The 56,076-nt window shown below is 71.4% G+C and carries 56 protein-coding genes and 2 tRNA genes (1 of these 58 only partly in view); 13 read left to right on the top strand and 45 right to left on the bottom strand.

Features of this window, described 5'->3' with window-relative positions:
• The 7 genes from mmsA to AB0J76_RS42830 form a co-directional block, all read right to left on the bottom strand.
• A protein-coding gene (gene mmsA / locus AB0J76_RS42860; protein ID WP_352326443.1) for a multiple monosaccharide ABC transporter ATP-binding protein crosses the window boundary here: on the bottom strand, positions 1 to 441 show its beginning. The gene continues 1,089 nt to the left of window position 1, outside the view; 441 of the gene's 1,530 nt are visible here — the first part of the coding sequence; its start codon is at positions 439 to 441; the stop codon falls past the left edge of the window.
• A gap of 61 nt (positions 442 to 502) precedes the next feature.
• Positions 503 to 1,621, bottom strand: coding sequence for a multiple monosaccharide ABC transporter substrate-binding protein (chvE, locus tag AB0J76_RS42855; protein WP_352326442.1), 1,119 nt, complete (start codon positions 1,619 to 1,621; stop codon positions 503 to 505).
• A 209-nt stretch (positions 1,622 to 1,830) separates the two neighbouring features.
• Positions 1,831 to 2,805 carry a galactofuranose ABC transporter, permease protein YjfF gene (yjfF, locus tag AB0J76_RS42850; protein WP_352326447.1) on the bottom strand — a complete coding sequence of 325 codons (975 nt, stop codon included), beginning with the start codon at positions 2,803 to 2,805 and terminating at the stop codon, positions 1,831 to 1,833.
• A gap of 5 nt (positions 2,806 to 2,810) precedes the next feature.
• Complete coding sequence (locus AB0J76_RS42845) at positions 2,811 to 3,824, bottom strand: ABC transporter permease (protein ID WP_352326440.1); 1,014 nt, start codon at positions 3,822 to 3,824, stop codon at positions 2,811 to 2,813.
• Positions 3,824 to 5,332 carry a sugar ABC transporter ATP-binding protein gene (locus AB0J76_RS42840; RefSeq protein ID WP_352326438.1) on the bottom strand — a complete coding sequence of 503 codons (1,509 nt, stop codon included), beginning with the start codon at positions 5,330 to 5,332 and terminating at the stop codon, positions 3,824 to 3,826. Before AB0J76_RS42840 ends, AB0J76_RS42845 begins: the two co-directional genes overlap by 1 nt.
• A 52-nt stretch (positions 5,333 to 5,384) precedes the next feature.
• On the bottom strand, positions 5,385 to 6,359 hold the full coding sequence (locus tag AB0J76_RS42835) for an ABC transporter substrate-binding protein (RefSeq protein WP_352326437.1): 975 nt from the start codon (positions 6,357 to 6,359) through the stop codon (positions 5,385 to 5,387).
• 453 nt (positions 6,360 to 6,812) lie between these two features.
• Positions 6,813 to 7,562: a metallophosphoesterase gene (locus tag AB0J76_RS42830; RefSeq protein ID WP_352326436.1), complete on the bottom strand. Its 750-nt coding sequence runs from the start codon at positions 7,560 to 7,562 to the stop codon at positions 6,813 to 6,815.
• 71 nt (positions 7,563 to 7,633) lie between these two features.
• On the opposite strand from AB0J76_RS42830, the gene AB0J76_RS42825 reads away from it, so the two are divergent.
• The 3 genes from AB0J76_RS42825 to AB0J76_RS42815 all read left to right on the top strand — a co-directional run bounded on the left by AB0J76_RS42825 (position 7,634) and on the right by AB0J76_RS42815 (position 10,885).
• Positions 7,634 to 9,079, top strand: a complete 1,446-nt coding sequence (locus tag AB0J76_RS42825) for a PLP-dependent aminotransferase family protein (RefSeq protein ID WP_364393184.1) — start codon at positions 7,634 to 7,636, stop codon at positions 9,077 to 9,079.
• A 36-nt stretch (positions 9,080 to 9,115) separates the two neighbouring features.
• Entirely contained in the window at positions 9,116 to 9,301 is a 186-nt protein-coding gene (locus tag AB0J76_RS42820) for a DUF4236 domain-containing protein (protein WP_352326433.1), read from the top strand.
• Between the two features lie 87 nt (positions 9,302 to 9,388).
• On the top strand, positions 9,389 to 10,885 hold the full coding sequence (locus AB0J76_RS42815) for a pyridoxal-dependent decarboxylase (RefSeq protein WP_352326431.1): 1,497 nt from the start codon (positions 9,389 to 9,391) through the stop codon (positions 10,883 to 10,885).
• Here the strand turns inward: AB0J76_RS42815 and AB0J76_RS42810 are convergent.
• The 11 genes from AB0J76_RS42810 to AB0J76_RS42760 all read right to left on the bottom strand — a co-directional run bounded on the left by AB0J76_RS42810 (position 10,882) and on the right by AB0J76_RS42760 (position 18,061).
• The gene (locus tag AB0J76_RS42810) at positions 10,882 to 11,328 is read right to left on the bottom strand and encodes a MarR family transcriptional regulator (protein WP_352326430.1); all 447 of its coding nucleotides are present in this window, start codon (positions 11,326 to 11,328) and stop codon (positions 10,882 to 10,884) included. The genes AB0J76_RS42815 and AB0J76_RS42810 overlap by 4 nt on opposite strands.
• A gap of 79 nt (positions 11,329 to 11,407) precedes the next feature.
• Complete coding sequence (locus tag AB0J76_RS42805) at positions 11,408 to 12,049, bottom strand: response regulator transcription factor (protein WP_352326429.1); 642 nt, start codon at positions 12,047 to 12,049, stop codon at positions 11,408 to 11,410.
• A complete protein-coding gene (locus tag AB0J76_RS42800; RefSeq protein ID WP_364393179.1) occupies positions 12,046 to 13,164 on the bottom strand; it encodes a histidine kinase in 1,119 nt (372 codons plus the stop codon). Before AB0J76_RS42800 ends, AB0J76_RS42805 begins: the two co-directional genes overlap by 4 nt.
• A complete protein-coding gene (locus AB0J76_RS42795) occupies positions 13,161 to 13,958 on the bottom strand; it encodes a hypothetical protein (protein WP_352328551.1) in 798 nt (265 codons plus the stop codon). Before AB0J76_RS42795 ends, AB0J76_RS42800 begins: the two co-directional genes overlap by 4 nt.
• 138 nt (positions 13,959 to 14,096) lie before the next feature.
• Positions 14,097 to 14,169: transfer RNA gene (locus AB0J76_RS42790), tRNA-Ala, on the bottom strand.
• Positions 14,170 to 14,274: 105 nt separating this feature from the next.
• Positions 14,275 to 14,457, bottom strand: coding sequence for a Clp protease N-terminal domain-containing protein (locus AB0J76_RS42785; RefSeq protein WP_352328549.1), 183 nt, complete (start codon positions 14,455 to 14,457; stop codon positions 14,275 to 14,277).
• Positions 14,458 to 14,495: 38 nt separating this feature from the next.
• Positions 14,496 to 15,317: a metal-dependent hydrolase gene (locus AB0J76_RS42780; RefSeq protein ID WP_352328547.1), complete on the bottom strand. Its 822-nt coding sequence runs from the start codon at positions 15,315 to 15,317 to the stop codon at positions 14,496 to 14,498.
• Positions 15,314 to 16,495, bottom strand: a complete 1,182-nt coding sequence (locus AB0J76_RS42775; protein ID WP_352328545.1) for an MFS transporter — start codon at positions 16,493 to 16,495, stop codon at positions 15,314 to 15,316. Before AB0J76_RS42775 ends, AB0J76_RS42780 begins: the two co-directional genes overlap by 4 nt.
• A gap of 180 nt (positions 16,496 to 16,675) precedes the next feature.
• On the bottom strand, positions 16,676 to 17,293 hold the full coding sequence (locus tag AB0J76_RS42770; protein WP_352328543.1) for an SRPBCC family protein: 618 nt from the start codon (positions 17,291 to 17,293) through the stop codon (positions 16,676 to 16,678).
• A 31-nt stretch (positions 17,294 to 17,324) separates the two neighbouring features.
• Entirely contained in the window at positions 17,325 to 17,702 is a 378-nt protein-coding gene (locus AB0J76_RS42765; protein ID WP_352328541.1) for a hypothetical protein, read from the bottom strand.
• Entirely contained in the window at positions 17,699 to 18,061 is a 363-nt protein-coding gene (locus tag AB0J76_RS42760; RefSeq protein WP_352328539.1) for a hypothetical protein, read from the bottom strand. Before AB0J76_RS42760 ends, AB0J76_RS42765 begins: the two co-directional genes overlap by 4 nt.
• 79 nt (positions 18,062 to 18,140) lie before the next feature.
• Here AB0J76_RS42760 and AB0J76_RS42755 point away from each other — a divergent pair, with 79 nt between their 5' ends.
• Positions 18,141 to 18,635 carry a DUF523 domain-containing protein gene (locus tag AB0J76_RS42755; protein ID WP_352328537.1) on the top strand — a complete coding sequence of 165 codons (495 nt, stop codon included), beginning with the start codon at positions 18,141 to 18,143 and terminating at the stop codon, positions 18,633 to 18,635.
• On the opposite strand, the gene AB0J76_RS42750 is transcribed toward AB0J76_RS42755, so the two are convergent.
• Both AB0J76_RS42750 and AB0J76_RS42745 read right to left on the bottom strand, forming a co-directional pair.
• On the bottom strand, positions 18,611 to 18,991 hold the full coding sequence (locus tag AB0J76_RS42750; protein ID WP_352328535.1) for a hypothetical protein: 381 nt from the start codon (positions 18,989 to 18,991) through the stop codon (positions 18,611 to 18,613). The two genes, AB0J76_RS42755 and AB0J76_RS42750, sit on opposite strands and share 25 nt — an antisense overlap.
• A gap of 41 nt (positions 18,992 to 19,032) precedes the next feature.
• Positions 19,033 to 19,632, bottom strand: a complete 600-nt coding sequence (locus tag AB0J76_RS42745; RefSeq protein WP_352328533.1) for a TetR/AcrR family transcriptional regulator — start codon at positions 19,630 to 19,632, stop codon at positions 19,033 to 19,035.
• A 139-nt stretch (positions 19,633 to 19,771) separates the two neighbouring features.
• On the opposite strand from AB0J76_RS42745, the gene AB0J76_RS42740 reads away from it, so the two are divergent.
• From AB0J76_RS42740 to AB0J76_RS42725, 4 genes are all read left to right on the top strand, one after another.
• Positions 19,772 to 21,142: a Dyp-type peroxidase gene (locus AB0J76_RS42740; protein WP_352328531.1), complete on the top strand. Its 1,371-nt coding sequence runs from the start codon at positions 19,772 to 19,774 to the stop codon at positions 21,140 to 21,142.
• A gap of 88 nt (positions 21,143 to 21,230) precedes the next feature.
• Complete coding sequence (nhaA, locus tag AB0J76_RS42735) at positions 21,231 to 23,027, top strand: Na+/H+ antiporter NhaA (RefSeq protein ID WP_352325630.1); 1,797 nt, start codon at positions 21,231 to 21,233, stop codon at positions 23,025 to 23,027.
• 38 nt (positions 23,028 to 23,065) lie between these two features.
• Positions 23,066 to 23,554, top strand: a complete 489-nt coding sequence (locus AB0J76_RS42730; protein WP_352325631.1) for a hypothetical protein — start codon at positions 23,066 to 23,068, stop codon at positions 23,552 to 23,554.
• Positions 23,555 to 23,764: 210 nt separating this feature from the next.
• Positions 23,765 to 23,908: a hypothetical protein gene (locus AB0J76_RS42725; RefSeq protein ID WP_352325632.1), complete on the top strand. Its 144-nt coding sequence runs from the start codon at positions 23,765 to 23,767 to the stop codon at positions 23,906 to 23,908.
• Positions 23,909 to 23,922: 14 nt separating this feature from the next.
• On the opposite strand, the gene AB0J76_RS42720 is transcribed toward AB0J76_RS42725, so the two are convergent.
• The gene (locus AB0J76_RS42720; RefSeq protein WP_352325633.1) at positions 23,923 to 24,378 is read right to left on the bottom strand and encodes a hypothetical protein; all 456 of its coding nucleotides are present in this window, start codon (positions 24,376 to 24,378) and stop codon (positions 23,923 to 23,925) included.
• A gap of 45 nt (positions 24,379 to 24,423) precedes the next feature.
• Here AB0J76_RS42720 and AB0J76_RS42715 point away from each other — a divergent pair, with 45 nt between their 5' ends.
• Positions 24,424 to 25,395, top strand: coding sequence for a YafY family protein (locus AB0J76_RS42715; RefSeq protein ID WP_352325634.1), 972 nt, complete (start codon positions 24,424 to 24,426; stop codon positions 25,393 to 25,395).
• A gap of 179 nt (positions 25,396 to 25,574) precedes the next feature.
• A complete protein-coding gene (locus tag AB0J76_RS42710; RefSeq protein WP_352325636.1) occupies positions 25,575 to 26,057 on the top strand; it encodes a hemerythrin domain-containing protein in 483 nt (160 codons plus the stop codon).
• A 43-nt stretch (positions 26,058 to 26,100) separates the two neighbouring features.
• Here AB0J76_RS42710 and AB0J76_RS42705 read toward each other — a convergent pair.
• Positions 26,101 to 26,173: transfer RNA gene (locus AB0J76_RS42705), tRNA-Ala, on the bottom strand.
• A gap of 66 nt (positions 26,174 to 26,239) precedes the next feature.
• Positions 26,240 to 27,151, bottom strand: coding sequence for a TetR/AcrR family transcriptional regulator C-terminal domain-containing protein (locus AB0J76_RS42700; RefSeq protein ID WP_352325638.1), 912 nt, complete (start codon positions 27,149 to 27,151; stop codon positions 26,240 to 26,242).
• Positions 27,152 to 27,306: 155 nt separating this feature from the next.
• On the opposite strand from AB0J76_RS42700, the gene AB0J76_RS42695 reads away from it, so the two are divergent.
• Positions 27,307 to 28,494, top strand: coding sequence for an FAD-dependent monooxygenase (locus AB0J76_RS42695; protein WP_352325639.1), 1,188 nt, complete (start codon positions 27,307 to 27,309; stop codon positions 28,492 to 28,494).
• Positions 28,495 to 28,517: 23 nt separating this feature from the next.
• Here AB0J76_RS42695 and AB0J76_RS42690 read toward each other — a convergent pair whose 3' ends face one another.
• From AB0J76_RS42690 to nadD, 3 genes are all read right to left on the bottom strand, one after another.
• Positions 28,518 to 29,147, bottom strand: coding sequence for a histidine phosphatase family protein (locus AB0J76_RS42690; RefSeq protein ID WP_352325640.1), 630 nt, complete (start codon positions 29,145 to 29,147; stop codon positions 28,518 to 28,520).
• Positions 29,144 to 29,539, bottom strand: a complete 396-nt coding sequence (gene rsfS / locus AB0J76_RS42685; protein ID WP_125639389.1) for a ribosome silencing factor — start codon at positions 29,537 to 29,539, stop codon at positions 29,144 to 29,146. The genes AB0J76_RS42690 and rsfS overlap by 4 nt, the downstream gene beginning before the upstream one ends.
• Positions 29,540 to 29,630: 91 nt before the next feature.
• Complete coding sequence (gene nadD, locus AB0J76_RS42680; RefSeq protein ID WP_352325641.1) at positions 29,631 to 30,248, bottom strand: nicotinate-nucleotide adenylyltransferase; 618 nt, start codon at positions 30,246 to 30,248, stop codon at positions 29,631 to 29,633.
• A gap of 87 nt (positions 30,249 to 30,335) precedes the next feature.
• On the opposite strand from nadD, the gene AB0J76_RS42675 reads away from it, so the two are divergent.
• Complete coding sequence (locus AB0J76_RS42675; protein WP_352325643.1) at positions 30,336 to 31,367, top strand: M48 family metallopeptidase; 1,032 nt, start codon at positions 30,336 to 30,338, stop codon at positions 31,365 to 31,367.
• Between the two features lie 21 nt (positions 31,368 to 31,388).
• Here the strand turns inward: AB0J76_RS42675 and AB0J76_RS42670 are convergent, their stop codons facing one another.
• The 19 genes from AB0J76_RS42670 to AB0J76_RS42580 all read right to left on the bottom strand — a co-directional run bounded on the left by AB0J76_RS42670 (position 31,389) and on the right by AB0J76_RS42580 (position 54,893).
• A complete protein-coding gene (locus AB0J76_RS42670) occupies positions 31,389 to 33,404 on the bottom strand; it encodes a protein kinase (RefSeq protein ID WP_352325644.1) in 2,016 nt (671 codons plus the stop codon).
• A gap of 91 nt (positions 33,405 to 33,495) precedes the next feature.
• On the bottom strand, positions 33,496 to 33,672 hold the full coding sequence (locus tag AB0J76_RS42665; protein WP_352325645.1) for a hypothetical protein: 177 nt from the start codon (positions 33,670 to 33,672) through the stop codon (positions 33,496 to 33,498).
• 50 nt (positions 33,673 to 33,722) lie between these two features.
• Positions 33,723 to 35,006 carry a glutamate-5-semialdehyde dehydrogenase gene (locus tag AB0J76_RS42660; RefSeq protein WP_352325646.1) on the bottom strand — a complete coding sequence of 428 codons (1,284 nt, stop codon included), beginning with the start codon at positions 35,004 to 35,006 and terminating at the stop codon, positions 33,723 to 33,725.
• Between the two features lie 10 nt (positions 35,007 to 35,016).
• Complete coding sequence (proB, locus tag AB0J76_RS42655; protein WP_352325650.1) at positions 35,017 to 36,147, bottom strand: glutamate 5-kinase; 1,131 nt, start codon at positions 36,145 to 36,147, stop codon at positions 35,017 to 35,019.
• A 517-nt stretch (positions 36,148 to 36,664) separates the two neighbouring features.
• Positions 36,665 to 38,017 carry a GTPase ObgE gene (obgE, locus tag AB0J76_RS42650; RefSeq protein ID WP_352325647.1) on the bottom strand — a complete coding sequence of 451 codons (1,353 nt, stop codon included), beginning with the start codon at positions 38,015 to 38,017 and terminating at the stop codon, positions 36,665 to 36,667.
• A gap of 137 nt (positions 38,018 to 38,154) precedes the next feature.
• The gene (gene rpmA, locus AB0J76_RS42645; RefSeq protein WP_012893687.1) at positions 38,155 to 38,412 is read right to left on the bottom strand and encodes a 50S ribosomal protein L27; all 258 of its coding nucleotides are present in this window, start codon (positions 38,410 to 38,412) and stop codon (positions 38,155 to 38,157) included.
• A 15-nt stretch (positions 38,413 to 38,427) separates the two neighbouring features.
• Positions 38,428 to 38,730, bottom strand: coding sequence for a 50S ribosomal protein L21 (gene rplU, locus AB0J76_RS42640; protein WP_055506260.1), 303 nt, complete (start codon positions 38,728 to 38,730; stop codon positions 38,428 to 38,430).
• Between the two features lie 208 nt (positions 38,731 to 38,938).
• Positions 38,939 to 42,094 (bottom strand): Rne/Rng family ribonuclease, encoded by a 3,156-nt coding sequence (locus AB0J76_RS42635; RefSeq protein WP_364393159.1) that lies wholly within the window; start codon positions 42,092 to 42,094, stop codon positions 38,939 to 38,941.
• 144 nt (positions 42,095 to 42,238) lie between these two features.
• Positions 42,239 to 42,991 (bottom strand): TIGR03936 family radical SAM-associated protein, encoded by a 753-nt coding sequence (locus AB0J76_RS42630; protein ID WP_352329263.1) that lies wholly within the window; start codon positions 42,989 to 42,991, stop codon positions 42,239 to 42,241.
• Positions 42,992 to 43,143: 152 nt separating this feature from the next.
• Positions 43,144 to 45,054 (bottom strand): TIGR03960 family B12-binding radical SAM protein, encoded by a 1,911-nt coding sequence (locus AB0J76_RS42625; RefSeq protein ID WP_352329261.1) that lies wholly within the window; start codon positions 45,052 to 45,054, stop codon positions 43,144 to 43,146.
• A 69-nt stretch (positions 45,055 to 45,123) separates the two neighbouring features.
• Positions 45,124 to 46,287 (bottom strand): rod shape-determining protein RodA, encoded by a 1,164-nt coding sequence (gene rodA / locus AB0J76_RS42620; RefSeq protein WP_352329260.1) that lies wholly within the window; start codon positions 46,285 to 46,287, stop codon positions 45,124 to 45,126.
• Positions 46,284 to 48,332 carry a penicillin-binding protein 2 gene (mrdA, locus tag AB0J76_RS42615; RefSeq protein ID WP_364393154.1) on the bottom strand — a complete coding sequence of 683 codons (2,049 nt, stop codon included), beginning with the start codon at positions 48,330 to 48,332 and terminating at the stop codon, positions 46,284 to 46,286. Before mrdA ends, rodA begins: the two co-directional genes overlap by 4 nt.
• A complete protein-coding gene (gene mreD / locus AB0J76_RS42610) occupies positions 48,329 to 48,793 on the bottom strand; it encodes a rod shape-determining protein MreD (RefSeq protein WP_352328456.1) in 465 nt (154 codons plus the stop codon). The genes mrdA and mreD overlap by 4 nt, the downstream gene beginning before the upstream one ends.
• A 90-nt stretch (positions 48,794 to 48,883) precedes the next feature.
• Positions 48,884 to 49,762, bottom strand: coding sequence for a rod shape-determining protein MreC (gene mreC / locus AB0J76_RS42605; RefSeq protein WP_352328455.1), 879 nt, complete (start codon positions 49,760 to 49,762; stop codon positions 48,884 to 48,886).
• Complete coding sequence (locus tag AB0J76_RS42600) at positions 49,762 to 50,793, bottom strand: rod shape-determining protein (protein WP_352328454.1); 1,032 nt, start codon at positions 50,791 to 50,793, stop codon at positions 49,762 to 49,764. The genes mreC and AB0J76_RS42600 overlap by 1 nt, the downstream gene beginning before the upstream one ends.
• Positions 50,794 to 51,066: 273 nt before the next feature.
• Positions 51,067 to 51,477, bottom strand: coding sequence for a nucleoside-diphosphate kinase (ndk, locus tag AB0J76_RS42595; protein ID WP_352328453.1), 411 nt, complete (start codon positions 51,475 to 51,477; stop codon positions 51,067 to 51,069).
• A gap of 166 nt (positions 51,478 to 51,643) precedes the next feature.
• Positions 51,644 to 53,218 carry a hypothetical protein gene (locus AB0J76_RS42590; protein ID WP_364393150.1) on the bottom strand — a complete coding sequence of 525 codons (1,575 nt, stop codon included), beginning with the start codon at positions 53,216 to 53,218 and terminating at the stop codon, positions 51,644 to 51,646.
• A gap of 11 nt (positions 53,219 to 53,229) precedes the next feature.
• Complete coding sequence (locus AB0J76_RS42585) at positions 53,230 to 53,571, bottom strand: DUF4233 domain-containing protein (RefSeq protein WP_352328451.1); 342 nt, start codon at positions 53,569 to 53,571, stop codon at positions 53,230 to 53,232.
• Positions 53,568 to 54,893, bottom strand: a complete 1,326-nt coding sequence (locus AB0J76_RS42580) for a folylpolyglutamate synthase/dihydrofolate synthase family protein (RefSeq protein WP_352328450.1) — start codon at positions 54,891 to 54,893, stop codon at positions 53,568 to 53,570. The genes AB0J76_RS42585 and AB0J76_RS42580 overlap by 4 nt, the downstream gene beginning before the upstream one ends.
• A 104-nt stretch (positions 54,894 to 54,997) precedes the next feature.
• On the opposite strand from AB0J76_RS42580, the gene AB0J76_RS42575 reads away from it, so the two are divergent.
• Positions 54,998 to 55,882 carry a carbohydrate-binding protein gene (locus AB0J76_RS42575; RefSeq protein ID WP_364393145.1) on the top strand — a complete coding sequence of 295 codons (885 nt, stop codon included), beginning with the start codon at positions 54,998 to 55,000 and terminating at the stop codon, positions 55,880 to 55,882.
• Positions 55,883 to 56,076 lie beyond the last annotated feature (194 nt).

The following is a 56,076-nucleotide window of genomic DNA, read 5'->3' as shown; positions in this document are numbered from 1 at the left end:
GCCGACGCCGAGGTCGGAGACCGTGGTGGTGGGGTTCTCCTGGAGGCCGACGCGGCGCATCAGCTCGGCGGCCTCGTAGTTGGTGCGGTTCCAGTCGATGAAGCCGCGCCTGGCGCGCTCGTTGCCGAGGAAGATGTTCTCCGCGATCGACAGTTGCGGGCTGAGCGCCAGCTCCTGGTGGATGATGACGATCCCGGCGTGCTCGCTGTCGCGGATGCCGGCGAACTCGCAGCGCGCGCCCTCGAAGGTGATCTCGCCCTCGTAGTCGCCGTGCGGGTAGACCCCGGACAGCACCTTCATCAGCGTCGACTTGCCGGCGCCGTTCTCGCCGCAGATGGCGTGGATCTCGCCGCGCCGGACGGCCAGGTTGACGTCCTGCAGCGCCTTGACACCGGGGAACGTCTTGGTGATCCCGCTCATCCGCAAGATGTGCTCGGTCATATGCCCCTCGCTCAGGTGTGGGAAGTGCCCCCGGGGGACCGCGGTCCCCCGGGGCGGGCCCTTACTTGAGCTGGTCCTCGGTGTAGTAGTTGCCGCCGACGATGATCTCCTTGTAGTTGCTCTTGTCCACGATCACCGGGTCGAGCAGGTAGGAGGGGACGACCTTGTTGCCGTTGTCGTAGTCCTTGGTGTTGTTCACCTCGGGCTTGCCGCCCTTGAGGACCGCGTCGGCCATCTTCACCGTCTGCTCGGCGAGCTTGCGGGTGTCCTTGAAGATGGTGGAGTACTGCTCGCCGGCGATGATCGACTTGACCGAGGCGAGCTCGGCGTCCTGACCGGTCACGACGGGGTAGGGCTGGCCGCTGGTGCCGTAGCCGGAGCTCTTGAGCGCCGACAGGATGCCGATGGACAGGCCGTCGTAGGGGGACAGCACGCCGTCCACCTTGGTGCCGCCGGTGTAGGTCTTGGTGAGGATGTCCTCCATGCGCTTCTGGGCCGTGGCCGGGTCCCAGCGCAGGATGGCGGCGGTCTTGAAGTCCTTCTGGCCGCTCTTGACCAGCAGGGTGCCATCGTCGATCTTCGGCTGGAGCACCGACATGGCGCCGTTCCAGAAGAACGTGGCGTTGTTGTCGTCGGGCGAGCCGCCGAACAGCTCGACGTTGAACGGGCCCTTCTTGCCGTCGTCCACGCCGAGGCCCTTGAGCAGCGAGGTGGCCTGCTGCACGCCGACCTTGAAGTTGTCGAAGGTGGCGTAGTAGTCGACGTTGGGGCTGTTGCGGATCAGGCGGTCGTAGGAGATGACCGGGATCTTGGCGTCGGCGGCCTGCTGGAGCTGCGAGGTGATCGCGGTGCCGTCGATCGAGGCGATGATCAGGAGCTTGGCGCCCTTGGTGATCTGGTTCTCGATCTGGTTGGCCTGCGTCGGGATGTCGTTCTCCGCGTACTGCAGGTCGACCTTGTAGCCCAGCTGTTCGAGCTGCTGCTTGACGTTGTCGCCGTCGTGGATCCACCGCTCGGACGACTTGGTGGGCATCGTGACGCCGATCAGGGCGCCCGCGCCGCCGGCGGCGGCCGACGTGGAGGCGTCGGCGTCGACCGTCTTCTGGCTGGAGCCGCAGGCCGTCATGGTCGCGGCGAGCGCGATGGCGGACACCACGCCCCCGATACGTCCCAACCTCATGTGGCACTCCTTGCAATGGGGGTTGCGGCAGCGGGAATGTGAGCGTTAACTGCCGATCTTGCAGAGGACTCAGTCACAGAACGTGCCGAATCAGAACAAAGTTCTCGCTTCGTTCCCGCCGATTGTTATCGCTAACAAAGACGATGTCAACGGTTGAGGATAACCTGACGGAAACCTTTAGGTAACTTTCGCGGCAGACTCCTCGCAGGTCAGCGCCTTGGACGCGCGCTGAAGACCCGTTGCAGCACGATGAAGACGAAGAGCAGCAGGCCGATGAAGATCTTGGTCCACCAGGAGCTGAGCGTGCCCTCGAAGCTGATGATCGTCTGGATCAGGCCGAGCACCAGCACGCCGAGCACCGTGCCGAGCAGGAAGCCGCTGCCGCCGGTGAGCAGCGTGCCGCCGATCACCACGGCGGCGATGGCGTCCAGCTCCATGCCGACGGCGTGCAGGCCGTAGCCCGAGAGCATGTAGAACGACAGCAGCACGCCGCCGAGCGCCGAGCAGAAGCCGCTCACCGTGTAGACCGTGATCTTCGTCCGGCCCACCGGCAGGCCCATGAGCAGCGCCGACTGCTCGCTGCCGCCCGTCGCGTACACCGCCCGCCCGAGCCGGGTGTAGTGCAGCACGTACGCCGCCACCAGCACGACCCCCACCGCGATGAGCACGCTCGGCGAGATCCACAGATCGGCGAACAGGTCGATCCTGGTCTGCGCGAACGCCGTGAACGTCGGGTCCTCGATCGGGATCGAGTCCGTGCCGATCGTGTAGCACAGCCCCCGGGCCAGGAACATCCCGGCCAGCGTCACGATGAACGGCTGGATGTCGAAGGCGTGCACGATGTACCCCATCACCAGCCCGAGCCCGGACCCGACGGCCAGCACCAGCGGCACCACCACGTACGGCGGCCACCCCGGCCCCGACATCAGCGACGCCGAGATCATCGTGGACAGCGCCACCACCGACCCCACCGACAGGTCGATGCCCCCGGCCAGGATCACGAACGTCATCCCCACCGCCACCACCAGCAGGAACGCGTTGTCGATGAAGACGTTGAGCACCACCTGCCCGCTGGCGAACCCCTCGTACCGGAGGCCGCCCACGACGAACATCGCCACGAACAGGCACGCCGTCACCAGCACGGGCAGGTGGCGGGCCGGCAACGCGACCCGGCCCACGGTCATGGTCGTCACAGGGTCACCCGCACTTTCTCCTCGGGGGCCGGGCTGGGCGGCGCGCTGCCGCCGCGCCGGCGCAGCGCCTTCGCGCGGAACGACGGCGACTGCACGAGACAGACCGCCGTCACGACCAGCGCCTTGAACAGCAGGGTCGTCTCGGGCGGCACGCCGATGGAGTAGATCGTCGTGGTGAGCGTCTGGATGACGAGCGCGCCGGCCACGGTCCCGCCCAGCGAGAACCGGCCGCCCGACAACGAGGTGCCGCCGATCACCACGGCCAGGATCGCGTCCAGCTCGATCCACAGGCCGGCGTTGTTGCCGTCGGCGCTGGAGACGTTCGAGCTGATCAGGATCCCGGCGATGCCCGCGCACAGGGCGGCGAAGGCGTAGACCATGATGACGATCCCGCGCGACCTGATGCCCGCGAGCCTGCTGGCCTCGGCGTTCCCGCCGACCGACTCGATCAGCAGGCCCAGCGCCAGCCGCCGGGTCAGGAACGCGGTGACCGCCAGCACGACCGGCACCAGCAGCACCCCGAACGGCACCGCCAGCAGATACCCGCCGCCGATCAGCTTGTACGACGGGCTGTTGACCGTGATGATCTGCCCGTCGGTGATGAGCTGGGCCAGGCCGCGCCCGGCCACCATGAGGATCAGCGTGGCGATGATCGGCTGGATGCCCGCCTGCGCGACCAGGAACCCGTTCCAGGCGCCGAGCAGCAGGCACAGTCCGAGCGCGAGCGCCACGGCGGCCAGCACGCCGGCGTCCTCGCTGATCCGCAGGCAGGCCAGCGCGCCCGAGATCGCCACCACCGAGCCCACCGACAGGTCGATGCCGCCGGTCGCGATGACCAGCGTCATGCCCAGCGAGACCAGGATCAGCGGCGCGCCGAAGCGCAGGATGTCGATCAGGCTCCCGTACAGGTGGCCGTCCCTGACCTGGACGGACAGGAAGCTGGGGGTGAAGAACACGTTCAGGGCCAGCAGCAGCGCGAGCACCGCCACGGGCCACAACAGCCGCCGCATCAGGGCCGCCCTCCGCTCGCGATCGTCTCCATGAGCACGTCCATGGTGAGCGCTTCGTCGTTGGGCAGCTCGGCCACCAGCCGCCGGTCGCGCAGCACCTCGACCTTGTGGCTGAGCCGCAGCACCTCCTCCAGCTCGGCGGAGATGAACAACACCGCCATGCCGCCGTCGGACAGCTCGGCGACCAGGCGCTGGATCTCGGTCTTGGCGCCGACGTCGATGCCGCGGGTCGGCTCGTCGAGGATGAGCAGCCGGGGCTCCAGGATGAGCCAGCGCGCCAGCAGCACCTTCTGCTGGTTGCCGCCGCTCAGGTTCCGCACCAGGTGCTCGGGGTTGGGCGGGCTGATCCGCAGGGCCTTGACGTACCGGGTGACCAGCTCGTCCTGCTGCTCGCGCGGCACCGGCCTGGTCCAGCCCCGGGTGGCCTGGAGCGCCAGGATGATGTTCTCGCGCACGGTGAGGTCGGGGATCAGGCCGTCCTCCTTGCGGTTCTCCGAGCAGAAGGCGATCTTGTGGTTCATCGCCGCGCGCGGGGTGCGCAGCGCGGCGGGCGCGCCGCCGACGGACAGCTCGCCGCCGCTCGCGTGGTCGGCGCCGAACAGCAGCCGCGCGACCTCGGTACGCCCCGACCCCAGCAGCCCGGCCAGCCCCACGACCTCGCCCTCGTGGATGGTGAGCGAGAACGGCTCGACGGCCCCGGCCCGGCCCAGCCCGCGCGCCTCGACCAGCGGGCGGTCGAAGCCCCTGGCCTCGCCGTGCAGGCGGTCGAGCGCGGCCAGCTCCTGGCCGATCATCTTGGCGACCAGGTCGAGCTGGGGCAGCTCGCGGGTCAGGTACTCGCCGACGAGCCGTCCGTTGCGGAGGATCGTCATACGGTCCGAAATTTCGTAGATCTGGTCGAGAAAGTGGGAGACGAAGAGGATGGCGATGCCCTCCTCCTTGAGCCGCCGCATCACCCGGAAGAGCTGCCGCACCTCGTCGGCGTCCAGGCTGGAGGTGGGCTCGTCCAGGATCAGCACCCGGGCCTCGATGTCGACCGCCCGCGCGATGGCCACCATCTGCTGCACCGCCGGCGAGTACGCCGACAGCGGCGCCGAGACGTCGATGCTCAGGTCCAGCCCGCTCAGCAGCTCGCCGGCCCTGGCCCGCACGCGTTTCCAGTCGATGCGCCCGAACCTGCGCGGCTCGCGGCCGATGAAGATGTTCTCGGCCACCGACAGGTTCGCGCAGAGGTTGACCTCCTGGTAGACGGTGCTGATGCCGCCCCGCTGCGCCTCGGCCGGGCCGGCGAAGGCGACGGGCCGCCCGCCCAGCTCGATCGTGCCCGTGTCGGCGGCATGCACGCCGGTGAGCACCTTGATCAGGGTGGACTTGCCGGCGCCGTTCTCGCCCATGAGCGCGTGCACCTCGCCGGGCAGCAGCCGCAGGTCCACGCCGTCCAGGGCCTTGACCCCGGGAAACTGTTTGCCGATCCCGTTCATCGTCAGGACCGGCACGGGTGCGGCCATGCGCCTCCCCTTCCGCCTGAAGGGGCCGGGCCACCGGGCCCGGCCCGCGCGATCAGTACTGACGGCTGGACAGGACCTGCTTGGCCTGCTCCTGCGTGAACGTGGTCTCCTCGGTCACCACGCGGGCCGGCACCTGCTCGCCCTTGACGACCTTCTTGGCCAGGTCCATGAGCTGCGGGCCGAGCAGCGGCGAGCACTCGACGATGTAGTTGATCTTTCCGTCGGCCAGGGCCTGCATGCCGTCCTTGACGGCGTCGACCGTGATGATCTTGATGTCCTTGCCGGGCACCTTGCCCGCGCCCTCGATGGCCTCGATCGCGCCCAGGCCCATGTCGTCGTTGTGGGCGTACAGCACGTCGATGTCCGGGTTGGACTTCAGGAAGGCCTCCATGACCTCCTTGCCCTTGGCCCTGGTGAAGTCGCCGGTCTGCGAGGCGATCACCCTGAACTTCGGGTCGGCGCCGATGACCTGGGCGAACCCGGCCTTGCGGTCGTTGGCGGGGGCCGAGCCGGTGGTGCCCTGGAGCTCGACGATGTTCACCGGGTCCTTGGCGTCCTTGTACTCCTGCACCAGCCACTGGCCGGCCTTCTTGCCCTCCTCGACGAAATCGGAGCCGAGGAAGGTCTTGTACAGGGAGGTGTCCTTGGAGTCGACGGCGCGGTCGGTCAGGATGACCGGGATCTTCGCGTCCTTGGCCTCCTTGAGCACCGTGTCCCAGCCGGACTCCACCACCGGCGAGAAGGCGATGACGTCCACCTTCTGCTGGATGTAGGAGCGGATGGCCTTGATCTGGTTCTCCTGCTTCTGCTGGGCGTCGGAGAACTTGAGCGTCACGCCCGCGTTCTTGGCCGAGTCCTGCACGGACTTGGTGTTCGCGGTGCGCCAGCCGCTCTCCGCGCCGACCTGGGCGAAGCCCATGGTGATCGAGCCGCCGCTGCCGCCGCTGCCGCCACTGCCTCCGCCGCAGCTCGCCACCGACATCGCGGTGAGCCCGGCGAGCACCAACGCCGAGATCCTTCTGAACACGTGGGGGGTTCCCTTCTCATGTGAGCGCTAACAACCGAAACCGGCTGCCGGCGCCTTCCTGCCTCGGGGGCCTGCGCGGTCCCGTCGGGCCGTGCCCGTCTCGCGTACCGGCGACCGCGGGGTGCCAGGAGACGGGCCGCCACCTCGCCTCCTCGGCCGCGACCGAGGGGAGACGACCCCGGACCGATCCCGCGACCGCTCCTTTCCTGGCTTGGCCACGACTGTGAACGTTAACAAGCACATCCGTCAAGAGCCCGCCACATCACGGTCACGTCACGCCGGACACCCCTTGACTCCAGGGGTGTTCCCTCCCTAACGTGACGCCGATCACCTTTGTTAGCGGCCACTTCGACTGGTAGCGCTAACAGTCCCCTCGTCCGAGGAGCACCCCCGTGAAGCGAACCGTCCCCGCGCCGGGAGGCCCGCGGCCTCCCGGCCCGCCGCCGTCCGCCCTCAGACCGGTACGACGCGGTGGTGGGTGGTGATCCGGCCGTCGTCGTCCAGCACGTGGAAGACGAGCCCCGGCGGGAGCTCGTAGTCGGCGCAGCCGGCCAGCGTGGTCGCGCCCTCCCAGGGCAGCCGCAGCGTGGACACCACGCCGGGCGCGGCGAGCAGCGGGCGGCCGGCGAAGGTGGTGGCCGCCGCGGTGTGCGCGTGGCCGACCAGCACGGCCGTCACGTGCGGATGCCCGGCCAGCAGGGCGGCGAGGCGTTCCGGGGCCTGGAGCATGATCGTGTCGACCGGCGAGTGCAGCGTCGCGGGCGGGTGGTGGAAGGCCACGAACAGCGGCAGGCCGCGTTCCGCGCCGAGCACGCCGTCGAGCCAGGACAGCGTCTCGCCGTCCAGGTGACCGTCGGCCCGGCCCGGGACGGAGGAGTCGCACAACACGTAGACCGCTCCGCCGGTGCGGTGGACCCGGTTGACCGGCCCGGACGCGGCCGGCTCGCCGAGCAGCACCCGCCGGAACCCCTCCCGGACGTCGTGGTTGCCGGGGCACACGAGGACCGGGTGGCGCGAGGTCAGCAGCTTGCGCGCCTGCTCGTACTCCTCGGGCAGACCGTGGTCGGCGATGTCGCCGGTGACGAGCACCGCGTCGAGGTCGTACGGGAGGGCGTCCAGATAGCGCATGACGGCGTCGGCGCGCTCGACGGACCGGTCCGAGCCGCCGAGGTGGATGTCGCTGAGATGGGCGATCACGAGCATGGGCAGGACTTCCTTTCGAGGTACGCCCTCGACGGTAACCGCCCACCGGACCATCCGTAAGATCCGGTTTCGTGGTGAAAAATTGGACCAGTTCCGGAGTGGACCTGCATCTGGAGCTCGATCCCGCACTCGGGCGGCGGCGGGCCGTCGAGGACGCGCTGCGCGCCGCCGTACGCGACGGGCGGTTGCCGCCCGGCACCCGCCTGCCCTCGACCAGGGCGCTCGCGGCCGGGCTGGGCCTGGCCCGCGGCACGGTGGGCGCCGCCTACGACCAGCTCGCCGAGGAGGGCTACCTCACCACCCGCCCGGGTTCGGGCACCGAGGTCGCCGACGCCCTCCCACCCGCCCCCGCGCCGATCGGCTCCCCTTCCGCCGCCCGGCCGTCGCAGCCGGTGCACGACCTTCGTCCCGGGCAGCCGGACGTGTCGGCCTACCCCGCGCGCGCCTGGCTGCGGGCCACCCGCCACGTGCTCGCCGCGGCCCCCGCCGACGTCTTCGGCCCCTGCGACCCCCGCGGCCGGATCGAGCTGCGCACCGCGCTGGCCGGCTACCTCGGCAGGACCCGCGGCGTGCGCACCGCCCCCGACCGGATCGTCGTCACCACGGGCTTCGTCCAGTCGCTCAACCTGCTGGCGCAGGTGCTCGGCGCGGGCCCGATCGCCATGGAGGACCCGGGCCACGACTTCTACCGCGAGGTCCTGCGGCGCGCCGGCCGCACGATCGTCCCCCTCGCGGTGGACGGGCAGGGCGCCCGTACCGGCGACCTCACGTCCGGGGTGGCCGCCGCCGTGCTGACCCCGGCGCACCAGTACCCGACCGGCGTCCCCCTGGCCCCGGCGCGCCGCCGCCTGCTGCGCGAGTGGGGCGGCCCGGTCATCGAGGACGACTACGACGGCGAGTTCCGCTACGACCGCCGTCCCGTGGGCGCCCTCCAGGGCATGGCCCCCGACCAGGTCGTCTACTGCGGCACCACCTCCGAGTCGCTCTCCCCGGCGCTGCGCCTGGGCTGGATGGCGCTTCCGCCCGCCCTGGTGGGCCCGGTCGCCGAGGCCAAGCTGCACGCCGACGCCCACACCGGGGTGCTGGGCCAGCTCGTCCTGGCCCGGCTGATCGACGACCACGACTACGACCGGCACGTGCGCGCCGCGCGGCTACGCTACCGCCGCCGCCGCGAGCTGCTGCTGTCGCGGCTCGGCCCGGGACCGGCCGCCCCGCTGCCCGGCGCGCGCCTGCCCGGCGTGGCCGCCGGCCTGCGCGCGCTGCTGCTGCTCCCGCCGTCCGGGCCGGCCGAGTCCGTCGTGCTCGCGGCCTGCGAGCGGCGCGGCATCGCCCTGCGCGGCCTGAGCCCGCTGCGCCAGACGCCCGGCCCCGGCGGCCTGCTGATCGGGTACGCCGCCCCCTCCGAACGCGCCTTCCCCGCCGCCCTGGACGCCCTCGCCGACGCCCTGACCTGGGCATCCGCCGCAGGAAGCGCCGCCGGCAGCGAAAACCCCGATATTTCCGGCCTTCTCGGGTAGTTGATCGGCTCTCACCGACCTCGACGGAGGAGTCCGATGAGCTGGAGCTACCGCAAGACGATCAAGCTCGGCCCGGTCCGGCTGAACCTGTCCCGCGGCGGCGTTGGACACAGCTGGGGCAACCGGCTGTTCAGGGTGACGCGTACCGCCGACGGCCGCCGTACGCTGTCGGTCAATCTGCCCGGCGGCTTCCACTGGCGCAAGACACTCAGCGGGCGCTGACCCCCGCCGGAACGACGGGCCGGAGGCGCGCGGCCTCCGGCCCGTTCCCGTCTTCCCGGGACGCCGCCCAAATGATGATCTGTAAGCATGAACGCCCATATGAGCCCGGAGGAGTTCCGCCGCCACGGCCGGCAGGTCGTCGACTGGATCGCGGACTACATGGCCGGCATCGAGTCCCGTCCGGTGATGTCACGGGCCGAGCCCGGGGACGTCCGCCGCGCGTTGCCCGCCGAGCCGCCCGAGCACGGCGAGCCGTTCGAGGCCGTCCTGGACGACCTGAACACCATCCTGCTGCCCGGCATCACCCACTGGCAGCACCCCGCCTTCTTCGCCTACTACCCCTCCAACGCCAGCGGCCCCGCCATCCTCGGCGACCTGCTCTCCAGCGGCCTCGGCGTGCAGGGCATGTTGTGGGTCACCAGCCCCGCCTGCACCGAGCTGGAGACCGTGGTGGTGGACTGGCTGGCGAGCCTGCTCGGCCTGCCCGCGCACTTCAGGACCGACGCGCGCGGCGGCGGCGTGATCCAGGACTCGGCGTCCAGCGCCTGCCTGGTCGCGCTGCTCGCCGCCCTGCACCGGGCGAGCGACGGCCGGGTCACGCGTACGGGCGTCGCCGAGCGGTACACGATCTACGTCTCCTCGCAGACGCACTCCTCGCTGGAGAAGGCCGCCCGCGTCGCCGGCCTCGGCTCCGACGGCGTACGGGTGGTGGACGTGCACCCCCGTACGCTGGCCATGGACCCGGGACGGCTGCGCGAGCTGATCGCGGCCGACAAGGCCGCCGGCGCGGTCCCCGCGATGGTCTGCGCCACCGTCGGCACCACCTCGTCGGCCGCCGTCGACCCGGTGCCGGAGATCGGCGAGGTGTGCCGCGAGCACGACGTGTGGCTGCACGTGGACGCCGCCTACGCCGGGGTCGCCGCCGTCTGCCCCGAGTTCCGCGGGCTCAACGACGGCGTGGCGGAGTACGCCGACACCTACTCCACCAACCCGCACAAATGGCTGCTGACCAACTTCGACTGCACCGTCCTGTGGACGGCCGACCGCGCCCCCTTGCTCGGCGCGTTGTCGATCCTGCCGGAGTACCTGCGCAACGCGGCGACGACGGCCGGCTCGGTGGTCGACTACCGCGACTGGCAGATCCCGCTGGGCCGCCGGTTCAGGGCGCTGAAACTGTGGTCGGTGATCCGCTGGTACGGCGCCGAGGGTCTGCGCGCCCACATCCGTAAGGGCGTCTCCCTGGCCCAGCACCTGGCCGCCCTGATCGCCGCCGACCCGGCCTTCGAGCTGCACGAGCCGCACCCGCTCGGCCTGGTCTGCTTCCGTCCCCGCTGGCCCGGCCTGCCGCCCGCCGACGCCGACGCCGCCACGCTGCGCCTGATGGAGACCCTGAACGCCGGTGGCTCCCTCTACCTGACCCACACCGCGATAGGCGGCCGGATCGTGCTCCGCATGGCCGTCGGCGGCCCCGCCACCGAACTCCGCCACGTGGACCGGGCCTGGGCCGACATCCGCCAGGGACACGCCGCCCTGGCTCAGCAGACAGCCCGGGAGACCGCCCGGGAGACCGCTCGCGACGACTAGACCGGCAGCCCCGCCTGGGCGGCCAGCGTGCCGAGGACCCTGGCGAGCACGGCCCGGTCCCGCGGGCCGAGCCCGCCGGTCAGCTCGGCGTCGAGCTCCAGCGTCACCTCCAGGCACCGGCCCAGCAGCGCGCGCCCCTCGCCGGTGAGGTCGAGCAGCTGACGCCGCCGGTCGCCGGGGTCGCGCACCCGGGAGATCGCGCCGAGCCGTTCGAGGTGGTCGGCCAGCGTCACCACCAGGCTCGGCGCGACGCCCATGGCCTTGGCGACGTCGAGCTGCGAGGCCGCGCCGCGCGCCTCCAGCAGGGTCATCAGCCCGACGTGCTTGGGCTTGAGGTCGAGCGGGACGAGCGCGGCCGTGAACCGCTCGGTCAGGATCGCCCCGAGCGTCCCGATCCTGAAGGCCATCGTCCCCGCCACCGACACCGGCTTGACTTCGTCCACCCGCACAATGGTAGTGCCGATACATCATTCAGAGCATGAACGATTCAAGCCTGTCGCGCCGGGGACGGCGCGCGCCCGCTCAGGGGCGGCGGTTCAGGCCGTGCTCGTAGGCCCAGATGACCGCCTGGACCCGGTCGCGCAGCCCCAGCTTGGCCAGGACGCGGCCGACGTGGGTCTTGACGGTGCCCTCGGACAGGAACAGCGCGCCTGCGATCTCGGCGTTCGTCTCGCCCCAGGCGATGTGCCGCAACACCTCCCGCTCCCGTTCGGTCAGCGGGTCGGGCCCGGCGTCCGGCAGGTGCGGCGCGACGTGGTCGAGCAGGCGGCGGGTGGTCGAGGGGGCGATCACCGCGTCCCCCCGGTGGACGGTCCGCACCGCGGCCAGCAACTCCTCGGCGGGGGCGTCCTTGAGCAGGAAGCCCGACGCGCCGGCCCGCAGCGCGGCGAAGGCGTACTCGTCCAGGTCGAAGGTGGTCAGGACGATCACCTTGGGTGCGCCGGGGGTCGCCAGCAGGCGCCGGGTCGCCTCGACGCCGTCCATGCGCGGCATGCGGACGTCCATGAGCACCACGTCCGCCGTCACCGCGCGCAGCCCGGCCAGCGCCTCCACCCCGTCGCCGGCCTCCCCCACCACGCGCATGTCGTCCTGGGCGTCGATCACCATCACCGTGCCGGTACGCACCAGCCGCTGGTCGTCCACGACGTACACGCCGATGGTCATGCCGGGTACGGAAGGCGGGCCTCGACGACGAACCCGCCTTCCTCCTCCGTCCGGACGTCCAGGGTCCCGCCCAGCGCGGTCACCCGCTCGCGCATGCCCGCCAGCCCGTTCCCCGGCCCGTCACCGCACGTCGCGGCGGAGGCGGTGCCGCCCGCGTCGCCGGCGGTGATGCGCAGGGCGTCGTCCGTCCAGTCCAGCCGGAGGGTGCTGCGCGCGCCCGCGCCCGCGTGCTTGAGCGTGTTCGTCAGCGCCTCCTGCACCACGCGGTAGGCGACGAGATCGGCCCCCGGCCCGAGGGGACGCGGCGTGCCGCGCACGATCTCCTCGACGGGCAGCCCGGCGTCCCGGGTCCGCGCCACCAGGTCCGGCAGGCCGGTCAGTCCGGGCGGCGGCCCGTCACCGGGCGTGGCGCGCAGCACGCCGACGGCGGCCCGCATGTCGGTGAGGGCCGCGCGTCCCGTCTCCTCGATGGCGGCCAGGATCTCGGCCGCCCGCGCGGGCGCGAACCGGCCGCCCCTGGCCTGGGCGACGATGACGGCCAGCGCGTGGGCGACCACGTCGTGCATCTCCCTGGCGATCCTGGCCCGTTCCTCGGCGGTGGCCCGCGCCGCGGCCTCGCGGGCCCGCTCCCGCAGCAGGTCGAGGTGGGCGAGCTGGGTCCGCCGGTACAGGCCGAGCCCCCACGCCGCGACCACCACCGCGGCCAGCAGCGCCAGCAGCAGCCACGGGTCCGGCCCGAGCCCGGCCGCCGCGACGCTGGAGTCGGTCGCGAACCTGGCCGCCGCCGCCCCCGCCCCCGCCAGGCCGACCACCAGCGGCGGGCGCCGCCGGGCGTGGGCGGCGCAGGAGTAGACCGCGAGCGGGAACAGCGCCGACGACGGCAGCACGAGGAACAGCCCGGTCACCGCGACCTGGACGGCGAAGGCCGCGGCGACCACGAGGAACGCCCACGTCCGCCGCCGGTACGCCACGGCCGCGTGCGCCGCCAGGCAGGCCCCCGCCAGCAGGACCGCCCGCACGCCGGGCGCCGACAACACCGCCACCGTCAGGGAGAGCGGGAACAGTGTCACCCCGGCGACCAGGGCCAGGACCACGTCGGCGCGGCGGGGCGTCATCGTGCCGTCGTGCGCTGGTAGGAGAGAGTGGCCCCGGCGACCGCGAGTCCGAACAGCAGCCAGCTCCCGTACACGACCGCGACCGCCGCCACCGTGGCCGGCTCGGACAGCGGCACGGGCCCCGGGGTGAGGCCGAGGAGCTGGGAGAACGTGCCGAGAACAGACATGGCTCCCATAGTGGTCAACATGCCGGCGCCCGTCCAACCGCCGGCCAGCACCAGCCGCCGCGGCAGCGACCGCCCCCACCTCTGCACGAGGGCCAGCGAGCCGGTCGCGCCGATGACCAGCATGATGGTCTCGCCGTACGGGAAGCCCTCGCCGTAGTCAGCGGGGCGCAACAGGGTGCCGCCCGCCGACCAGTAGAGCTTGGCCAGGGGGTAGACGAACCCGAGGGCGAACGCGGCGTACCCGAGCCAGGGCCCGCCGGGCACCCTGACGCGCGGCAGCAGCAGCGCGCCCAGCAGCGCGCAGGCCGCCAGGCTGAGCCCGCGCAGCGCCATCCCGGGCCAGTCGACCTGCGCGAACTCCCCGGCGGGGATGCCGGTGAGCGCGAAGAAGGCGCGGAAGACGTCGAGCACGAGCCCGCCCGCCGACCACAGCAGCAGCAGGACGGGCACCAGCCCCGCCGGATGCGGCCGCACCACGAAGACCGCCCCCAGCCCGGCGGCCAGCACGGTCACCCAGTGCGGCGCGAACCCCATGGTGTACGGCAGCCCCGGCAGCGGCGCGAGCGCGAGCGCCACGACGAGCGCGAGGACGGAAAGCGCCGAGATCTGCAGTCGTTGAAGTCGCATGCCCTCGACGATCGCGGCTCCACCCGGCCGCCCGCGTCTCCCCCAGGTCCGGACAGGAGGTGACCTGAGAGGTATTGACATGGCCTGGCGTAGGCACGAAAAAAGGTGACGCCCTCACGGACGCCACCTTTTCTGCTGTGGAGCTATGGGGATTCGAACCCCAGACCTCCTCCATGCCATGGAGGCGCGCTACCAACTGCGCCATAGCCCCTTGCGATCACCAAGTGTATCGGACTTCCGGACCCCTCGCGTCACGCCGGATGCCGCGCCCCGGCGGACCGGAGGAGCCCTCCGGCCCGCCCCGAACGGCGTGGCGTCAGGCGGCGCGGCGGGACGGGATGCCCGCCTCCCTGACCAGCGCGGCCACGTCGACCCCGGCCTCGCGGAGCAGGCGGCCGGCGCCGTTCGCGCCGTCGGCGAGCAGGCCCCACAGCAGCCGTTCGCCGGTGACCGGTCGTGGCGCCGGGTCCTCGCCTTTCTGGCCGCCAGGGCCTGACACGGGGCCCCGCGGTAAGGGGCCCCAGGAGTCAGGACTCGCTAGCCGCAGGTGGTGCGCATGGTGAGGGCGGCTTCCTCCAGGGTGAACGCGACCTCGACCGCGCCCAGCTCCGCCGTGTCGCGCACGTGCGTGCCGCCGCACGGGATCGACGCCTCGCCCTCGGGCAACGAGCAGTGCCAGGTGCGCAACGCGGTCAGCCCCGGCCCCGGCACGTCGAGCCGGACCGGCGCACGGGCCGCCACCCACGTGCCGAGCCGCTCGTTCACCCGCCCGGCCAGCTCGGTCAGGTCCAGGTCGTCGGCGGAGAAGCCCTTCTTGCGCAGCGACTTGCCGAGGCGGTATTCGTCCACGCTGCCGTGCGGGACGATGCGCGAGGAGGTGATCGCCGTCTGGTCGAAGTCGGGATGGCCGAGCCGGTCCTGCCGCACCTCCTTGCGCCACCGGTCCGCCAGCGCCGCGTTGAGCGCCAGCGCGGCCAGGTGGCAGGCGGTGTGGCCGGCCGAGAGCGCCGCCCGGTATCCGGCGTCCACCTCCAGGTCCACCTCCGCGCCGACGGGCAGCGGGGTGTCGGTGACGTGGACGACCAGCCACTCCCAGCCCTCGGCGCCGCGCCGGACCGGGATGGACTCGCCGACGAAGATCTCACCGTCGTTCGACTGGGCCCCTGTCACGCAGTCGAGGACCGGCAGCTCGCCGATCGTCCCCCGGTCTGCGGGCTGGTCGGGCCAGGTGTGGTCGAGGGGGTGGAACGGCGTCTCGGCGGTGACGAGGCCGTGCCGGTCCCCCACCGGCACGGCCCCGACAATCGGGGAACGGCCGCTGACCCGGCCGTTGGGGAAGGTGACGACAGTGGATCTCACCTGGTCATTGTGGCAGGGCGGCGCTCGTCCTCCAGATAGCGGTCGCGGCCGGCGTACAGGCCGGTGAGGAGCTGGACGGCGATCACGCCGAAGATCAGCACGTACGTCAGCGACCAGCCGCCGGTCATCTGGTAGATCACCCCGACCAGGAGCGGGCCGGCGCCGGCGATGAGATATCCGGCGCTCTGCCCGAAGGCCGACAGCGCGGCCGTGCTCTCCGGCGTACGGGTGCGCAGCCCCAGCATGACCAGCGCCAGCGGGAACGACCCCATGCCGACCGCCACGAACACCACCCAGACCATGGCGGTCGAGGAAGGCGCGAACCACAGCCCGAGGAAGCCGATCGTGTAGAACACGACCAGCCCCACGACGACCGGCCGCTGGTCGCGGAAGCGCGCGGCGATCGTCGGCACGAGGATCGAGACCGGGATGTTCAGGGCGGTGAAGACGCCGAGCATGATCCCGGCCTGCGAGGAGGTGTATCCCCCGTCGGTGAGGATCGTGGCCAGCCACCCGAACATGATGTAGGCGATCATCGACTGGGTGCCGAAGTAGATCGCCACCATCCAGGCGAGCCTGCTGCGCAGCAGGGTCGAGATGCCCGCGTCCCGGCTGCCCGTGTCCCGCTCCGGCTCACTGCGCAGCAGCGCAAGCCACGGAATGGCGGCCACGGCGGCCAGGGCCGCCCACACGCCGAGCGCGATGTGCCAGTCCCCCGACGCGCGCTCGATCGGCACGGTCGCGGCGGCGGCCAGCATGGTGCCCGCCGCCAGGGCCGTGGTGTAGACGGTGGTCATGATCCCGGTACGCCCGGGGAAGTGACGCTTGATCAGCGTCGGGATGAGCACGTTGCCGACGGCGCCGCCGGACAGCGCGACCGCGCTGCTCAGCAGGAACACCGGGGCCGACCCGACCAGCGACCTGACCAGCATGCCCGAGCCGAGGGTGACCAGCGCGAGCAGCAGCAACCGGTGCTCGCCGATCCGGCGGGCCAGGGTCGGGGTGACCGCGCCGACGCCGGCGAAGGCCAGCACGGGCAGCGTGGTGAGCAGGCCGGTGCCGACGCTGCTCATGCCGAGCGCCCCGGCGAGCTGGTCGAGCAGCGGCCCGACGCTGGTGACGGCCGTGCGCAGGTTCAGCGCCGCCAGAACGATGCCCAGCACGAGAAGCCAGGCCAAGGGGGCGGTTCTGCCTGTTCTGCCACGGGCTTCTTGGGCTAGCACGCTCATGCTGGTCAGGTCCTCCACTCATCAAATCATGGGACGAATCACCACCTTAACAGGACCGAAATGTCCCTTTATTCCTGGACATGAGAAAGCCCCCGGGGCGGGGGCTGAGATTCTCGGGGGAGATCCGTCCTACAGGACCGGGCTCGGGCCCTCCGGGGGCTGGTTGCGCGGGATACCCGGGCCGGGGGGAGGCAGGGTTCCGCTCGGCGGGTAGTCGCCGCCGCCGACGGTGCCGGGCGGGACCGGCGCGCCGCTGTCGCCGTAGGTGGAGCCGTGCTCGTGCTGGTGCTGGTGGGCGCCGGGGACGTCGCCGCGCCAGCCGCCCGTCTCGCCGCCGCGCGACTCGATGAACGACTTGAACCGTTCCATGTCGTTCCTGATGCGCAGCCGGACGATCTGCAGCGCGTCGCCGACGGTCTCGATGACGCCCTCGGGGTCGTACTCCATCTGGAGGGTGACCTTGGTGGTGTCGGCGTCGATGCGGTGGAAGGTGACGACGCCCGCATGGTGCGGCGAGTCCGTGCCGCGCCAGGCGACGCGCTCGTCGGGGTGCTGCTCGGTGATCTCGGCCTGGAACTCGCGGCGGACCCCGGCGATCTCGACCACCCACTCGGTGAGCGTGTCGGAGATCTGCTTGACGGACTCCACGCCCTCCATGAACTCGGGGAAGCTCTCGAACTGGGTCCACTGGTTGTAGGCCACGCGGATCGGGACGTTGACGTCTACTGAGTGCTCGATCGTGCTCATGGGGTCTGTCCCTGCCCGCGCACGCCCGGCGTTAACGCCTGCGCAGCAGCCAGTAGAGACCCACGAAGGGCAGCACCAGCGGGACGAACAGGTAACCCTTGCCGTACGACGACCACACCGTGGCGTCGGGGAAAGCCGCCGGGTCGGCCACGCTCGCGGTGCCGATCAGCAGCACGCCGGCCAGCTCGATGACGAGCGCGCCGAGCGCGAGGCGGCGGGCGCCGCGCACGAGGGCGACGGTGAGCACGACGTAGACCAGCGCGGCGAAGGCCGACAGCGCGTAGGCCAGCGGCGCCTCGTCGAACCGGGTGGCGATCTGCACCGCCGCCCGCGCCCCGGCCGCCAGCGAGAACAGCCCGTAGACGGCGACCAGCGCGCGCCCGGGGCCGGTGCCGATCGGGGCGCTCACGCCACGCCCTGCCAGATCTGCAGCAGCCGCGCGTTCATCACCGCGATCGCGAACCCGGCCACGACCAGGATCGCCGTGCCCCACCGGCTGCGCTCGGCCAGCGCGAGGAACACCCCGGCGGGCGGGATGAGCACCTGACCGCCGATGTACCCGAACAGCGTGGCCTTCTCCGGCGGCCCCTCGCCGCCGCTCACCGCCGCGATCACGAATCCGGCCTGCACCAGAATGGCCACCTCCAGCACGGCGAAGCCGATCAGCAGGACCATGCCCATGGGCCGGTCGCGGACGGCGACGACCAGGCTCGCCAGCATGAGCAGCAGTGAGCCGACGATGACGATCGTGGCGACGGTGGTGTTCATCGGGACACAGGTTAGCGCCCGTGCAGGTCGCCCCCGCCGCCGTCCCGCTGGTGCCGATCGCGCTCATAGGATCGGGGACGTGCAGAGAATCCTCGTCAGCGCCTGCCTGATGGGCCGCCGGGTCCGCTACGACGGCGGCGCGAAGACCAGCGCCGACGCCCTGCTCGCGAGCTGGCGGGCGGAGGGCCGGCTGGTGGTCTTCTGCCCCGAGGTCGCGGGCGGGCTGCCCGTGCCGCGCCCGGCGGCCGAGATCGAGGGCGGCGCGGGCGGGGCGGCGGTGCTCTCCGGCGACGCCCGCGTGCTGGCGAGCGACGGCTCCGACGTGACGGCCGAGTTCGTGGCGGGGGCGCGGGCCGCGCTCGAGGCCGCCCGCTCGGCCGGGGCCCGGCTGGCCGTGCTCAAGGAGGGCAGTCCCTCGTGCGGGGCGCTGGCGATCCACGACGGCACGTTCGGCGGCCGTCGGGTGCCCGGCCAGGGGGTGACCACCGCCCTGCTCGAAGCGCACGGCGTCCGCGTGTTCACCGAGGACCAGCTGCCCGCGGCGGCCGATCACCTGCGCGATCTGGAGGCGTAGAAGGCCGCGGCCAGACCGGCGGCCAGCAGCACCGCCATCGTGTCGTGGAACCAGGTGCTCAGTGCCGTGGCCGCCGACGGGTGCAGGGCCAGCGCCAGGATGCCGATCAGCACGCCGCCCAGGGCGCCCGCATGGGTGTGGACCAGGCCGTCCCAGGCCCACCGGCGGCGGGTCAGCGCGCCGTGGCCGCCGGCGAGCAGGCCCAGGGCGCACAACGTCTCCACCACCACCGCGGGCGGCACGACCGGCTGGGACAGCGGGCCGACCGTGACGCCCGCGTGCAGCAGCGCGGCCCCGGCGAAGATCAGCGCGTAGGCCAGGGAGAGCACGCCGAGGGCTCTGCGCAGTGCGTCCATGGGCTACACGCTCGCATCGCGGGGGGCCGGCGGAATCGTCCTCAGGGAGAAGGCCGCGGTACGCCGCCCGTCGTAGCCAGCATGCGGCGGACGATCCGGATCACCTCGTCGATGGTCACCTGGGCGTCCTCGTCGGACTCGCAGGCCGCCACCTCGCGCCCGGCCTCGCCCATCACCGTGGTCAGCAGCACCACCAGCACGTTGCCCTCCGGCGTGTCCGCCAGGCCGAGCAGCCGCTTGTTGCCGCCGATCCACTCCCAGCCGCGCTGCCTGCGCAGCGTCGTGAATTCGGCGGGGCCGTCGTTCTCCAGGAACAGCCTGGCCACGTCGCGCTGCTCCCACGAGCCCTCCAGATAGGCGCGGGCGCCGGCCAGGAACCGTTCCTCGCCGGCGCCGGCGGTCGCCTTGGCCGCGCGGGAGGTGCGTTCCTCCTGTTCGCGCATGAACTGCTCCCACAGGGCGAGGAACAGGCCCGGCTTCCCGCCGAAATGGTGGTACAGGCTGCCGACGCTGATGCCCGACGTCTCGACGATGTCGGCGACGGTGGCCTCGGCGTACCCCTTGGCCAGGAAGATCTCGCGGGCCGCGCGCAGCAGCGTGTCGCGGGTGCCGCTGGAACGTCCCCAGCCCCGGTTCTTCATCCGGTCATTATGTACGGTCCGCCGGGTTTGATCAGGAAATCGAACTGACCTGATCAACGGAAACTTTCTCGCATTCCGGGGAGTCGTACAGATGCAGGGGGCCCGATTCATTTCGAAACGGGGAAAGGAATCGGCGACAATGACTGTCGACCTGAACAACGCACAACCCCTGGCCTGGGATTCGGCCAAGCTCGACGCGGACACCAAGGAGATGCTGGACAATCTCCAGCCCAACATTCTCCGCGCGCACGTGCGCGAGCACCTGTCCGTGCTGTTCGTCAGGTTCAACGACGTCGCCGCGGGAAAGGCGTTCCTGCGGCACATCGCCGTCACGAAGATGAAGTCCGCGCGCCGGCACCTTGAGGAGGTGCGCGAGTTCGGCGCGAACGGCCGGCGCGGCACGCCGTACGTCGGCATCGGCATCAGCAAGGCCGGCTACCGCGACCTCGGCCACTCCGTCGAGGACGTGCGCAGGTTCGGCGACAAGGCGTTCCGCGACGGCATGAAGCGGCGCGGCGCCGAGCTGAACGACCCGCCGGTGACGGAGTGGGAGCCCGCCTACCAGCGGGAGATCCACGCCGTCATCCTCATCGGCGACGCCCGCCGGGACCGGGTCGAGGAACTGCGCGAGGAGATCCTGGGCGAGCTGCCGGAAAGCGCGCGGCTGCTCGGCGAGGAGACCGGCCAGGGCATGCGCAACCCGGCCGGCGACGGCATCGAGCACTTCGGGTACGTGGACGGCCGCAGCCAGCCGCTGTTCGTGCGGGACGAGGTGGACAAGGAGCCGAAGGAGCACTGGGACCCCGCCTTCCCGCTCTCCAACATCCTGGTCGCCGACCCCTTCGCGCCGCACCCGGAGCGGCATTTCGGCAGCTACCTGGTCTTCAGGAAGCTGGAGCAGAACGTACGGGCGTTCAAGGAGATCGAGCAGGACCTGGCCGACGCCCTCGGCCTGCTCGGCGCCGACCGCGACCGCGCGGGCGCCATGCTCGTCGGCCGCTTCAAGGACGGCACCCCCGTCACGCTCAAGCAGAAGCCGGGCGGGGGCCCGGTGGCCAACGACTTCACCTTCGACGACGACCCGGGCTCGAAGTGCCCCTTCAGCGGGCACATCAGGAAGACCAACCCGCGGTCGTTCGGCCGTGAGGTGCTCATGGCCCGCCGGGGCCAGACCTACGGCGACCGCACCGACGACCCCTGGGACGACTCCCCGCCCGGCACCCGCCCGAGCGGCGAGGTCGGCCTGCTGTTCATGGCGTTCAACAGCAGCCTGCTCGCCCAGTTCGAGTTCACGCAGCAGAGCTGGGCGAACAACGAGGACTTCCTGAACCCGGCGACCGGCCACGACCCGCTCATCGGGCAGGGAGCCCGCGAGGCCAAGGTGAGCTGGCCGAAGGCGTGGGGCCGGGCCGAGCAGTCGGCCCCGCAGGCCCAGGTCGCCCAGACGATCACGATGAAGGGCGGCGAGTACTTCTTCGCGCCGTCCCTGGCCTATCTCCGCAACCTGTGACACCCCCGGGCCCGGCGGGAACCCCCCGCCGGGCCCGGCCGCCGCCGGGACGGGATCTAAGATCGGATCTCCGGGGGGAGATCTGACGATGTTGCGGGCGTTCTTCAAGACCGAGGCGGGCAGCACGAGCGTGCTGCTCGTGGCCACCGCCCTGGCCATGGTCTGGGCCAACTCGCCGTGGGCCGGCACGTACGAGTCGTTCTGGCACCTGCCCATGGGCATCTCGTTCGGCGACGCGGTGTTCTCCCTCGACCTGCGCCACTGGGTCAACGACGGCCTGATGAGCGTGTTCTTCTTCCTGATCGGCCTGGAGGTCTCCTACGAGGTGCGGCTCGGGCAGCTCAGGGACCGGCGGCTGATCGCCGTCCCGGCCGTGGCCGCGCTCGGCGGCATGCTCGTGCCCGCCGGCGTCTACCTCGCGCTCAACCTCGGCGGCCCCGGCGCGGGCGGGTGGGGTGTGCCGATCGCCACCGACACCGCGTTCGTGCTGGGCGTGCTGGCCGTCGTCGGGGCGCGCTGTCCCGACCCGCTGCGGGCGTTCCTGCTGACGCTGGCCATCGTGGACGACGTGCTGGCCATCATGATCATCGCGATCTTCTACACGGCCAGCCTCCAGCTCACCGCGCTCGTCGTGGCCGTCGTGCTGCTGGCGGCGATCGTGCTGCTGCGCTGGCTGAAGATCTGGCGGGCGCCGGCCTACATCGCGCTCGGGTTCGGGTTGTGGGTCGCGACGCTGGAGAGCGGCATCCATCCGACGCTCGTGGGCATCGCGCTCGGCGTCCTCGTGTTCGTCTACGCCCCCAGCGACCAGAAGCTGCTGCTGGCGGGCGAGGCCGTCCAGGAGTTCACCACCGAGCCGAGCGCGCGGGCCGCCAGGGAGGCCTCGCGGCGCGTGCAGCGTGCCGTCTCGGTCAACGAACGCCTCCAGCTCCGCCTGCATCCCTGGAGCAGCTACGTGATCGTGCCGGTGTTCGCCCTGGCCAACGCCGGGGTGCGGCTCGACGGCGAGACCCTGCGGGCGGCGCTGACCTCGCCGATCTCGCTCGGCATCGCGCTGGGGCTGCTGCTCGGGAAGTTCGCCGGGATCTCGCTCGGCACGTGGCTGCCGCTGCGGTTCGGCTGGGGCATCCTGCCGGGGAACCTGGTGTGGGGGCAGCTGCTGGGCGGCGCGGCGGTGTCCGGCATCGGGTTCACGGTGGCGCTGTTCATCGTCGACCTGGCCTTCGACGACCCGGCGATCCAGAGCCAGGCCAAGATCGGCATCCTGGCCGGGTCGTTGTTGTCCGCCGCGCTGGGCTGGGTGGTCTTCCGGCTGGCCTGGGACCGGGGCGGCGTCTGCGCGCCGCCCGAGGCCGAGCCCGACGAGGAGCTGCCCGACGTGCTGTCGGTGCCGGTCGGCCCCGACGACCACGTACGGGGTCCGGCGACCGCGAAGGTGACCATCGTCGAGTACGGCGACTTCGAGTGCCCCTACTGCGGCCGCCTCCACCCCGTCCTGGACGAGATCCTGCGCCGGAACCCCGACGTCCGGCTGGTCTTCCGGCACTTCCCGATCCGGACGCTGCACCCGCGGGCCGCCTCCGCCGCCATCGTCTCCGAGGCCGCCGCCGACCGGGGCCGGTTCTGGGAGATGCACGACATCCTCTACGACAACCAGCGTTTCCTCACCGACGCCGACCTCGAACACTACGCCGCCGAACTCGAGGTCGACCCCTGGGCGGACGTGGCCGGGCACGCCTCCCGCATCGCGCTCGACGAGGCGTCGGGCAAGGAGAGCGGCGTGCGCGGCACCCCGACCCTGTTCCTGAACGGCCGCCGGCACAAGGGCGGCCTCGACCTGCAGTCGATCAGCCGTGCGGTGGAAGAACTGCGCGGATCCCCGTAACGTCCCCCGAGTCCTCCCTTCTGGCTGGAGTCGCCCCCATGAGTTTCCTCAACATGCTCACGAACCTGCTGCCCGCCCTCGTCACCGCGCTGCTGCTGGTGGTGGGCATCGTCCTGATCGGGATGAACCGCCGGCACGTGGGCCGCGCGGCCACCCTCGGCATGTCGGGCTGCGGCCTGCTGCTGATCGGCACGCTGATCAACCTGGTGCTGAGCATCCTGACCCAGACGCTGATCGAGTCGTACGGCTCCAGCATGCTCGCCGCCCTGCCGTTCGCCTACCTCGTCTCCTCGCTCTTCCACCTGGCCGGCATCGGGCTGCTGATCTGGGCCGTCGTCGCGCGCCGCGCCGCCCCCCGGCAGGAGCGGCCGCAGGGCCCCGGCTGGCAGCAGCCCCCGCAGCCGTACCACCAGCCCTACCAGCAGCCCGGCCCCCAGGGCGGTCCCCAGCCCGGCCCGCAGGGCGGCCCCCAGGGCGGCTGGCAGCCGCCGCAGCCGCCCTACGGGGGAGATCAGAGCGGTTACTGAGCCTTCCGACGTCTGGACCGCGTTTCACCGGCAAGTATGACAATGTCGATGAAACCCACCTCCAGAGCCGCGTCTGAGGGGATCATGAAGCGAGAGCCGCAGGATCCGGACCCGAACCGGACCGTCCGACATCGCGTCCCGCACCCGGAGCACCCCCCGCAGGGTCCCCCGGAAGCGCCGTACACGCAGAGCCTGCCCTACACCCCCGACATGCTCCCCGACGTCCCCCTGTACGAGGCCACGCCGCCCCCGAAGTCGGCCTGGCGGTGGGTGGTCCTGGTGGGCGGGCTCCTGCTGCTGGTCGCGGTGCTGGCCGTCGCCACGGTCCTGTGGGTGCGCGGCCAGGCGTCCTGAGGCCGGGACGAAGCTCAGGACGCCCGGGTGAAGTCCATCGTCCAGTTGGTCTCCCACGTCTGGCCGTCGTCCGCCGAGAAGGCCTGTTCCCACCTGGCCCGGCGCTCGTCGGCGACGGTCCAGACGAACCGGCAGCGCACCGGCCGGCCCTCGTGGGTCTCCTCGCCGTGGAACTCGCCCCGGTTCCCGGTGAAGGCGCCCACCATGGGCCGGGTGTCCAGCGTGCCGGTCGCGCTGCTGGCCCAGTAGATCGACCACTGCCTTGTGGCGGGGTGGTAGAGGCGCACGGTCATCCCGTACCGGCCCTTGGTGGGGAAGGCGATCTCGTCGAAGCTGGCCGCGCCGTCGAAGTGCCGGGTGGCGACCGAGCGGCCGGGGAACTCGTCCCATTCGTCGCTGCCGGTGAGCGGCTTGAGCAGCCTGCGGTTCACCACGTCCCACGTGCCGGCGAGGAAGTCGAAGTCGTTCATGCGGCGAACGTACGGCCGGGTCACTGACATGTAGTGTCAGTGACCGTGCGCGCCTCCCGCCTGGTCTCGATCCTGCTGCTGTTGCAGACGCGCGGCCGCATGACGGCCCACGACCTCGCCGAGCGCCTGGAGGTCTCCGTCCGGACCATCTACCGCGACATGGAGTCCCTGCACGCCGCCGGCATCCCGCTCTACGGCGACGCCGGGCCCAACGGCGGCTACCAGCTCCTCGACGGCTACCGCACCCGGCTCACCGGGCTGACCACCGACGAGGCCGAGTCGTTGTTCCTGGCCGGGCTGCCGGGCCCGGCGGCCGAGCTGGGCCTCGGCGCGGTGGTGACGGCCGCCCAGCTCAAGCTGATGGCCGCGCTGCCCGTCGAGCTGCGCGACCGCGCGGGCCGCATCCAGGAGCGGTTCCATCTCGACGCGCCCTCCTGGTACCGGGACGCCGAGCCGGTCACGTACCTGCCGGCCGTGGCCGACGCCGTGTGGAACGAGCGGCCCGTCCAGGTCACCTACCGGCGGTGGAAGGCGCCGCAGGAGGTGGAACGGCGGCTGGAGCCGTACGGGCTGGTGGTCAAGGCGGGCCGCTGGTACCTGGTCGCGCGCTGCGGCGAGCACGTACGCACCTACCGCGTCTCCCAGATCCTCGACCTGCACGCGCTCCCTGAGACGTTCGCCAGGCCGGACGACTTCTCCCTGGCGGCGTACTGGCAGGGTTACCTGGCCGAGTTCGAGGCCAGGCTGCGGCGCGGCGAGGCGGTGGTGCGGCTGTCGCCGCGCGGCCTGGAACGCCTGCCCGACCTCATGACGCCCGGCGTCGCTGCGGCCGCCCGGGAGACCGCCGAGCCGCCGGACGCCGACGGCTGGACGCGGGTCACCCTGCCGATCGAGTCGCACGACCACGCGCTCGGCGAGTTCCTGCGGCTCGGCACCGACGTCGAGGTGCTGTCCCCGCCCGCGCTGCGCGAGGCCCTGGGCGCGACGGCGGCGGAGCTGGCCCGGCGCTACGCCTGACCCGAAAGCTTCACGCCTCCTCTCCCGCCCTCCGAGCGCCTGCCGGGGGGCACCGCTCCAGGGCCGGGCCTCCTCGGGGCTCGGCCCGCCGAGTTGATTCGCCGCGAAAAGCATGATCTGATCCCTGATCAGCGTCGCAGTGCACCCGGCCAGGAGACCGCCGCGGGCATGGAGGCGCCGTGACATCGGACACGACCATGAACGACTTCCCCGAGCCGGCCCGCCGTCTGGCGGCCTTCGGCAACCAGCTGATCGACGTGCACCTCCGGCTCCGCGAAGAGCTGGCCAGGCTGCGCGACACCGCCGGCCGCGGCGGTTCGCTGCGCGACCTGCGCACCCACTGCCTGACCTTCTGCTCGGCGATCACCACCCACCACACCGGCGAGGACGCCACAGCCTTTCCGGTGCTCGCCGCCGAGTTCCCCGAACTGCGGCCCGTCCTTGAGGAACTGCGCCGGGACCACGAGCAGGTGGCCGCCATCCTGCGCGACCTGGAAACCCTGCTGAGCGCCGACGCACCGGGCCCCCGTGACGTGCGCACCGAGCTGGACGGCCTGTCGGCCCTGCTGGAATCGCACTTCGTCTACGAGGAGAAGCGGATCGTCGCCGCCCTCAACGCCCTGCCCGCCACGACGTGGAGCGCTCCGGCGTTCCTGGATTGACGGGCGGCCGAGCCTGACGCTCGAACCAGGGAAACAATCTGTGTGGAGCTATGGGGATTCGAACCCCAGACCTCCTCCATGCCATGGAGGCGCGCTACCAACTGCGCCATAGCCCCTGGTCACCGCTGCGGGATCACCCGTTGCGGCGCTCCGAGAGCATATAGCCATCCGCGCCCTTTCGCCTAATCGCCCGGCCGCCGTCCGCCCTGCGCCCGTGCCACCAGGACGGCGAGCCCGTCGAGCTGCCTGCGGAGCCCGAACTCGAAGACGGAGTCCAGGTCCAGATCCACCCCGGGATCCGTGACCACCCTCGCCAGAGTCGGGAAGGCGCCGGAGGCGAACAACTGCGCCATCTCCCCTTCGTGCTCGCTCAGCCAGTCGTCCTCGGTCACCCCGGTCTCGGTACGCGCCTGCAGCTCCGCCTCCAGGGTCACGGCGGTGTCCCGGACGAAGTTCACCAGGGACACGACGGCGTGCAGCATGACGCCGGCGTCGAGGCCGAGCCCGTCCAGGGCCCGCAGCAGCCGTTCGGTGGACGCCATGCCGTTGCGCACGAGCTGCGGCCGGGTCAGCGAGACCGCCTGCGCCAGCCACGGATGCCGCAGGTGCACCCGCCACAGCTGCCGCAGCTCCAGCTCCAGCCGGGCCCGCCAGCCACGCGGGGGCTGCCCGGCGGGCGGCTCCTCGCCGTAGACCGCGTCGATCATGAGCCGGACGAGCTCGTCCTTGCCCGCCACATGCCGGTACAGGGACATGGCCGAGGCGTCGAGCTCGGCGGCCAGGCGGCGCATCGACACCGCGGCCAGCCCCTCCCGGTCGGCGACCCTGATCGCCTCGCGCACGACGCGCCGCGCGGTGAGGTCCTGCGCCGCCCGCCGCACGGGCCCGGCGACGACGGTCCCGACCCCGGGCACGGCCCGCGTGAGCCCTTCCTCGCGCAACCTGCCGAGGGCCCTGGTCGCGGTGGCCATCGCCACGCCCCACTCCCGGATGATCTGCCGGGTCGAGGGCACTTTGTCCCCCGGCGCCAGCTCGCCGGCGTCGATGCGGTCGCGCAGCTCCTCCGCGATCCGCAGATATACGGGCCGATCCACGGCCACCCCTTCCGCAGCACTAGTGCACCGGGCTCGCCGCACCCGCCGGGACCTCCGCGCCGCACTAGTGCGCCGGGCGCCCCTCTTGCCTGCCGGCAAACCCGAACCTACGGTACGCGTACGACGTACATGGCGCACTACCCAGGGAGGCAACCGTGCAGACCGTCCTCATCTCCGGCGGCGGCGTCGCCGGGCCCACGCTCGCCCACTGGCTGGCCCGCCACGGGTTCCGGCCGACCGTCGTCGAACGCGCCCCCGCCCTGCGAACCGGCGGCCAGGCCGTCGACTTCCGCGGCGCCCCGCAGCTGGAGGTCCTGAAGCGCATGGACGTGCTGGACCCGATCAGGGCGGCCCAGACCGGCATGGGCGACATCGCCATCGTCGACGGCGGCGGCAGACGGCTGACCAGGCTGCCGTCGGAGGTGTTCAGCGGCGACGTGGAGATCCTGCGCGGCGACCTGACCCGCATCCTGAACGAGGCCGCCCCCGCCGAACGCCTCCTCGGCGACTCGATCACCTCCCTGACCGAACACCCCGACGGCGTGCACGTGACCTTCGAAAAGGCCGCACCCCGCACGTTCGACCTGGTCGTCGGCGCGGACGGCATCCGCAGCAAGGTGCGCGAGCTGGCCTTCCCGGCCGCTCCCCTGCGCCATCTCGGCTTCTACGGCGCCGTCTTCTCCGTCCCCGGCACGTACGGGCTGGACCACGACGGCCTGATGCACAACGTGCCGGGCCGCTGCGCCACCATCGTCCGGACGAACGGCCGGACCAGGGCCTCGCTCGACTTCGCCACGCCCCCGCTCGACGTCGGCCACCGCGACCAGGCGGCGCAGCGGGCCCTGGTGGCGCGGGCGTTCCGGGGAGTGGGCTGGCAGGTCCCGTCCCTGCTGGCGGCCATGGACAGTGCCGAGGACTTCTACTTCTGGCAGGCCGCCCAGGTCGTGCTGCCCCGGTGGTCGTCCGGCCGGGTGGCGCTGGTCGGCGACGCCGGGTACGCCCCCGGCCCCGGCGGCATGGGCACGGGGCTCGGGATGATCGGCGCGTACGTGCTGGCCGCCGAGCTGGCCATGGCCCCCGACGACCACAACGCCGCCTTCGACGCCTACGAGCGGCGGATGAGACCGTACGTCGAGGTGTGCCAGAAGCAGGCCGAGGGGGCCGACAAATACCTCGTGCCGGGCACGCGGATGCGGCTCCGGCTGCGGAACCAGATGATGCGCATGCTGCCGTACCTGCCGGGCAAGGGCATGGTCAAGCGGATGACGGACAAGGCCGCGAGCGCCGTCACGCTGCCGGACCTTCCCGGGCAGGGCGCTCGCCGCCCCGCGCAGCCGGCCTGAGCCGACCGCCCTGAGCCGGTCGGCTACGCCTGCGCGTCAGGACGGTCGTCGCTGCTGATGGGCTCGGGCAGGGTGCCCGCGTTGTGTTCGAGCAGCCGCCAGCCCTGGCGGCCCTCCTGCAGCACCGACCAGGAGCAGTTGCCCAGCCCGCCCAGCGCCGGCCACAGCTCCTCGGGCAGGCCGAGCAGCTCGCAGATGCCGAGCCGCAGCGCGGCGCCGTGCGAGGCGACGACCAGGAGCCCGTCGTCGTCGAGCTTGGCCGCCCACTTGCGCATGGAGGCGGCCACCCGGGTCGCGACCTCCGAGACGGGCTCGCCGTCGGGGGCCTCCCAGGCGACGTACTCCTCGGGCCAGCGCGCGGCGATCTCGTCGCGCGTCAGCCCCTCCCACTGACCGCCGCCGCGTTCGCGGAAGTCCTTGTCGACGGTGACGTCGAGCCCCACGAGCCTGCCGAGCGCCAGGGCCGTGTCATGGGCGCGCTGGAGGTCGGAGGAGACGATGAGGGTGGGCCGCAGCGAGGCCAGCAGCGAGGCGGCCCTGGCCGCCTGCGCGACGCCGGTCTCGTCGAGCGGGATGTCGGAGTGGCCCTGGAAGCGGTGCTCCACGTTCCACAGGGTCTGTCCGTGGCGGAGGCAGACGATCCGCCTGCTCAACTGCGGGCCCGCTGCATGTTGGCGAGCATGACGCTCTCCGGCAGGCCGATCGCCGGGCAGTCCTTCCACAGGCGCTCGAGCGCGTAGAACGTGCGGTCTTCCTCATGCTGGACGTGCACGACGATGTCGATGTAGTCGAGCAGCACCCAGCGGCCCTCGCGCTCGCCCTCGCGGCGCACGGGTTTGGCGTCGGCCTCGGTGCGCAGCCGGTCTTCGATCTCGTCGACGATGGCGCGGACCTGGCGGTCGTTGGTGGCGGAGCAGAGCAGGAAGGCGTCGGTGATGACGAGCTGCTCGCTCACGTCGTAGGCGAGGATGTCATCGGCCAGCTTGTCGGCCGCGGCCTCGGCGGCGATCTGGACGAGCTGAACGGATCTGTCGGATGCGGTCACGATGCGGGTCTGTCCTCCTGTGTCGGCAGCATGCCCATGTATCGAGGGTACCCTTCCAGGCCGAAACCCCTCACCCACGGCGCGGAGAGCTTCAGCCTTCCCCGTGATACAACCCTCGTTTGTTGATGTACTGCACGATCCCGTCCGGCACCAGATACCAGATCGGCTCCCCCTTGGCCACCCGCTGACGGCACTCCGACGACGAGATGGCCAGCGCGGGGATCTCCAGCAGGGTCACCCTGCCCTCGGGCAGCCCGGGGTCGTGCAACGTGTGTCCGGGGCGGGTGCAGCCCACGAAGTGCGCCAGCTCGAACAGCTCCTCGGCGTCCTGCCAGCCCAGGATCGCGCCGAGCGCGTCGGCGCCGGTGATGAAGAACAGGTCCACCTGCGGGCCGTAGACGTTGGAGATGTCCCGCAGCGTGTCGATGGTGAAGGTGGGGCCGGGGCGGTCGACGTCCACCCTGCTCACGGAGAAGCGGGGGTTGGAGGCCGTGGCGATGACCGTCATCAGATAGCGGTCCTCGGGCGCCGACACCTCGCGTCCGGACTTCTGGTACGGCCGCCCGGTCGGCACGAACACGACCTCGTCGAGGTCGAAGTGATGGGCGACCTCGCTTGCTGCGACCAGGTGGCCGTGGTGGATGGGATCGAAGGTCCCGCCCATCACACCCACCCGCCGCTTCCCCTGGACACCAGGCGCGTTCATCATGTGTCGGACCCTACGCGGACGCGGTACCCGAACATGACGGCACCCCCCTTGGTGATGTCCGCGCATCGCATCCGTTGCGGACGTAGCATGCCGGGCATGACGACCACCCCGGACCGCAACCGCGTCCAACTGCCCGGCATCTCGTCCCGAGCCTACGAACACCCCGCAGACCGGTCCGCCCTGGTCGCTCTGCGTAAGTTGAGTGGATTCGACACGGTTCTCAAGCAGATGTCCGGTCTTGTGAGTGAGCGCCGCCTTCGCCTGATGTACCTGGCGTCGTCCGTGCGCGTCAGCGAGACCCAGTTCCGCTCCCTGTACGACATGGGGCGCGACGCGGCCTACATCCTCGACCTGCACCGCATCCCGGAGATCTACGTCCAGCAGGACCCGCACGTCCAGGCCAAGGCCATCGGCTTCGACGACCCGTTCATCGTCGTCACCACCGGCCTGCTCAACCTCATGGACGAGGAGGAGCAGCGCTTCGTCATCGGCCACGAGACCTCGCACATCCTGTCGGGTCACGCGGTCTACCGGACGATGCTCGACATCCTCACCCGCCTGGCCACCCGCGTCGCGTGGATCCCGCTCGGCTACATCGGGTTGCGCGCGATCGTCGCGGGCCTGGAGGAGTGGTACCGCAAGTCGGAGCTCTCCTCCGACCGCGGCGGCCTGCTGACCGCCCAGAACCCCGATTCGGCCAAGCGCGCCCTGATGAAGCTCGCCGGCGGCGCCTACACCCACGAGATGAACATCGAGGCGTTCCTGGCGCAGTACCAGGAGTACGACACCGCGGGCGACCTGCGCGACGGCTTCCTCAAGGTGCTCAACCTGCTCGGCACCACCCACCCGTTCGCCGTGGTGCGCGTCGCCGAGCTCGACAAGTGGCAGCGCAGCGGCGAGTACGACCGCATCATCGGCGGCGACTACCCGCGCCGGGAGGACGACGCCAACGCCCGCGTCACCGACGAGATCAAGGCCGCGGCCGAGTCCTACCGCGCCTCCTGGTCCCAGTCGCAGGACCCGTTCATCGGCGTGCTGCGCGACGTGGCCGAAGGAGCGGTCAACGCGGGCGAGCGCATCTTCAACCGCTTCTCACGCCGCGACGGCGGCCAGGGCTGACCGGCCGGCCGTCCTCGCCGCCTACAGCAGGAGGGCGATCGCGCGCACGGCGGCCGCGCACAGGGCGACGAACCCGCCCAGCACGGCCAGTGCGCGCAGCCCTTCCCTGCGCAACTCCGGCAGCTTGCCGCCGATCCGCTCGATCTCGCGCCCGGTGATACCGCCGCACAACATGCCGAACACCACCGCCGCGACCGTCACGGGCGCCGGCTGCTGCCACCAGTCGGAGTCGATCTGACCGCCGCCGGTCACCCAGAGCGCACCGCCCGACGCCACCGCGACGGGCACTCCCGGCCACACCACGGCGGTCGCCGCCGCCCCGGTCAGCGCGAACGGGAACAGCAACACGCGCAGCGCGATCCGCATGCGACGCGCGCTGCGCTTCCTGACCAGCCAATGACTCATCCAGAGCGTCCTGGTCAGCACCACGAACGCCGTCGTGATGGCGATCGAGGCGATCGGCCAGATCACCGACGTCACCACGCACGGCACCGCCAGCACCGCGAGCAGCAGCAGAGCCGTGTTGCCTGCGGGCAGCGTGGTCGGCGCCTCGCCCCTGAGCCTGGCCCGCCGTCCGTCCTGTGACCTGCTCCGCACGGCCGCCGTCGCCCGCGCGCGCGGGCCCGTCTTGGGGTCGGCGCCGGTCCTGGTCCGGGGCGTGGCGGCCTTGCCGTCGGTGTTCGTCCTGCTCCGCGGCGGCGGAACCGCGCCGTCGGCCCTGACCCGCGTCCCGTCGGCGCCGGTCCTGGCCCGCGTTCCCTCCGTGCCGGTGCGGGTCCGCGTTCCTTCTGTGCCGGTGCGGGGGCGGGTGCCCTCCGTGCCGGTCCTGGCGCGGGTGGCCTCCGTTCCCGGCCTCGGGCGGGGGCCGGAGGCCGGTCCGTCGGCGCCCGTCCTGGTGCGCGCTCCGGGGGTCGCGCCGTCCGTGCCCGGCCTGGGGCGCGCGGCCGAGGCGGCGCCGTCGGCCCGGCTCCGCGCGGCGGGCGGTTCCGTACGGTTGCGCGCCGTGGGCGGTTCCGTCCGGTTCCTGGGGACGGGCGTCTTCCCGTCCACGCCGGTACGCGTACGCGGCACGGGCGTCTTCCCGTCCGCGCCCGTACGGCCGCGCGGCACGGGCGTCTTGCCCTCCGTGCCGGCCCGGCCGCGGGGCGCGGGGACCTCGGCAGTCGCGCCGTTCGCCCGGCTTCGTGCGCTCTCGCCCCTGGACGCCTCCTCGGCGGCCGCGGGCGCGTCGCCGTCGGGCCCGTTGGTGGCCTTGGCCAGCCGGGACAGCCGGTCGGCCAGCAACGCCGCGGTGGGCCGCTTGCCGGGCTCCCGGTTGAGCGCCGCCCGCACCAGCGGCAGCAGCGCCACCGGCACGCCCTTGAGGTCGGCCTGCCCGTTCAGCACCGCGTACATCTGCGCCTCGGCCGTGCCGCGCCCGAACGTGGGCCGCCCGGTCGCCGCGAACGCCACCGTCGCGGCCCAGGCGTGCACGTCGGCGGGCGAGTCGACCTGCTCGTCGGCGAAGATCTCCGGCGCGGTGTAGCCCGGCGTGCCGAGGAACGTGCCCGTCATGGTGAGCCGGGTCGCGTCGAGCACCTGCGCGATGCCGAAGTCGATGAGGACCGGCCCCTCGGCGCCCATGATGATGTTGCCCGGCTTCAGGTCGCGGTGCACGACCCCGGCCGCGTGGATGATGGCCAGCGCCGCGGCGATGCCCTGCGCCATGTGCACGAGCTGGCCCAGGTCGAGCGGCCCGCTCTGGCGTACGCGCTCCAGCAGCGTGACGCCCTCGATGTGCTCCATGACCAGGTAGGGCCGGGCACAGCTCAGGTCGGCGTCGAGCACCTTGGCCACGTAGGGGCTCTCGACCCTGCGCAGCGCGCGCACCTCGCGCTCCAGCCTGACCCGGGACATCTCGTCCTCGGCCAGGTCGTGGAGGACCTTGAGTGCGACCTGCTCGCCACGGCGGGTGGTGGCGAGGTAGACCTCGCCCATGCCGCCTCGGCCGAGCCGCTCGACCAGGCTGTACGGCCCGACCTTGCCGAGCTTGCTCACCGTCCCTCCCCGCCCGGCGCGCCCATAAGGGACACAACCCTAGCGCTGGGACGACAGTTGACGCCCGCGGCGCGCCGGAGCCGTTGAACCTTTATCGGGGTGAACGGTCGGAGAGCATGCTGTCGAGCTCGGCCGTGGGTTCCTCGGCCAGGGGCTTGCGACCCTTCCTGCGCCAGTTGACGTGACCGCGGCTCTCCAGCCAGAGCAGCAGACGGTCGGCGCCGAACAGCACCGCGGCCGAGAAGACAAGGGCGACGACAATTTCCATGACCCCCAGTCAACCCAGGCCGCGGGCCGCCGGTCAGCCCGACACGCCGACTAACCGCAAGCCGGTCCGGGCACCACGGTGCCTTCTGACGTGCGCAGATGCCCTTCTCCCGTATAGATCCACTTGGTGGAGGTCAGCTCCGGCAGGCCCATCGGGCCACGCGCGTGCAGCTTCTGCGTGGAAATGCCGATCTCCGCGCCGAACCCGAACTCGCCGCCGTCAGTGAACCTGGTCGAGGCGTTCACCGCCACGGCCGCGGAGTCCACGAGCGAGACGAAGCGGCGGGCGGCCGGCTGCGACCGGGTGACGATCGCGTCGGTGTGCCCGGAGCCGTAGCGCCGGATGTGGGCCACGGCCTCCTCCAGCGAGCCGACGACGGCGGCGGCGATGTCGAGCGACAGGTATTCGGCGGCGAAGTCGTCGTCGGTGGCCGGCACGACCTCGCCGTAACCGGCGATGCGCTCGTCGCCGTGGACCGTCACCCCGGCCTCGGCCAGCGCCCGCAGCGCCCTCGGCACGAACGCGTCGGCGACCCCCTCGTGGACGAGGAAAGTCTCGGCCGCGTTGCACACCGACGGCCGCTGCGCCTTGGAGTTGACCAGGATCTGCACGGCCAGGTCGAGATCGGCCTCCGCGTCGACGTAGACGTGGCAGTTGCCGACGCCGGTCTCGATCACCGGGACCGTGGACTCCTCGACCACCGAGTTGATCAGCGCCGCGCCGCCGCGCGGGATCAGCACGTCGACCAGCCCGCGGGCGCGCATCAGCTCCTTGACCGACTCCCGCGTCGTACCGGGCACCAGCTGCACCGCCCCGGCCGGTACCTGCGTGCCCGCGAGCGCGTCCTGCATGATCCGCACCAGCGCCGTGTTGGACGAGTAGGCGCTCGACGAGCCTCTGAGCAGCACCGCGTTGCCGCTCTTGAGGCAGAGCGCGGCGGCGTCGACCGTGACGTTGGGACGCCCCTCGTAGATGATGCCGATCACGCCCAGCGGCACCCTGAGCTGCCGCAGCTCCAGCCCGTTGGGCAGCGTGCTGCCCCGGACGACCTCACCGACCGGGTCGGGCAGGTCGGCCACCTGCCGCACGGCCTCGGCGATGGCCTCGATCCTGGCCTCGTCGAGCCGCAGCCGGTCGATCATCGCCTCGGACGTGCCCTGGGCGCGCGCCCGCTCGACGTCTTCGGCGTTGGCCTCGACGATCTCGGCCGCGTGCGCGACCAGGGCGTCGGCGATCACCCGCAACGCCCGGTCCTTGGGCGCCCGCGGCAGCGGGGCCAGCTCGGCGGCGGCCTCTCGTGCCGCGCGGGCGACCTTCAGGAACTCCTCGGACATCGCGTGCTCCTCACTGGTGACGGGTTTCCAGTATGACGATGTCGTCGCGGTGGATCAGCTCGCGTTCATATTCCGGACCGAGCGCGCTGGCCAGCTCCTTCGTGGAGCGGCCGAGCAGCCCCGGGATCTCCACGGCGTCGAAGTTGACCAGGCCGCGCGCCACCACGCCGCCCTGCGGCCCGCACAGGTCGACCGGGTCGCCCGCGGCGAACTCGCCCTCCACGGACGTCACGCCGGCGGGCAGCAGCGACTTGCGCCGGCCCACGATCGCCTCGACCGCCCCCTGGTCGAGGTGCAGCCGGCCGCGCCCGGTGGTGGCGTGGGCGAGCCACAGCAGCCGTGTGCCGGGGTGGCGGCCGCCGGGGTGGAAGTAGGTGCCGATGTCGGCCCCGGTGAGCGCCTGGGCGGCGTGGGCGGCGGCGGTGAGCACGACCGGCACGCCCGCGCCCGTCGCGATCCTGGCCGCCTGGACCTTGGTCACCATGCCGCCGGTGCCGACCGCCGCGCCGTTCCTGCCCAGCTCGACGCCGACCAGGTCCTCGGGGCCGCGCACCTCGGCCAGCCGGCGCGAGCCGGGCCGGCTCGGCGGGCCGTCGTAGAGGGCGTCGACGTCGGACAGCAGCACCAGCGCGTCGGCGTGGATCAGGTGGGAGACCAGCGCGGCGAGCCGGTCGTTGTCGCCGAACCTGATCTCGTCGGTCGCGACCGTGTCGTTCTCGTTGACGATCGGCACGATGCCCAGCTCCAGCAGCCGGGCCAGGGTGCGCTGGGCGTTGGCGTGGTGGGCGCGGCGCATCATGTCGTCGGCGGTCAGCAGCACCTGGCCGACGCGCAGGCCGTAGCGGGCGAAGGACGAGGTGTAGCGCGCGACCAGCACCCCCTGGCCGACGGAGGCCGCCGCCTGCTGGGTGGCCAGGTCGCGTGGCCGCGCCGACAACCCCAGCGGGCCGAGACCCGCCGCGATCGCTCCCGACGACACCAGCACGATCTGCGCCCCGGCACGCCGCCGCGCCGCCAGGACGTCGACCAAGGCGTCGACCCGGTCGACGTCGATCATGCCCTGGGGGGTGGTGAGCGAGGAGGAGCCGACCTTGACGACGACCTTCGACGCTGAGCTGATCTGTTCCCGCACGCCTGACAGCCTATCCGCGCCCCACCCCCACCCCCGTCCCCGTTCACCCCCCGCAGAACCGCAACAGAACGGCGACAGCCCCCGCGCGACGCCCGCCTCCAGAACCCTGCACCCCGAGAAGCCCCAACAGCCCCCTGCGGCCCCCTGTGGAACCACAGCGCCCCCGACGCGCGACCGCCGCCGCAAGCCCTGCCCTCATGGAACGGCGGCGATCCCAGCCCACACGACCACCACCACCGGCCGCTTCACCCCCGTGGAACCACAGCGGGCCCGCCGCAAGAACCACCGGCGGGCCCGTTCACGACGCCCCCACCGACTGGGTTCACCCCATGGGACGGTCACCAGCCGACCGTCACCTCGAATGAGGGTCACCCCCGTAGGACGGTCACCAGCCGGCGGTCACCTCGAATGAGGGTCACCTCAAACGACGGTCACCAGCCAGCGGCCACGCCACACGGCAGACACGCCACACGGCAGACACGCCACACGGCAGACACGCCAAGACGACCGTCACCCTCGGCAGCCGTCAGCCCAGGCGGTTGTCCGAGCCGCGCGGCCCCTGACGCACCGACTCGGCGCTGAGCGTCGGCTGCCAGTCGAAGACGTACCCGCCCTCCATCGGCCCGATGACCACCTCGGCCCCCGCCTTGGCGCCCGCCTTGACCAGCTCCTCCTCCACGCCGAGCCGTTCGAGCCGGTCGGCCAGGTACCCGACGGCCTCGTCGTTGCTGAAGTCGGTCTGCCGGATCCACCGCTCCGGCTTCTCCCCGGTGACCTGGAACAGGTTCTCGTTCACCCGCCGCACCTTGAACCCGGCCTCACCGAGCTGCTTGGGCCTGATCACCAGTCGGGTCGGCTCCTCGACCGGCTTGTTGGCCCTGGCCGCCGCCACCCACTCGCCCATCGCGTACGTGAGCTCCCGCAACCCGTCGTGCGTGGCCGCCGAGATGACGAAGACCTGCAGCCCCCGCTCCTCGAACTCGGCCCTGACCAGGTCGGCCAGCTCCCGCGCGTCGGGCACGTCGGCCTTGTTCAGCACGATCATCCGCGGCCGGTCCTCAAGCTTCCCGTACGCCCGCAGCTCGGCCTCGATCACCTCGTAGTCGGTGACGGGGTCGCGCCCCGGCTCCATGGTCGCGCAGTCGATGACGTGCACGAGCATGTCGCAGCGCTCGACATGGCGCAGGAACTCGTGCCCGAGCCCCTTGCCCTGCGAGGCCCCCGGGATCAGCCCGGGCACGTCGGCGACCGTGAACACGTTCTCGCCGGCCGTCACGACCCCCAGGTTCGGGATGAGGGTGGTGAACGGATAGTCCGCGATCTTCGGCTTGGCCGCGCTCAGCGCCGCGATCAGCGACGACTTGCCGGCGCTGGGGAACCCGACCAGCGCCACGTCGGCGACGCTCTTGAGCTCCAGCATGACGTCGAGCCCGTCACCGGGCTCCCCCAGCAGCGCGAACCCGGGCGCCTTTCGCCGGGACGTGGCCAGCGCGGCGTTCCCGAGCCCGCCGTGACCGCCCTGCGCGATCACGTACCGGGTGCCGGCCCCCACGAGGTCCACCAGCACCTCACCCGTGTTGGCGTCCTTCACCACGGTCCCGTTCGGGACGGCGAGGATCACGTCGTCGCCGTTGGCGCCGTCGCGGTTGGAGCCCTGCCCCTGCTTGCCGTTGTCGGCCTTGCGGTGGGGACGGCGGTGGTAGTCCAGCAGGGTCGCGGTGTTGGGATCGACCTCAAGGATCACGTCGCCGCCACGGCCGCCGTTCCCCCCGTCGGGGCCGCCGAGCGGCTTGAACTTCTCCCGGTGGATGGAGGCGCACCCGTTCCCTCCGTCACCGGCCTTGACGTGCAGGACCACCTGGTCCACGAAGTCCGGCATCCAGCTCTCCTCCATCAAGCCCACCAGGGCATACAAGATCAATCACAACATGGCGCCCCCGCAGGGCCCCCAGAAAACGCCTAAGGGGTGGATCGACAGGCGATCCACCCCTTGAAGCAACACCGAAGCGAAGCTGATTACTCCGCGACGGGAACGATGCTGACGGCGCGACGACCGCGCTTGACGCCGAACTGCACGTGGCCGGCGGCCAGCGCGAACAGCGTGTCATCGCCACCGCGGCCGACGTTGTCGCCGGGGTGGAAGTGGGTGCCGCGCTGACGAACGATGATCTCGCCCGCGTTCACCAGCTGGCCGCCGAAGCGCTTGACGCCCAGGCGCTGAGCGTTGGAGTCACGGCCGTTCCGGGTGGACGACGCGCCCTTCTTGTGTGCCATCTCTCAAACTCCCGATCAGGCCTGGTCGATACCGGTGATCTTCACCTGGGTGTACCGCTGACGGTGACCCTGGCGCTTCTTGTAACCGGTCTTGTTCTTGTACTTGAGAATGCGGATCTTCGGGCCCTTGGTCTCGCCGAGGATCTCGGCGCTGACCGTGAACTTGCCGGCCTCGGTGGTCACATCGCCGTCGTTGACGACGAGCACCGTCGGCAGCGTAACCGAAGAGCCGACCTCGCCGGCGACCTTGTCCACCTCGAGGACGTCACCGACGGAGACCTTCTGCTGCCTGCCGCCGCAACGAACGATCGCGTACACCGCGGAACCCTTCTACTGACTCGCTGTTGCCCTCAGCCGCCCCGCATCGAGGCGGCCGCCGAATGCTGCGCCTATCATTCGGCCTGTCTCAAACCGACGAACCGAGTAAGCGCGCCAACAGGGCACGTCACCTGACGCACCGATTCACCAGGGTACCGCTTAACGGTGCCCTAGGCGAACCGGACGGATCGTCGGAAGCCTGCCGAGGCTACTCGGCGGACTTGGCTCGGCGGGAGCGTCGCCGCCCTCTGCCGGAAGTCTGGCTGGCCTGGTCGTCCTCAGCCGGGACGTCATCAAGCGCACCGGTCACGGTATCACGGCTGGCGGAGTCCTTGGCCGCGGAAACCTTGTCCGAGACCGCCTTCTCGATCGCCATCTTGCCCTGCGTGCCGCGCGGCTCCGGCTTCGTCTCCACCGGCTCGGTCGAGACGATCAGCCCGCGCCCGTTGCAGCACTCGCAGGCCGTCGAGAACGCCTCCAGCAGCCCCTGACCGACCCGCTTACGCGTCATCTGCACCAGGCCCAGGGAGGTCACCTCGGCGACCTGGTGCTTGGTCCTGTCGCGCGCCAGGCACTCCAGCAGCCGCCGCAGCACCAGGTCGCGGTTGGACTCCAGCACCATGTCGATGAAGTCGATGACGATGATGCCGCCGATGTCCCGCAGCCGCAGCTGGCGCACGATCTCCTCGGCCGCCTCCAGGTTGTTCCTGGTGACGGTCTCCTCGAGGTTGCCGCCCTGCCCGGTGAACTTGCCGGTGTTGACGTCGACGACGGTCATCGCCTCGGTACGGTCGATCACCAGCGAGCCGCCGCTCGGCAGCCACACCTTGCGCTCCAGCGCCTTGCCCAGCTGCTCGTCGATCCGGTACGACTCGAACACGTCGCCCTGCCCGGTGTCCCAGCGCGACAGGCGCTCGGCCAGGTGCGGCGCGACGTACTTGACGTAGTCGTCGACGGTGTCCCAGGCGTCGTCGCCCTGCACGACCAGCGAGGTGAAGTCCTCGTTGAACACGTCGCGGACGACCCGGATGGTCAGGTCGGGCTCGGCCGACAGCAGCTCGGGCGGGCTGGCCGACTTGGCCTTCTTCTGGATGTTCTCCCACTGGGCCGACAGCCGGGCCACGTCGCGGGCCAGCTCGTCCTCGGAGGCGCCCTCGGCCGCGGTGCGGACGATCACACCGGCGTTCTCCGGCATGACCTTCTTCAGGATGCTCTTGAGCCGGGTGCGCTCCTTGTCGGGCAGCTTGCGGCTGATGCCGGTCATCGACCCGTCCGGGACGTACACCAGGTAACGGCCGGGCAGGCTGATCTGCGAGGTGAGCCGGGCGCCCTTGTGGCCGATCGGGTCCTTGGTGACCTGCACCAGCACCGACTGGCCGGACTTCAGCGCCGACTCGATGCGCTTGGGCTGGCCCTCCAGCCCGGCGGTGTCGAAGTTCACCTCACCGGCGTACAGGACGGCGTTGCGCCCCTTGCCGATGTCCACGAACGCGGCCTCCATCGACGGCAGCACGTTCTGGACCTTGCCCAGGTAGACGTTGCCGACGTAGGACTGGCTGGCCTCGCGGTTGACGTAGTGCTCGACGAGCACGCCGTCCTCCAGGACCGCGATCTGCGTACGGTCGCCCTGGCGGCGCACCACCATCATGCGGTCGACGGACTCACGGCGGGCCAGGAACTCCGACTCCGTGATGATCGGCGGACGCCTGCGGCCGAGCTCGCGCCCCTCGCGGCGACGCTGCTTCTTGGCCTCCAGACGGGTCGAGCCGCGCACGCTCTGCACGCCGTCGGTGGCCGTCTCCAGGGAGGCGGCGCGGCCGGAGCGCGGCGCGCGGATGCGCACCACGGTGTTCGGCGGGTCGTCGGTGGAGGGCTCCAGGGTCTCCTCGGTGCCGCGGCGGCGACGACGGCGACGGCGGCGCGAGCCGGCGGCCTCTTCCTCCTGGGCCTCCTCGCCGGCGTCCTCGCCTTCCTCCTCGTCGCCTTCCTCGCCTTCCTCCTCGTCACGCTCGCGGGCCTTGCCGCGGCCCCGGCCGCCACGACGGCGCCGGCGGCGACGGCCGCCGCCCTCCTCCTCCTGCTCGTCGGAGGTGTCGATGTCGCCCTCGTCCTCGACGAGGGTCTCGTCGACCAGCTCCTCGATCTCCTCGGGCTCCGGCTCGGGCTCGGGCTCGGGCCGCCGGATCACGGCGGGCTTGCCCTGGGTGGGGTCGGGGGCCTGGAACAGCGGCGCGAAGATGGCCGCCGGACGCTGGAACGCCGTGCCAGGCTCGTCGTGCCTGCGCGCGCTCAGCCCGAAGGGGTCGGCGAGCAGGCTCGGCCGGTCGACGTCCTCGTCGAGGTCCTCGCCGGCGGGCTCGTCGTCGAGCGGCTCGTCCTCGGGCAGGATCTCCAGGATGTCCTCGTCGGCCGCCTCGGCGGCCTCGGGCACGGTGACGGCCACCTCGACGTCGGAGGGCGTCGCGACGACCTCGACGTCGGCGCCCGCCGGCGCCTCGACGACGACCTCTTCGGCCTTCTTCCGCGTACGCCGCCGCTTGGGCGCCTCGGCCTCCTCCTCCGGGAGCGCTCCCGCGACCTCCGGCTCGGCCTTCTTCGTCGTACGGCGGCGCGTCGTGGTCGCGGTGGACCGCGTGCGCGTGGCCCTCTTGGGCTTCTCCTCGGGAACGTCGGCGGCTTCCACCACGGCGTCGGCCACGGCGGCCTCGACCACACCGGCCACCTCGCCGGCACCGGCCGGGCCACCCGCGTACGCGGGGCTCTCGGCCTCCGGCGCACCCGGACTCTGCACCACCGGCGCCACGACCGGCTCGGCCGCACCGGCCACCTGCCCGGCGGCCTCCCGCCGCTCGACGACCGGCGCCACGACGGGCTCCACAGCGGGCTCCACGACAGGCTCTGCCGACGTGCCGGCCTGCGAGGCGGCAGGGCTCTCAGCCTGCTGCGGCGCCGGCCCCTCAGGCACGACGGCCCCGGCCGCACCGGCTCCAGCCACGGCGCTCTCGGGCGCGCCGGGCTGTGCCTGAACGCCCGCCGGGCCACCCTCGGCGGCTCCGGCCAGGCTTGCCGGCGCTTCGGGCGCCGCCGCGCGGGCCCTGGTTCTCCGGCCACGCCCGGCGTCGGGCGCGGGCTCTCCGGCAGCACGCTGCACGGCGTTGGTCTGCACCGGTTGCACGTCGGCAACCGACGGCGCGGCCTGGGCGGCCGCGACGGTGATCGGGGCGGTGGCGGCCGGCTCCTCCGGCAGCTCCGGCGGAGGACCCGCCGGGCGGCTCGCGGAGCGGCGACGCCTGGTCACCTTGGGCTGTTCAGTTGTCTCCCCGTCAGGGCCAGTGGCCCCGGCGTTGGGCTCGTTGTCGAGCATGCGGGCGCTCTCCCGTCAGCTCCCGGGCGCGTCGCCGCGCCGCGCAGGAGCCCTCGTGTCTCGTTGTCCGCCCCCGCCCCCGGAAGGGAGGCGCGGGCGCCAAGTCCTGTCAGCGGTGGCGCCCCGCTCGCGCAGGGCACCTCCTTAGCCGACGACGTGCTCACCCGCCGGTCCCGCCTCGCCGCCGCGCGTCGTATCGCGGTCAAGGCCGAGCGGGTCGGCAAGCGCACCGGTACCGGCGTCGAGCGGCCCCTGCGCCAGCCTGGTCACCTCGGGGGGAACCGGCGGCGCGAAGTCGGCCACAAGGCGCAGCCCTGTGAGCACATCATCGGGTCGAACGGCAGGCGTCATGTGCCGAACAACCATGCGCAGTATGACACACGTCTGTCCTGGCACCTGAGCTGCGGTTCTGTCTGTTCCCTCGGACACCACGAGCCCCAGGACGGCCTCCCGCGCGTCGAAACGCCGGGGGCCCTTCTTGGTGAGGCGCTCGACCTCCACGGTGCCCGCCGCGAGGAACTTCTCCACCGCCGTCTCGGCGAGCTCGCGATCGGCCCCGGGCAGGCGTACCTCCCAGTCGGAGACCTCCAGGCGGTCGGCCAGCCCCCCTGGGCCGGCCTGCACGACGTCGAGCACGTCGAGACCGGGCGGCAGTGACGCGTCCAGGCTGGACTTGACCTGCTCGGGGTCGCACAGCCTGGTGACACCGATCTCGAGGTATTCGGCCTCGCTGGCGACGCCGGTCGGCGCTGCGCCCGCGTAGGAGATCTTCGGATGGGGCGAGAAGCCCGCGCTGAAGGCCACCGGAATGCCGGCACGGCGGACCGCCCTCTCGACGGCCCGCGAGATGTCGCGGTGACTGGTGAAGCGCAGACGTCCGCGCTTGGCGTAACGCACACGAAGGCGCTGCACCGTAGGCGCGGGCGGAGGCCCGTCGGGAACAGGTTTCAGAGCTTTGCGTCCTTCCCTTGTAAGAGTTCCTTCTCCCAGGATAAGCCGCCGCGACACGTGTACGTGTACGCCGTGACACGGCTCGCCCACTGAGCGCGCTAGACCACTGTGAGAGGAAGGAGCTTGCGTCCTGTCGGGCCTATCTGGATCTCCGTCCCCATGGTCGGGCAGACCCCGCAGTCGTAGCACGGAGTCCAGCGGCAGTCTTCGACCTCGCCGCCGGACACGGCCTCCTGCCAGTCCTGCCAGAGCCATTCACGGTCGAGCCCGGCGTCGAGGTGGTCCCACGGAAGGACCTCGTTCTCGGCCCGCTCACGCGTGGTGTACCAGTCGACGTCGACGCCGGCCTTCTCCGCGGCCTGCATCCATCTGTCGTAGGAGAAGTGCTCGCTCCACCCGTCGAACCTGCCGCCGGCCTCCCAGACGGCCCTGATCACCGCGCCGACCCTGCGGTCGCCGCGCGAGAGCAGGCCCTCCACGATGGACGGTTTGCCGTCGTGGTAGCGGAAGCCGATGGCCCGGCCGTACTGCTTGTCGCCGCGCAGCGAGTCGCGCAGCGCCTTGAGCCGCCGGTCGACGGTCTCGTGGTCGGCCTGCCCGGCCCACTGGAACGGGGTGTGCGGCTTGGGCACGAACCCGCCGATGGAGACGGTGCAGCGGATGTCGCGGCTGCCGGTCGCCTCACGGCCCGCCTGGATGACCTTCTTGGCCAGGTCGGCGATGCCGAGCACGTCTTCGTCCTGCTCGGTGGGCAGGCCGCACATGAAGTAGAGCTTCACCTGCCGCCAGCCCTGCGAGTATGCGGTGGTGACCGTGCGGATGAGGTCTTCCTCGGAGACCATCTTGTTGATCACCTTGCGCATGCGCTCGGAGCCGCCCTCGGGGGCGAACGTGAGACCCGAGCGCCTGCCGTTCCTGGAGAACTCGTTGGCCAGGTCGATGTTGAACGCGTCGACCCGGGTCGAGGGCAGGGACAGCGAGGTGTTGGTGCCCTCGTAGCGGTCGGCCAGGCCCTTGGCGACCTCGCCGATCTCGGAGTGGTCGGCCGAGGACAACGACAGCAGGCCGACCTCGTTGAAGCCGGACTCCTTGATGCCGTTGTCGACCATGGCGCCGATCGTGGTGATCGAACGCTCCCGCACCGGACGGGTGATCATGCCCGCCTGGCAGAAGCGGCAGCCGCGCGTGCAGCCGCGGAAGATCTCCACGCTGAACCGCTCGTGCACCGTCTCGGCCAGCGGCACCAACGGCTTCTTCGGATAGGGCCACTCGTCGAGGTCCATCACGGTGTGCTTGTGCACCCGCCACGGCACCTCGGATCTGTTGGGCGCGACCCGCTTGATGCGCCCGTCGGGGTGGTAGTCGACGTCGTAGAACTTCGGCACGTAGACGCCGCCGGACTCGGCGAGCCGCATCAGCAGCTCGTCGCGCCCGCCGGGACGCCCCTCGGCCTTCCACTCGCGGATGACCTCGGAGATGGCGATCGAGATCTGCTCGCCGTCGCCGAGCACGGCCGCGTCGAGGAAGTCGGCGATCGGCTCGGGGTTGAAGGCCGCGTGACCGCCGGCGAGCACGATCGGGTCGTCCTCGCCCCGGTCGGCCGCGTTGAGCGGGATCCCGGCGAGATCGAGCGCGGTCAGCATGTTGGTGTAGCCCAGCTCCGTCGAGAACGACAGGCCGAGCACGTCGAAGGCGCGCACCGGCCGGTGGGCGTCGACGGTGAACTGCGGCACGCCCTCGGCCCGCATGAGGGCCTCCAGGTCCGGCCAGACCGCGTAGGTGCGCTCGGCCAGCGTGCGGGGCAGCTCGTTGAGGATCTCGTAGAGGATCGCCACGCCCTGGTTGGGCAGCCCGACCTCGTAGGCGTCCGGGTACATCAGCGCCCACCGCACGTCGGCGGAGTCCCAGTCCTTGACGGTCGAGTTGAGCTCACCCCCGACGTACTGGATGGGCTTCTGCACCTTGGGCAGCAGCGCTTCCAGGCGGTGGAATATCGACTCGACAGGCATACCGTCCAGGGTAGCGGCGCGCGGACGGTGACAAATCCGGCCCACCGGCGGACGGCCCCCGTTACGCGCTCAGTTGAACGACTGCCGCCGCACTCTGATGGCCAGAAGCAGCCCTACCGCCATGAGGTTCGCGAACGTGGCAGTACCGCCATAGGACACGAAAGGCAGCGGCAGGCCGGTGATCGGCATGATCCCGATCGTCATCCCGACGTTGATGAACGTCTGGAACGCGAACCAGCACACGATCATGCCCGCGACCAGCGTGCCGAACCGGTCGTCGCAGTGCCTTGCGACCTTCAGCCCGCGCAGCAGCACCACGCCGAGCAGCAGCACCACGGTGACCGACCCGATGAACCCGAACTCCTCCCCCGCCACCGTGAAGATGAAGTCGGTGTGCTGCTCGGGCACGAACCGGCCGGTCGTCTGCCCGCCGCCGAAGAGCCCCTTGCCCAGCAGTTGCCCGGAACCGATCGCGATCAGCGACTGCGTGCTGTTGTAGCCCACCCCGCGCGGATCGACCTTCGGATCGACGAACGCGGTGAACCGCGCCACCTGGTACGGCTCCAGCAGGTTGAACCAGAACACGCAGAACACCCCGGCCGCCGCCACGAGCACCAGCCCGACGATCCACCGTTTGCGCACGCCCCCGATCACCAGCCCCGCGGCCGTGATCACGGCGAGCACGAGCGCCGTGCCGAGGTCGGGCTGCAACATCACCAGCCCCATCGTGATGCCCGCCGCGACCAGGGCCAGCGTGATGTCCAGGCCCCGCGGCCGGTCGCTGCCCTCGGCGGGCTGGGCCAGCAGCATCGCGATGATCAGCAGCAGCCCGACCTTGGCGAACTCCGACGGCTGCACCGCGAACCCGCCGCCGAGCAGGATCCACGAGTGCGACCCGTTGATCGTCGCGCCCAGCGGGGTGATCACCAGCGCCAGGCCCACCAGCGACACCAGGAACACCAGCGGCGCGTACGCCCGCATCGCCCGATGGTCGACCATCGCCACCACGGCGCACAGGGTCACGCCGATGACCTCGTTGAGCAGGTGTTTCTTGACCAGCCCGGTGGCGCCGGGCGCCCACGTGCGGGTCGAGGACCACACCAGCAGGGTGCCGATCAGGCACAGCCCGGCCACCGCGACCAGCATCAGCCCGTCCATGCGGCGCACCACCGAGTGCTCGCCGATCGCCCGCTGGATGAGCGAGGGCCGCCGCGCGGCCACGGCGCGGTTCATTGGTGGATCACCGTCCCGTCGGGCGCGAACTTCGGCAGCTTGGTCGGGAGTCTTCCGCCGGGCACGGCGGCCGGCTCCCCCTTGAAGCCGTAGATGCCCTCGTAGATCTCGCGTGCGGCCGGCGCAGCGGTCGAGGCGCCCATGCCACCCTGCGACACCATGACGACCACCACGAACTGCGGATTGTTGGTGGGCGCGAACGACGCGAACCACGAGGTGTCCTTCTTGCCCCACACCTCCGCGGTACCGGTCTTGCCGCCGATGCGCACCTTGTCCATCGGGAAGCCGGTGAACGCCCCCGCCGCGGTGCCGTCGGAGGGCACCTGGCTCAGCGCGTTCTTGATGTAGTTACGCTCCTTGTCACTGATCGGCAGCTTGCCGACCACCGGCACGTCGATGGTCTTGACCACCTTGCCGTCGGGCCTCACCTGCGCCCACCCGATGCGCGGGCTGCGGACCTTGCCGTCGCTCACCAGCGCCATGTACGCCCGCGCGAGCTGCATCGGCGTCACCAGGACGTCGCCCTGCCCGATGGCGAAGTTGGCCGAGTCACCGGGCCGCAGCAGGAAGCCCTCGGTGCAGTTCTCCAGCGCCAGGCGTTTGAGGAACTCGGCCCGCGCCCGGTCCTTCTCCTCCGGATATCCCTTGCGCGACCGCTCGCAGCTCGTGGCGCTGGTGCGGTTCCACAGGTCCTTCTTCCAGGCCCGGTCGGGGATGCGCCCGGAGGACTCGCCCGGCAGGTCGACCCCGGTCGGCCGGCCGAAGCCGAAGGCCCTGGCCGTGTTGGCGAACACCTCCTTCGTGCGCTTCTTCGGGTTGCGCCCGCCGTCCTTGAGGTACTGCTCGTACGCCGCCCGGTAGAAGATCGTGTCGCACGACTTGACCAGCGCCGTGTGCAGGTTCATCTGCCCGAGGCCGATTCCCCGGAAGTTGCTGAAGGACCGGTCGCCCACCATGTAGGCCCCCGGGCAGTCGTACGTGCCGTTGAGCGGATACCCGGCCCGCAACATCGCCGACACCGACGACACCTTGAACGTCGAACCGGGCGCGAACTGCCCGTTGATCGCCCGCGACACCAGCGGCTTACCCGACTTGTCCGACAACAGCCACTGGTATCCCTTGGCCGAGATGCCACCGGCCCAGATCTCCGGGTCGTACCCCGGCGCGCTGGCCACCGACACCACCCGTCCGGAACGCGCGTCGAGCACCACCGCGGCGCCGCCGTCGGCCCCGGGCGCGTTCTTCATCGCGTGGGCGAGCGCCTTCTCCGTCACCGCCTGCACCCGCGCGTCGATGCTGGTCACCAGGTGGTCGCCGGCGACCGGCGGCACCTGCTCCTCGACCCCGAGGGCCTTGCCCATCCGGTCGACCTGCACCCTGCGCAGCCCCGACTTGCCACGCAGCGCGTCGTCGTAGACGTACTCGATGCCGTCGCGCCCCGCCAGGTCGACACCGGAGAAGCTGGCCTTGAGTCCCTCGCGCTTCTCCAGCTCCGCCTCGGTCACCGGCTGCAGGTAACCCAGCATCTGCGCCCCGGCCCGGCCGCCCGGGTACTGCCGGACGGAGTGGATCTCCGCGGTCACCCCCGGGAACTCCTCCTGCCGCTCCAGGATCTGCAGCGCCTCGCGCGTGTCCACCTTCTCGTCCAGCGGAACCGGCTGGTACGGCGACCCCGTCCAGCACGGCTTGCCCACCCCCGGCCCGCAGGGCGTGATGCGCTGCCGCAGGTCCTTGACCGGCCGGTCGAGCACCGAGGAGAGCCTGCGCAGCACGCTCATCCCCCCGCCCGGCATCCTGTTCAGCTTCGTCCGGTCGACGGACACGACCAGGGCCGTGCGGTTGCGCACCAGCGGACGCCCCGACGAGTCGAGGATCTGCCCCCGCACCGCTGGCACGATGACCGTGCGCGTCCTGGTCTCCATCGCCCTGGTCACGAACTCCTGGCCACGCACGACCTGCACCTGCCACAGCCGTACGGCCAGCACGACGAGCAGCAGCACCACCAGGACGTGCAGCACCAGCAACCTGGTACGCATGCGGATCATGTCGAGTACCTCGGCTGTCTCCCCCGGGTGGCCAGCCAGATCACCACCGGCGCCACGATGAGCGTGTAGAGGACGGTGACGGGCACCTGCTGGGTGAGCGTCGCCAGCGACACCCGCGGATCGGACAGCAGCCCGGCCACCCCCACGGCCACCAGCGGCGCGATCAGCACGCACAACACGACGGTCGTAGCCGGCCCGCCCGCGCCGCGCCCCGCCACATAACCGACCACGGCCAGCACGAACGCGTACTGGCCCATCAGATGGGCCGTCGGCGGCACCAGGTCCACCAGCAGCCCCGAGAAGAATCCGACCATCGCCCCCGCCACCGGCCCGCGCTCGAGCGCCATGCCCACCACCGCCAGCAGCACCAGGTCAGGCGCGCCGCCCGCCGGCAACGGCAGCCGGTTGACCAGCATGACCTGTGCCAGCAACGCCAGCACCACGACCATCGCCCCGATCACCGCGCCTCCGTCCCCGCCGAAAGCAGCACGCTTCTCATCCCCCGATCACCACACCAGCAGCGACCTCGCCGGAGGCCGTGCCGTCGCCGATCACCGCGCCCCCTCCTTGACCGGCAGCACCGCGTCACGCGGATCCCGCTTGGGCCCTTCGACCACCACCCCGACCACGTCGAGCGCCGTCAGGTCGGCGAACGGCCTGGCGTAGGCGATCCGGGTCAGCTCCCCCGGCGTCGACTCCACGCGTTCGATCACCCCGATCGGCACCCCCGGCACGTACGGCCGCCCGTTCTTGGAGCCGAAGCTGACGATGCGCCCGCCCCGCTCCATCGGCGCCGTCGAGTCGAGCAGCCGGAACTGCACGAGCCGCCCGTTCTCGCCCACCCCGTGCACCACGCCGATCTCCTGGCCGCCCTCCAGCCGCCCCCCGGCGGCCGAGGCGGGGTCGCTGAGCAGCACCACCGTGGAGGTGGCCGACGAGGCGTGGATGACCCGGCCGACCAGCCCGTCACCGTTGAGCACCGTCATGTCGGGACGCACCCCGTCACCGGTGCCCACGTCGATCTGCACGCTGTCCTCGAACCCCGGCTGCCCGCGCCTGGCCACCACGTTGGCCGTGACCACCTTGTAGCCGCCGGTGCCGGAGAGGCCGAGCAGCTTCTTCAGCTCCGCCGAGCGGGTGGCGTCGAGCGTGCTGGAGGACAGCCCGGCCCGCAGCCTGGCGTTCTCCTCCTGCAGCTGCTCGATGTGCCGCTGCGCGCTGGGCGCGCTGGCCAGGGCGTGCAGGAAGCCGCCGACGGGACGCACCACGCCCCCGCCGAACCGCTCGGCCGCGCCGAACACCCAGGACCCCGCCGAGCGCAGCGGACGCAGCGGTGAGCTGTCGCCCGCACGATGGTCGATGGTCAGGACGACCAGCGCCGCCATCAGCAGCACTCCCAGGATCAGCCGGGCCCGGCGCGAATCTCTCATCAGTGCCGCGACTCCGGAACGAGCACCTGCTGCAGGGCCTCGAACTCCTCGGCGCACTTGCCCGAGCCGATGGCGACCGAGTCGAGGGCGTTCTCCACCAGGTGGACGGGCATGCCGGTCTCGGCCTTGACCCGCTCGTCGAGGCCCTTGAGCAGGGCACCGCCGCCGGTCAGGGCGATGCCGCGGTCCATGATGTCGCCCGACAGCTCCGGCGGGCACTTGTCGAGGGTGGTCTTCACCGCGTCGACGATCGCGTTGACCGGCTCCTCGGTCGCCTTGCGGATCTCCTCGCTCGACACGATGATCGTCTTGGGCAGCCCGCTGATCAGGTCGCGCCCCCGCACCTCGGCGTGCGTCTCCTCGCCGTTGGGGCAGGCCGACCCGATCGCCATCTTGATCTCCTCGGCGGTGCGCTCGCCGAGCATCAGCGAGAACTCCTTCTTGGCGAACGTGATCACCGCCTGGTCGAGCTCGTCGCCGCCGATCCTGATCGACTGGCTGGTGACCACGCCGCCCATCGAGATGATGGCCACCTCGGTGGTGCCGCCGCCGATGTCGACCACCATGTTCCCGGTGGGCTCGTGCACCGGCAGCCCGGCCCCGATGGCGGCGGCCATCGGCTCCTCGACGATGTAGACCTTCCTTGCGCCGGCCTGGTACCCGGCTTCTTTCACCGCGCGCTGCTCGACGCTGGTGATGCCGCTCGGCACGGCGATGATGATGCGCGGCTTGGCGAAATGGCGTCGTCTGTGCACTCGTTGGATGAAGTAGCGCAACATCCGTTCGGTGACGTCGAAGTCGGCGATCACGCCGTCCTTCAGCGGGCGGACCGCGACGATGTTGCCGGGCGTACGACCGATCATTCGCTTTGCCTCGATGCCCACCGCCACGATCTTGCCTGTGGTGGTGTTGATCGCTACGACTGACGGCTCATTGAGCACGATGCCCCGGCCACGCACGTATACCAACGTGTTGGCGGTGCCCAGATCGACCGCCATGTCACGGCCGAGAAACGCGAGCTTGCTGCCCATGGGGAACGGAGCCCTCCGTATCGTCGTTCGCGAATGACTACGGATCGAATTCGAATCGTAACGTGACGTACCCACCAGTGAGCGCAATGAGCCCTCGCGCTCCACAAAAATCTCCAGCCCCTACCTCAACCTGGATTTTGCCCGAATTGCACCCACACGACCGGATCAACTGCGCCCACGCCTGCCAGACTCGGTGAACGCTACAACGTGCCACCGACAAAAAGACGCGCCCGCACGGCGTGAAGCCGGCGGGCGCGCGGGTGGAGCTGACTGCTAGAAGCGGTCGGGGAAGAAGATCTTGATCTCCCTGGCCGCGGACTCGGGCGAGTCGGAGCCGTGGACGACGTTCTCGCCGATCTCCAGGGCGTGGTCGCCGCGGATGGTGCCGGGGGCGGACTTGACCGGGTCGGTGGCGCCGGCCAGCGCGCGGAAGGCCTCGATGGCGCGCGGGCCCTCAAGGACCATGGCCACGAGCGGCGCCGACGTGATGAAGTCGACCAGCTCGCCGAAGAACGGCTTCTCGGCGTGCTCGGCGTAGTGCGCCTTGGCGGTGTCGGCGTCGAGGGTGCGCAGGTCCATCGCCACGACCTTGAGGCCCTTGCGCTCCACGCGGGCGATCACGTCACCGATGAGGCCACGCTTCACCCCGTCGGGCTTGATCAGGACAAGAGTGCGCTCGGACACGTGTGGTTCTCCTTTGAACAGATTCGGGTCGCGGCTACGGGCGCCTGGCCTGACCACGAGGGCGCTCCGCGGGACACGGGCCCTCGCGTCGCCATAGCCGTCGCTCAGCTTACCGTCCGCGCCCACGCCCTCGGCGCCACAGGCATGACCCGCGCGGGCGAGGACTTCAGGACCGCTCGCCGTCCTCCGGCGAGGGCGCCTGCGGCGGCACGGCGGGCACGGGCTCGTCCGGATCGTCCTCCTCCGGCGCGGGCGAACCCTCGGGAGCGATCGAGCCCCACGTCGTGACCGGCTCCCGCGCCGCCCCGCGCTCGCGGCCGGCCCCGACCGAGACCGCGACCTCCGCCGGCTCCCCGCCGGACGGCGGCTCCTCCTCCCGGGACGGCCGCCGCCCCATCACCGCCGCCAGCACGATCACGCCCACCAGCAGGAACCCGCCGACCAACGCCCACCAGTGCAACGCGCCCACGAAGCTGTCGACCAGCTCCTGGCGCGACCCGACCCCCTCCAGCATCCACATCTGCACGCCGGTGCCCAGCAGATAGCCGGCCAGCACCCCGGCGACGCCCAGCGACAACCCGAACGCCGCCGCCCCGATCCCGATCTCGCCGAGCGTGGCCGTGACCGCCACGGTCGCCCCCACCGCGAGCAGCGTGAACGGCACCGCCAGCACCAGCCCGTCGGCCGACGGGACGACCAGCCGCACCGAGCACAGGCCGACCACCATCGCCAGCAGCCCGAGCGGCACCGCGAGCCGCCCCGCGCCCTTGGCGAACATGCGCACGCCCACCCCGGCGACGACCGCGAGCAGCGCCGCCACTCCGAACGGCGTCCACAGCCCGCGCAGCCCCGGCCCGCCCAGACCGCCCATCTCCACCAGCGTGACCTGCGCCGTGCTCGGCAGCAGCACCACCCCGACGGCCACCATCGTGTACGCGTGCGTGCGGCCCTCCGCCCGGCCGATCGAGCCGAGCGCCAGCAGCCCGGCGATCGCCACCCCCGCCAGCAGGAGCACCGGGACGACGCCCCACCCCGCGCTCGCCGTGCTGACCGCCACGACCGCGATGCCCGCCGCGGGCACGGCCGCGAGCAGCAGCCGGCTGCGCTCCCTGGCGTCCGGCGCGGGCGCGGGCCGCCGCCCGGCGAGCCTCCAGACCAGCAGGTACGCCGCCGCCAGCGCCAGCGCGACCCCGGTGACCATCGGGTACGGCTGCAGCGTGACCTTCCAGCTCGTCACGTCGACCAGCGGCCAGAGCGCGAACGCCTGAGCCTCCAGCAGGCTGACGCACAACACCCCGGCCCACAGGCCGCGCAGCGCGGGCGTACGGTCCCAGACCGCCACCAGCGTGGCCGGCACTATCAGGCCGCCGCCGACGCCGCGCAGCACGCGTACGACGCCGACGACCAGCTCGGAGGCCGCGTAGCCGCCCGCTGCATCGGCCACCGCCACCAGCGCGAGCCCCGCGACCAGCACGTGGGCCACCTTCATCCGCCGCAACGCGACGGCCGCGAGCGGCACCGTCAGCATCAGGGCGGGCAGCGCCAGCCCGTGCGTACGGCTCAGCCCGATCTGGTCGAAGTCACCCGGCAGCAGGTCGGCGACCACGGACAGCGTGTTGGGTATCGCGACGATCGCCAGCGGCAACGCCACGAGGACGAGCAGCCCGAGAACCACGTCGAGCAGCCAGGAATGTCTGAGGCCAGCCGGATGCGGCGACCGTTGAATCGGGGGGACGGCCATGTAGGCCGACTTTAGCGGGAAGTCACGCCCTCGACACGGCGAGCTACGATAATCGCGGTGATCCACAGCGCCGCGAAGATCGCGCCGAGGAAGAACATGGTCGGCACGAGGAAGCCCGTGGCGATGGCCAGCACCTGGATGACACTGCCCATGACGTACCCGAAGGGCCGTTTGAGCAGGCCCGCGGCGACCACGCACAACACCAGCAGCCCGATGCCCACCGTGACGGCGAGCGCGGGGGCCACGCCGTCCACGGTGATCGCCACCGGCGTGATGAGCCCGGCCACGATGGCCTCCATGCCGAGCACGCTCGCACCGAGCCTGCGCATGCCCGGTGTCACCTCGAAGTTCATCTCACACCATCCGCTTTGAGCAGATGCCGGGCATCTCCGGCCGTCACCACCGAACCGGTGATGAACACCCCGGTCCCGCTGAACTCGCCCTCGGCGTCCGCGATGCCGATGCCCCTGTCGAGGGCCTCGTCGAGCCGCTCGACGACGTGCACGCGGTCCTCGCCGAACAGCGGCACGGCCAGCGCGGCGAGCTCCTGCGCCGACAACGACCTGGGTGAGGAGTTACGCGTCACCACGATCTCGTCGAGCATCGGCTCCAGCAGCTCCAGCAGGGTCTCGACGTCCTTGTCGCGCATGACGGCGACCACGCCGATCACCTTGGCGAAGTCGAAGGCCTCGTGCAGCGCCTCCAGGCTCGCCTCCAGCCCGCCGGGGTTGTGCGCCGCGTCGATCACCACCGTGGGCGTGCGCCGTACGACCTCCATCCGGCCGGGCGAGGCCGCCTGGGCGAACGCCTGGCGCACCAGGTCGGCGTCGAGCGGATCGTCGCCACCGGTCAGCGCCTCGACGGCGGCCAGCGCGCACACCGCGTTGCTGGCCTGGTAGCTGCCGTAGAGCGGCAGGTAGATCTCGTCGTAGACGCCCTTGAGCCCGCGCAGGGTGAGCAATTGCCCGCCCATCGCGATCTCCCGGCCGAGCACGCCGAACTCCAGCCCCTCCCGCGCCACCACCGCGCCGACCTCGGCCGCGCGACGCATCAGCACCTCGGCCGCGGCCAGCTCCTGCTGAGCGAGCACGGTCGTGGCGCCCGGCTTGATGATCCCGGCCTTCTCCCCGGCGATGCTCGGGATGTCAGGACCCAGACGATCCATGTGATCGAGGGAGATGGGCGTGATGACCGACACCAGGCCGTCGGCGACGTTCGTCGCGTCCCACGACCCGCCCATGCCGGCCTCGATGACCGCGACGTCGACCGGCGTGTCGGCGAACGCCGCGAACGCCATGGCCGTCAGCAGCTCGAAGAACTGGATGCGCCGGTGCCCCTGCGCGTCGGCCAGCTCGACGTAGGGCGCGATCTCCTCGTAGACCTCGGCGAAGCGCTCCTCGCTCAGCGGCTCACCGTCGACCGTGATGCGCTCGCGCACGGTGACCAGGTGCGGGCTGGTGAACCGGCCCACCCTGAGATTGCGCTCCCGAAGCAGCGCCTCGGTCAGCCGCGCCGTGGTCGTCTTGCCGTTGGTGCCGGCGATGTGTATGACCGGGTACGCCCGCTGAGGCGAGCCGAGCAAATCCATAAGCGCAGCGATCCTGTCGAGCGTCGGCTCGAAGTCCCACTCGACGCCCCGCTCCAGGATGGCACGTTCAACCGCACGATAATCCACCCCTCAACCCTACTGACCACGCGTAGCGGTCTGGACGCGGGACAAACATATCGTGAATCGTATAGAAAATTAGAGGGTACTCACCTCCGCCGCAGGGTGCCACCTTGGAGAACAGCCTGCTCTACCCCCCAGCAGGCGCTTTCAAGGAGGCCATCGTGGAAGGCGAGAACACTCGCGAGGAAAGGCAGCGCGGAATCACCAGAAAGGCGCTGTTCAAGGCGGCTCTCATAGCGACACCGGTCCCGTTCCTGATCGGCGAGGTGCCGGCCCTGGCCCGCACCATGGCCGGAACCGGCCAGCAGCTTGAGCCCACCCCGTTCTGCGACGACGGTGACGATCTCACGATCTCGCAGACCGAGGGCCCCTACTTCAAGCCCAACTCCCCCCAGCGCTCGACCCTCCCCGGTTCGGGAACCCCGCTGACGGTGAGCGGATACGTGTTCGGACTGTCGTGTCAGCCACTGGCGAACGTCCTGCTCGACTTCTGGCAGGCCGACGCCAACGGCAACTACGACAACGTCACGTACAACTTCCGTGGGCACCAGTACACGAACGCCCAGGGGGCCTTCAAGCTCACCACCATCGTGCCCGGCCTGTACCCCGGTCGTACGCGGCACATCCACGTCAAGGCGCAGGCTCCGGGCCGCGGGATCCTCACCACGCAGCTCTACTTCCCGGGCGAGCCGCGCAACAACACCGACACCATCTACGACCCGAGACTGCTCATGAACGTCCGCCCCGTCGGCTCGGGGAAGGAAGCGACGTTCGACTTCGTGCTCAACGTCCAGGGAGTGCCACCCACACAGACTCCCACTCCCACGCCCACGACTAGCCCGTCTCCGGGCGGCGGAACCTGGAAGGTTGGGGTGACCTACCAGGCGGGTGACCAGGTGACCTACGGCGGGTCGACGTACCGGTGCCTGCAGGGGCACACGTCAATGGCCGGTTGGGAACCACCCAACGTGCCGGCCTTGTGGCAGCGCGTCTGACCCACTGGTCCCCGAACGCAAAAAAGGGCCACCCCGGCTGCTGGGGGTGGCCCTGTTCGTGTTGCCATGCCCGTGGACGCGAAGAAGCCCCACACGGTTCGTGTGGGGCTTCTTCGAAAGATTGTCCGGCGGTGACCTACTCTCCCACACCCTCCCGAGTGCAGTACCATCGGCGCAGAGAAGCTTAACTTCCG

Origin of the sequence: Nonomuraea sp. NPDC049624 (assembly GCF_040675255.1) — a bacterium.
Lineage (GTDB): Bacteria > Actinomycetota > Actinomycetes > Streptosporangiales > Streptosporangiaceae > Nonomuraea.
The sequence above is the reverse complement of the archived record's forward strand: the minus strand, read 5'-3'. Positions and strand labels throughout refer to the sequence as shown.

Bases quoted from the DNA above. Each gene is read 5' to 3' on its own strand.
- chvE (WP_352326442.1), bottom strand. From the start codon at position 1,621: ATGAGGTTGGGACGTATCGGGGGCGTGGTGTCCGCCATCGCGCTCGCC.
- yjfF (WP_352326447.1), bottom strand. From the start codon at position 2,805: ATGACCGTGGGCCGGGTCGCGTTGCCGGCCCGCCACCTGCCCGTGCTG.
- AB0J76_RS42845 (WP_352326440.1), bottom strand. From the start codon at position 3,824: ATGCGGCGGCTGTTGTGGCCCGTGGCGGTGCTCGCGCTGCTGCTGGCC.
- AB0J76_RS42840 (WP_352326438.1), bottom strand. From the start codon at position 5,332: ATGGCCGCACCCGTGCCGGTCCTGACGATGAACGGGATCGGCAAACAG.
- AB0J76_RS42830 (WP_352326436.1), bottom strand. From the start codon at position 7,562: ATGCTCGTGATCGCCCATCTCAGCGACATCCACCTCGGCGGCTCGGAC.
- AB0J76_RS42820 (WP_352326433.1), top strand. From the start codon at position 9,116: ATGAGCTGGAGCTACCGCAAGACGATCAAGCTCGGCCCGGTCCGGCTG.
- AB0J76_RS42815 (WP_352326431.1), top strand. From the start codon at position 9,389: ATGAACGCCCATATGAGCCCGGAGGAGTTCCGCCGCCACGGCCGGCAG.
- AB0J76_RS42805 (WP_352326429.1), bottom strand. From the start codon at position 12,049: ATGACCATCGGCGTGTACGTCGTGGACGACCAGCGGCTGGTGCGTACC.
- AB0J76_RS42800 (WP_364393179.1), bottom strand. From the start codon at position 13,164: ATGACGCCCCGCCGCGCCGACGTGGTCCTGGCCCTGGTCGCCGGGGTG.
- AB0J76_RS42795 (WP_352328551.1), bottom strand. From the start codon at position 13,958: ATGCGACTTCAACGACTGCAGATCTCGGCGCTTTCCGTCCTCGCGCTC.
- AB0J76_RS42770 (WP_352328543.1), bottom strand. From the start codon at position 17,293: ATGAGCACGATCGAGCACTCAGTAGACGTCAACGTCCCGATCCGCGTG.
- AB0J76_RS42760 (WP_352328539.1), bottom strand. From the start codon at position 18,061: ATGAACACCACCGTCGCCACGATCGTCATCGTCGGCTCACTGCTGCTC.
- AB0J76_RS42750 (WP_352328535.1), bottom strand. From the start codon at position 18,991: ATGGACGCACTGCGCAGAGCCCTCGGCGTGCTCTCCCTGGCCTACGCG.
- AB0J76_RS42745 (WP_352328533.1), bottom strand. From the start codon at position 19,632: ATGAAGAACCGGGGCTGGGGACGTTCCAGCGGCACCCGCGACACGCTG.
- AB0J76_RS42740 (WP_352328531.1), top strand. From the start codon at position 19,772: ATGACTGTCGACCTGAACAACGCACAACCCCTGGCCTGGGATTCGGCC.
- nhaA (WP_352325630.1), top strand. From the start codon at position 21,231: ATGTTGCGGGCGTTCTTCAAGACCGAGGCGGGCAGCACGAGCGTGCTG.
- AB0J76_RS42730 (WP_352325631.1), top strand. From the start codon at position 23,066: ATGAGTTTCCTCAACATGCTCACGAACCTGCTGCCCGCCCTCGTCACC.
- AB0J76_RS42725 (WP_352325632.1), top strand. From the start codon at position 23,765: ATGCTCCCCGACGTCCCCCTGTACGAGGCCACGCCGCCCCCGAAGTCG.
- AB0J76_RS42720 (WP_352325633.1), bottom strand. From the start codon at position 24,378: ATGAACGACTTCGACTTCCTCGCCGGCACGTGGGACGTGGTGAACCGC.
- nadD (WP_352325641.1), bottom strand. From the start codon at position 30,248: ATGATGAACGCGCCTGGTGTCCAGGGGAAGCGGCGGGTGGGTGTGATG.
- AB0J76_RS42675 (WP_352325643.1), top strand. From the start codon at position 30,336: ATGCCGGGCATGACGACCACCCCGGACCGCAACCGCGTCCAACTGCCC.
- AB0J76_RS42665 (WP_352325645.1), bottom strand. From the start codon at position 33,672: ATGGAAATTGTCGTCGCCCTTGTCTTCTCGGCCGCGGTGCTGTTCGGC.
- AB0J76_RS42660 (WP_352325646.1), bottom strand. From the start codon at position 35,006: ATGTCCGAGGAGTTCCTGAAGGTCGCCCGCGCGGCACGAGAGGCCGCC.
- obgE (WP_352325647.1), bottom strand. From the start codon at position 38,017: ATGCCGGACTTCGTGGACCAGGTGGTCCTGCACGTCAAGGCCGGTGAC.
- rpmA (WP_012893687.1), bottom strand. From the start codon at position 38,412: ATGGCACACAAGAAGGGCGCGTCGTCCACCCGGAACGGCCGTGACTCC.
- AB0J76_RS42635 (WP_364393159.1), bottom strand. From the start codon at position 42,094: ATGCTCGACAACGAGCCCAACGCCGGGGCCACTGGCCCTGACGGGGAG.
- AB0J76_RS42625 (WP_352329261.1), bottom strand. From the start codon at position 45,054: ATGCCTGTCGAGTCGATATTCCACCGCCTGGAAGCGCTGCTGCCCAAG.
- rodA (WP_352329260.1), bottom strand. From the start codon at position 46,287: ATGAACCGCGCCGTGGCCGCGCGGCGGCCCTCGCTCATCCAGCGGGCG.
- mrdA (WP_364393154.1), bottom strand. From the start codon at position 48,332: ATGATCCGCATGCGTACCAGGTTGCTGGTGCTGCACGTCCTGGTGGTG.
- mreC (WP_352328455.1), bottom strand. From the start codon at position 49,762: ATGAGAGATTCGCGCCGGGCCCGGCTGATCCTGGGAGTGCTGCTGATG.
- AB0J76_RS42600 (WP_352328454.1), bottom strand. From the start codon at position 50,793: ATGGGCAGCAAGCTCGCGTTTCTCGGCCGTGACATGGCGGTCGATCTG.
- AB0J76_RS42590 (WP_364393150.1), bottom strand. From the start codon at position 53,218: ATGGCCGTCCCCCCGATTCAACGGTCGCCGCATCCGGCTGGCCTCAGA.
- AB0J76_RS42585 (WP_352328451.1), bottom strand. From the start codon at position 53,571: ATGAACTTCGAGGTGACACCGGGCATGCGCAGGCTCGGTGCGAGCGTG.